General features: G+C 31.5%; 39 protein-coding genes and 2 tRNA genes. 28 read left to right on the top strand and 13 right to left on the bottom strand.

All coding sequences use genetic code 11. The annotated features are described in order from the left end of the window. Positions 1–104: 104 nt before the first annotated feature. Complete coding sequence (gene hemW / locus WC223_08955; GenBank protein MFA6924367.1) at positions 105–1244, bottom strand: radical SAM family heme chaperone HemW; 1140 nt, start codon at positions 1242–1244, stop codon at positions 105–107. 26 nt (positions 1245–1270) lie between these two features. Next, positions 1271–2143 carry a histidinol-phosphatase gene (locus WC223_08950; protein ID MFA6924366.1) on the bottom strand — a complete coding sequence of 291 codons (873 nt, stop codon included), beginning with the start codon at positions 2141–2143 and terminating at the stop codon, positions 1271–1273. 96 nt (positions 2144–2239) lie between these two features. Between WC223_08950 and WC223_08945 the strand changes: the two genes are divergently transcribed. After that, positions 2240–2312: transfer RNA gene (locus tag WC223_08945), tRNA-Gln, on the top strand. Between the two features lie 55 nt (positions 2313–2367). Here WC223_08945 and WC223_08940 read toward each other — a convergent pair. Beyond that, the gene (locus WC223_08940; GenBank protein MFA6924365.1) at positions 2368–2853 is read right to left on the bottom strand and encodes a cytidine/deoxycytidylate deaminase family protein; all 486 of its coding nucleotides are present in this window, start codon (positions 2851–2853) and stop codon (positions 2368–2370) included. A 172-nt stretch (positions 2854–3025) separates the two neighbouring features. Between WC223_08940 and WC223_08935 the strand changes: the two genes are divergently transcribed. From WC223_08935 to WC223_08875, 13 genes are all read left to right on the top strand, one after another. Beyond that, a complete protein-coding gene (locus WC223_08935; GenBank protein ID MFA6924364.1) occupies positions 3026–4060 on the top strand; it encodes a sugar transferase in 1035 nt (344 codons plus the stop codon). Continuing rightward, positions 4061–5095, top strand: coding sequence for a Gfo/Idh/MocA family oxidoreductase (locus WC223_08930; GenBank protein MFA6924363.1), 1035 nt, complete (start codon positions 4061–4063; stop codon positions 5093–5095). A 17-nt stretch (positions 5096–5112) separates the two neighbouring features. Continuing rightward, the gene (locus WC223_08925) at positions 5113–5592 is read left to right on the top strand and encodes an acyltransferase (protein MFA6924362.1); all 480 of its coding nucleotides are present in this window, start codon (positions 5113–5115) and stop codon (positions 5590–5592) included. A 43-nt stretch (positions 5593–5635) separates the two neighbouring features. Further along, positions 5636–6742, top strand: coding sequence for a DegT/DnrJ/EryC1/StrS family aminotransferase (locus tag WC223_08920; GenBank protein ID MFA6924361.1), 1107 nt, complete (start codon positions 5636–5638; stop codon positions 6740–6742). 271 nt (positions 6743–7013) lie between these two features. Then, positions 7014–7580, top strand: a complete 567-nt coding sequence (locus tag WC223_08915) for an RNA polymerase sigma factor (GenBank protein ID MFA6924360.1) — start codon at positions 7014–7016, stop codon at positions 7578–7580. 64 nt (positions 7581–7644) lie between these two features. Beyond that, positions 7645–8079, top strand: coding sequence for a hypothetical protein (locus WC223_08910; protein ID MFA6924359.1), 435 nt, complete (start codon positions 7645–7647; stop codon positions 8077–8079). A 29-nt stretch (positions 8080–8108) separates the two neighbouring features. Further along, the gene (locus WC223_08905; protein MFA6924358.1) at positions 8109–8600 is read left to right on the top strand and encodes a hypothetical protein; all 492 of its coding nucleotides are present in this window, start codon (positions 8109–8111) and stop codon (positions 8598–8600) included. A 237-nt stretch (positions 8601–8837) separates the two neighbouring features. After that, complete coding sequence (locus tag WC223_08900; protein ID MFA6924357.1) at positions 8838–11315, top strand: TonB-dependent receptor; 2478 nt, start codon at positions 8838–8840, stop codon at positions 11313–11315. Positions 11316–11547: 232 nt separating this feature from the next. Further along, entirely contained in the window at positions 11548–12828 is a 1281-nt protein-coding gene (glyA, locus tag WC223_08895) for a serine hydroxymethyltransferase (GenBank protein ID MFA6924356.1), read from the top strand. 232 nt (positions 12829–13060) lie between these two features. Continuing rightward, the gene (locus WC223_08890) at positions 13061–15565 is read left to right on the top strand and encodes a carboxypeptidase-like regulatory domain-containing protein (GenBank protein ID MFA6924355.1); all 2505 of its coding nucleotides are present in this window, start codon (positions 13061–13063) and stop codon (positions 15563–15565) included. 15 nt (positions 15566–15580) lie between these two features. Next, positions 15581–16045, top strand: coding sequence for a hypothetical protein (locus WC223_08885; GenBank protein ID MFA6924354.1), 465 nt, complete (start codon positions 15581–15583; stop codon positions 16043–16045). A gap of 70 nt (positions 16046–16115) precedes the next feature. Beyond that, the gene (locus WC223_08880) at positions 16116–16865 is read left to right on the top strand and encodes a DUF169 domain-containing protein (protein MFA6924353.1); all 750 of its coding nucleotides are present in this window, start codon (positions 16116–16118) and stop codon (positions 16863–16865) included. Between the two features lie 18 nt (positions 16866–16883). Further along, positions 16884–18281, top strand: coding sequence for a DUF6056 family protein (locus WC223_08875; protein MFA6924352.1), 1398 nt, complete (start codon positions 16884–16886; stop codon positions 18279–18281). On the opposite strand, the gene WC223_08870 is transcribed toward WC223_08875, so the two are convergent. Both WC223_08870 and WC223_08865 read right to left on the bottom strand, forming a co-directional pair. After that, positions 18268–20310, bottom strand: coding sequence for a M6 family metalloprotease domain-containing protein (locus WC223_08870; protein ID MFA6924351.1), 2043 nt, complete (start codon positions 20308–20310; stop codon positions 18268–18270). The two genes, WC223_08875 and WC223_08870, sit on opposite strands and share 14 nt — an antisense overlap. Positions 20311–20565: 255 nt before the next feature. Then, entirely contained in the window at positions 20566–21837 is a 1272-nt protein-coding gene (locus WC223_08865; protein ID MFA6924350.1) for a hypothetical protein, read from the bottom strand. A 68-nt stretch (positions 21838–21905) separates the two neighbouring features. Between WC223_08865 and WC223_08860 the strand changes: the two genes are divergently transcribed. From WC223_08860 to WC223_08805, 12 genes are all read left to right on the top strand, one after another. Beyond that, the gene (locus WC223_08860; GenBank protein MFA6924349.1) at positions 21906–22736 is read left to right on the top strand and encodes a toxin-antitoxin system YwqK family antitoxin; all 831 of its coding nucleotides are present in this window, start codon (positions 21906–21908) and stop codon (positions 22734–22736) included. Continuing rightward, entirely contained in the window at positions 22729–23820 is a 1092-nt protein-coding gene (gene mnmA / locus WC223_08855; GenBank protein MFA6924348.1) for a tRNA 2-thiouridine(34) synthase MnmA, read from the top strand. The genes WC223_08860 and mnmA overlap by 8 nt, the downstream gene beginning before the upstream one ends. 21 nt (positions 23821–23841) lie before the next feature. After that, positions 23842–24528, top strand: a complete 687-nt coding sequence (locus WC223_08850; protein ID MFA6924347.1) for a hypothetical protein — start codon at positions 23842–23844, stop codon at positions 24526–24528. Between the two features lie 59 nt (positions 24529–24587). Then, positions 24588–26225, top strand: coding sequence for a S8 family serine peptidase (locus WC223_08845; protein ID MFA6924346.1), 1638 nt, complete (start codon positions 24588–24590; stop codon positions 26223–26225). A 206-nt stretch (positions 26226–26431) separates the two neighbouring features. Further along, positions 26432–26502: transfer RNA gene (locus WC223_08840), tRNA-Cys, on the top strand. Between the two features lie 89 nt (positions 26503–26591). Further along, positions 26592–29063: a primosomal protein N' gene (gene priA, locus WC223_08835; GenBank protein ID MFA6924345.1), complete on the top strand. Its 2472-nt coding sequence runs from the start codon at positions 26592–26594 to the stop codon at positions 29061–29063. 126 nt (positions 29064–29189) lie between these two features. After that, positions 29190–29504, top strand: coding sequence for a nucleotidyltransferase domain-containing protein (locus WC223_08830; GenBank protein ID MFA6924344.1), 315 nt, complete (start codon positions 29190–29192; stop codon positions 29502–29504). Beyond that, on the top strand, positions 29494–29877 hold the full coding sequence (locus WC223_08825) for a HEPN domain-containing protein (GenBank protein MFA6924343.1): 384 nt from the start codon (positions 29494–29496) through the stop codon (positions 29875–29877). Before WC223_08830 ends, WC223_08825 begins: the two co-directional genes overlap by 11 nt. A 125-nt stretch (positions 29878–30002) precedes the next feature. Then, positions 30003–31097, top strand: coding sequence for a Nif3-like dinuclear metal center hexameric protein (locus WC223_08820; protein ID MFA6924342.1), 1095 nt, complete (start codon positions 30003–30005; stop codon positions 31095–31097). Between the two features lie 291 nt (positions 31098–31388). Further along, complete coding sequence (locus WC223_08815; GenBank protein ID MFA6924341.1) at positions 31389–32189, top strand: C4-type zinc ribbon domain-containing protein; 801 nt, start codon at positions 31389–31391, stop codon at positions 32187–32189. 39 nt (positions 32190–32228) lie between these two features. Continuing rightward, positions 32229–33734, top strand: coding sequence for a tetratricopeptide repeat protein (locus WC223_08810; protein MFA6924340.1), 1506 nt, complete (start codon positions 32229–32231; stop codon positions 33732–33734). An 83-nt stretch (positions 33735–33817) separates the two neighbouring features. Beyond that, a complete protein-coding gene (locus tag WC223_08805) occupies positions 33818–34270 on the top strand; it encodes a nucleoside deaminase (GenBank protein MFA6924339.1) in 453 nt (150 codons plus the stop codon). Positions 34271–34371: 101 nt separating this feature from the next. Here WC223_08805 and WC223_08800 read toward each other — a convergent pair whose 3' ends face one another. Then, on the bottom strand, positions 34372–35328 hold the full coding sequence (locus WC223_08800; GenBank protein ID MFA6924338.1) for a pyridoxal-phosphate dependent enzyme: 957 nt from the start codon (positions 35326–35328) through the stop codon (positions 34372–34374). A 100-nt stretch (positions 35329–35428) separates the two neighbouring features. Here WC223_08800 and trpS point away from each other — a divergent pair, with 100 nt between their 5' ends. Then, positions 35429–36424: a tryptophan--tRNA ligase gene (gene trpS / locus WC223_08795; protein MFA6924337.1), complete on the top strand. Its 996-nt coding sequence runs from the start codon at positions 35429–35431 to the stop codon at positions 36422–36424. Between the two features lie 2 nt (positions 36425–36426). Then, positions 36427–37392: a DUF4421 family protein gene (locus tag WC223_08790; protein MFA6924336.1), complete on the top strand. Its 966-nt coding sequence runs from the start codon at positions 36427–36429 to the stop codon at positions 37390–37392. A 119-nt stretch (positions 37393–37511) separates the two neighbouring features. On the opposite strand, the gene WC223_08785 is transcribed toward WC223_08790, so the two are convergent. The 7 genes from WC223_08785 to WC223_08755 form a co-directional block, all read right to left on the bottom strand. After that, a complete protein-coding gene (locus WC223_08785) occupies positions 37512–38276 on the bottom strand; it encodes a TIGR02757 family protein (GenBank protein MFA6924335.1) in 765 nt (254 codons plus the stop codon). Positions 38277–38375: 99 nt separating this feature from the next. Continuing rightward, positions 38376–38792 (bottom strand): DUF3795 domain-containing protein, encoded by a 417-nt coding sequence (locus WC223_08780; protein MFA6924334.1) that lies wholly within the window; start codon positions 38790–38792, stop codon positions 38376–38378. Positions 38793–38812: 20 nt separating this feature from the next. Then, complete coding sequence (locus tag WC223_08775) at positions 38813–40096, bottom strand: O-antigen ligase family protein (GenBank protein ID MFA6924333.1); 1284 nt, start codon at positions 40094–40096, stop codon at positions 38813–38815. Next, positions 40083–40688 (bottom strand): sugar transferase, encoded by a 606-nt coding sequence (locus tag WC223_08770; protein MFA6924332.1) that lies wholly within the window; start codon positions 40686–40688, stop codon positions 40083–40085. The genes WC223_08775 and WC223_08770 overlap by 14 nt, the downstream gene beginning before the upstream one ends. Then, positions 40688–41902, bottom strand: a complete 1215-nt coding sequence (locus WC223_08765; protein ID MFA6924331.1) for a DegT/DnrJ/EryC1/StrS family aminotransferase — start codon at positions 41900–41902, stop codon at positions 40688–40690. Before WC223_08765 ends, WC223_08770 begins: the two co-directional genes overlap by 1 nt. A 33-nt stretch (positions 41903–41935) precedes the next feature. Further along, positions 41936–43159, bottom strand: a complete 1224-nt coding sequence (locus WC223_08760) for a glycosyltransferase family 4 protein (GenBank protein ID MFA6924330.1) — start codon at positions 43157–43159, stop codon at positions 41936–41938. A 10-nt stretch (positions 43160–43169) separates the two neighbouring features. Further along, positions 43170–44741, bottom strand: a 1572-nt coding sequence (locus tag WC223_08755) for a fused MFS/spermidine synthase (GenBank protein MFA6924329.1), incomplete at its 5' end; no start/stop codon positions are given.

The raw sequence follows: 44741 nt of genomic DNA, 5'->3' as shown, positions 1-44741 counted from the left end.
ACAGAATACATACCACAAAAATACACATTAGTGCGGTAAAATTCATTTTTTTAGATTATAAACTCCTTATTTTCTGATGTTTGTTTTTTTGGAATTTTAAATTTTTAGCAAATGTCACAACTCAGGAATAAACTTCTAATTATTGTATCTGCAATAATTTTTCCATTATTGGAAAGCAAAAAAATATTATTTTTATTTATCATTTTTTCACTTCTCACAAATTTATCGCTTTGCTTAAAAAAATATTCCAGATAAAATTCTCCGAAATTGTTTTTAATATAATCTGAATCAATTCCCCAAATGGTTCTCAACGTTGTAAGAATATATTCGTTGTATTTCTGATTGCCCGCCAGTATTTCCTTTTCAAAAGGAATTATGCCATTTATTATTGAGTTTATATATTCTGTATTATTTGCAACATTCCATTGCCTTGAAATTCCGCTATACGAATGCGCCGAAGCACCAATACCAAGATATTTTTGCTGTTTCCAGTAATTGCTGTTATGCAATGAATAAAACCCTTCCTTGCAGAAATTTGAAATTTCGTAATGAATATAATTATTTTCATACATCAGTTTCATAAGTATTTCAAATTGTTCAGCAATTTTATCTTCATCAATTCCATTTAATTTACCTTCTTCAATAAGATTATAAAGAGGCGTGTTAGATTCGACAGTTAATGAATATGCTGAAATATGAGGCACTTCAAGAAGAAATATTTGTTCTAAATTTGAAATCCATTTTTCATTTGTTAAAGATGGAATTCCATATATCAAGTCAATGCTTAAATTTTTAAAGCCATATTTCTGCACATTTTTTATTGCCTCAAGCGATTGTTTTGCCGTATGAATTCTCCCCAAATATTTTAAATCTTCATCAAATAGCGACTGCACACCAATGCTTAGGCGATTTACAGAGGTTTCTGAAATTTCCTTTATTTTTTCTTTACTTAAACTTTCGGGATTGACTTCGAGAGTAATTTCGGAATTTATTTCAATTTCAAAATATTTTTTAATCTCATTTATTATTTTGTTTATTTCATTTGAACTCAACAATGATGGTGTTCCTCCACCAAAATAAATAGTTTCTACTTTCTCATTTTCTAAATAGTCTTTCTGCAATTCTATTTCTTTCAATAAAGCATTAACATAATCTGTTTTTAGTTCCAATGAAGCGACCGAATAAAAGTTACAGTAGTTGCACTTGCTTTTGCAGAAGGGAATGTGAATGTATATGCCAGCCATCAGGAGTATTAAAAAGTTCGCAGTTCTTAGTTCTCAGTTTTCAGTTTCACTCCGTTTTCATCAAATGCCCTTGAAATCCAGCTTTTGTCATTGAAGAAATATATTTCTTTGTAGCCGATTTGTTTTAAAATTACAGCGGTTTCTTTAAAATAATTTGTAAGTTCCTGAGGTTTGTGCGTATCGGAACTTATTGTTACAGGAATTTTTCTTTTCAGGCACTCCCCTATTATCCAATTTTCGGGAAACAGCGAATTTGTTTTACCTTTATAAATGCCACGTGTATTAATTTCCATTATTTTTCCCGATTCGGCAATAACATCGAGCGTTTGTAAAACTAAATTTTTATACCATTTTTCATCACCTGTAAAATACCTGCCTTTATTATTCATTTTTATTTTATCAATATGCCCTATTACATCGGGTTTCTGTGAAATAACCATTTCAATAATCTGTTGATAATAATGTTCTACTGCCAATATTATATCATTATCGAAAATATTTTTCATTCCATCAATATAATTTTTATCGGGACCATCAATAAACCAAAGTTCATTAAATCCTTTTCGCTTAACCAAATGCACAGAACCTACACAATAATCGAGTTCACATTTTTTTCTTATTACATTAAAATCCCTACTTAATCCAGGAATAAAATCAATTTCCAGTCCGAGATAAATATTTATTTTTTCTTTATATTTTTTTTTCAAAGATTTTACTATATTGCAGTATTCCTGAAGTTCGTCGTCTTTTATGCACCAACCGCTACCCCAGTCCAAAGGAGCATGACCAGAAAATCCCAATACAAACATTTTTTTATTTATTGCTTCTTCAACATATTTTTCGGGTTGTTCGCTGCCATCGCAAAACTTCGTGTGTGTATGAAAATTGCACCAACTCATTATTGTTATTTTTTAAAAGTTAAAAATTTGACAGATTATATTATTTAATAAAAATATTTTGTAACTCAAAAATATTTTGTAATTTTGTAAAAATATTGTCCGATGGTGTAACTGGCAACACGTCAGGTTTTGGATCTGAAGAGTCCTGGTTCGATCCCAGGTCGGACAACAAAAAAGCTATCTGAATACGGGATAGCTTTTCCCATTTAAAATAAATTTTATCTCTATTGATTTTTATAATTTAAAACCTCGTTACAAAAATATTCAAGTTTAACTTTAGCTTTTTTTAATATTTGTTCCGATTCGTCACCAGCATGGTATTTTTTTTCGCAAACCACGCGTTTTACACCGCAATTAATTATCATCATAGCACAAGTTCTGCAAGGAGTCATTCTGCAATAAAGTGTTGCTCCTTGTAAAGCTATTCCGAGTTTAGCTGCCTGACATATTGCATTTTGCTCAGCATGAACAGTTCTAACACAATGATTAGTTATCTTATCATCTTCATGTATAATTTTTTTCATTTGATGTCCTATGTCATCACAATGAGGTAGCCCAATCGGAGAACCCACATAGCCGGTAACCAGAATTTGCTTGTCCCGAGCAATAACACAACCGCTTCTACCCCTGTCACATGTGGCTCTTTTAGAAACCGTATTGGCTATTTCCATAAAATAGGCATCCCATGAAGGTCTTTTATCTTTTTGCATAACTTTAAAATTAAACTTACGTTAAAGTATCTCAAAAGTAATATTATTAATTTATTTTTTACTAATGATAAACTTTTTTTTTCTTTTTTATGCTTTTATAATGAAAACCATTTAGCATAAAATCAAATTAATTGATGTAATTTTACATCCCACAAAATGATATTTTGTACTTATGAAAAGATTAATAATAGAAAATTCAGGACAGGAAGTTTTTGATTTTATTTCGCAGTATTGCAATTTTGATGATAATTCCACATTCTCCATTAAAACAAGGAGTAAATTTAATATTGAGAACATTGAAGTCAACAAATATAAAAACATAGTAAATCTAAGAAAAATAAATGATATAAGAAGAATAAATAAATTTCTTGAAGCAGTTAACTACAAAATTTCCGAAAGTGGATTCTTTATCGGTAAAGTTGAAACAATGGAACTAAGGAAAAGACGACTTATTAATAAGTATTTGCCGGGTTTAAACTACATATACGTTTTTTTAGATTTTATATTTAAAAGAATTTTTCCGAAACTCCCTTTTACAAAGAAAATATATTTCTTCATCACACAAGGAAGAAACCGAGTAATTTCAAAAGCCGAAACATTCGGAAGATTATATGCATGTGGTTTTTCTTATGTAGATGAAAAGATATTCGGAAACCGCTTGTATTTTGTGTTTAAAAAAGTAAAAAAACCATGCTTCGATGAAAATCCCTCATACGGCCCGGTTTTTAAAATGAAACGAATAGGAAAAAACGGGAAGTTGGTTTATGTTTATAAATTCCGAACAATGTATCCTTATTCGGAATATTTGCAGGATTTTATTAAAGAAAAAAATGGATTTTCCAGCAATGGCAAACTGGCAAATGATATGCGGGTTACATCATGGGGGAAATTCATGAGAAAATACTGGCTCGATGAATTACCGCAACTTATAAATGTGTTACGGGGCGAAATGAATATCGTAGGCGTACGCCCATTAAGTGAAAGTTTCATGAAAGAATTTCCTGACGATATAAAAATAAAAAGAATGAAATATAAGCCCGGATGTTTGCCACCATACGTTGCATTACTGAAACAAAATGTTAAAGAATATATCGAATCGGAAAGAACTTATCTGCTGGAAAAAGAGAAACATCCCTACTATACTGATATAAAATATTTCACAAAGTGTATTTATAATATTACCACAAATAAAATAAGAAGCGCATAAATGAGGACTATAAATTTCGGACTGATAGGTTGTGGCAGAATAGGAACCAGACACGCCGAAGAAATAAGCAAAACAGGAATTCTAAAAGCAGTTTGTGATATAAATTCTGAAAGTGCAGAAAGCATTGCTAAGAAATATTTCTCAAATGTTTATTTTTCAATAGAAGATTTATTGTCGAAAGAAAAAGATATTGATGTAATATCTATTTGTACACCAAACGGGTTACATGCTGAACATACGACAAAATCTCTACGGGCAGGGTTTCATGTGCTTTGTGAAAAACCGATGGCAATTAATGTTATGGACTGCAAGGAAATGATTGATGAAGCCGAAGCAAGCCACAAGCATCTTTTTATTGTAAAACAAAACAGGTTTAATCCGCCGATTGTGGCATTGCGAAAAGCACTTACCGAAGGCAAACTTGGTAAAATATTCAGCGTTCAGCTAAGTTGTTTCTGGAACAGAAACGAAAATTATTATAAAAACTCCGACTGGAAAGGAACAAAAACACTTGACGGCGGTGTACTTTACACTCAATTCAGTCATTTTATTGATTTGCTTTACTGGCTTATTGGCGATATAAAAGAAGTTTCTGCTTTCACCGGTAACTTTGCTCATAAAGATATAATTGAATTTGAAGACACAGGAACTGTAATTATTGAATTTTTCAATGGCGCAATAGGTACAATCAACTTTTCAATCAACAGTTATTCAAAAAACATGGAAGGATCTATTACGGTATTCGGCGAAAAAGGAACTGTTAAAGTTGGAGGTCAATATTTGAATAAACTAGAATATCAATGTATTCAAGATTATGAAATAAAAGATTTATCCGAAGGAATGGGAGCAAATAACTATGGAGATTATCAGGGTTCGATGTCAAATCATGGTGAGGTATATAAAAATATTGTTGATGTTCTTACAAATAATGGAAAAATAGCAACCAGCGGAATTGAAGGAATGAAAACAGTTGAAATTATTGATAAGATATACTCAAAAGCACTTCTACGTAAAAGCATCAGGGGAATTTTATAATTAAAAAAACTTACTTAATGTCAAATACGCCCGCCATCACTTCAATAAGCATAATAAATGTTGAATTCGGAAAAGATGTAAAAGTTATTGAACCGGTTAATTTATATGGTTGTAAAATTGGCGATAATTCTTTTATAGGACCATTTGTCGAGATTCAAAACGGTGTTATTATCGGAACAAAAACCAAAATACAATCGCACACATTTATCTGCGAACTTGTTACAATTGGAAACAATTGCTTTATTGCACACGGAGTAATGTTTATTAATGACCTTTTAAAAATAGGCGGGCCATCGCGCGGCAATAAAGAATTATGGAAAGCAACAAAAATCGGAAATAATGTTTCAATAGGTACAAATTCAACAATTTTACCTGTAACAATATGCGATAATGCTGTTATCGGAGCAGGTTCTGTTGTTACAAAAAATATTTTAAAGCCCGGCATATATGCAGGAAATCCCGCAAAACTAATAAGAGTAATTAAAATCAGCACTTAAATATTGAACAAACGAACAACTGAACAAACAAACATTCGAATATATGTACATTCCATTTGTTGATTTACACACTCAATATAGGACAATAAAAAAAGAAATTAATGTTACGATAAATGATGTTATCAAAAATTCATCATTTATTAAAGGTAAACATGTTCTGGATTTCGAAAAAGAATTTGCAAAAAAACACAATGTTAAACATTGCATTGGTGTTGGCAATGGAACCGATGCGTTATACATTGTCTTAAAAATGCTCGGTATTGGCGAAGGTGACGAAGTAATAACAACAGCATTAAGCTGGATATCCACATCTGAAACAATAAGCCAAACCGGAGCAAAACCCGTTTTTGTTGATATTGAAAAAGATTATTTCACAATTTCCGCTTTAAAAATAAATGAAAAAATAAATTCAAAAACCAAAGCAATATTGCCTGTTCACTTGTACGGACAATGTGCGCGGATAGATGAAATAAAAAAAATCTGCGAAAAAAATAATTTATTTTTAGTTGAGGACTGTGCCCAGTCACACTTTGCAGAATACAACAAACAAAAAGTAGGAACATTCGGAATTGCTTCAACATTCAGTTTTTTTCCGGGGAAAAATTTAGGCGCTTATGGCGATGCAGGAGCAATAATCACTAACGATGATGAACTTGCAATCAAATGCAGAATGTTTGCCAATCACGGTGCATTGGAGAAACATAAACATCAGATTGAAGGAATAAACAGCCGGTTGGATGGAATACAAGCCGCTATTCTCAATGTAAAGCTCAAATATATTGATAAATGGAATAATAACCGTTTGAAAAATGCTTTGTATTACAATAAACTTCTATCGGATATTCCCGAAATAAAAACTCCGAAAATAAGAGAAAATGCAAAACATATATTTCATATTTATTGCATCAGAGCAGAAAAAAGAGACGAATTGAAAAATTTTCTTCTGCAAAACAAAGTTGAGGTAGCTATTCATTACCCTACTGCACTCCCATTACTACCTGCGTATAAACATTTTAATTTTATAAGTTCCGACTTTCCTGTTGCCTCGGGCTATACCAAAAAAATTCTGAGTTTACCCATGTTTCCCGAATTATCAAAAAAACAAATCGAACACGTGGTATCTTTAATAAAAAAGTTTTACGGCTTATAAAAACTCATAATACAATTTGCTGAGGCTGTCTAAAAAGTAAAAATTTAGTATTTTTTTCTCTGTGGTTCTCCGTGACTTCTCTGTGAACCTCTGTGTAACAAGAATAAAAAATTACACAGAGAGCCACAGAGAATGCACAGAGTACTTTTTGGACGGCCTCAGTAAATTCACTTCTAAAAACCCGCAAAATTATAAATCCGTATGCGATTTTTATTTTTTATTATTGTCTAAATTGTAACTTTGCAAAAACTTTATCTCCGACAGAAAAATCATGCAGGAAATAAACACAGCTACCGACAAGAAAACTATTTTCGAAAAAGCATTTTATGATTTTAAGGATAAGGTTTTCAGTACTTGCATGGGTTTTGTACACAACACCGAAGATGCCGAGGATTTAGTTCAGGAAATATTTATTGAAGTTTACAATTCACTTGAAAAATTCCGTTACGAATCAAAAATTTCAACATGGATATACAGAATAACAGTTAACAAATCACTGAACTATATCCGAAAGCAAAAAAGAAAAAATATAATTCAAACAATTGAACTTTTATTTGATTTCAGAAAGGTTGAGTTTAAGGAAAGTCAAATATCTTCATTAGAGCAAAGCCAGAGCAAAATCGAAAACAAGGAATTGTCACTTGTATTGAAAAATGCCCTGAATACATTAACAGGAAACCAGAAAACAGCATTTGTATTATGCAAATATGATGAGCTTTCGTATCAGGAAATTGCTGAAGTAATGAATATTTCCACTTCATCTGTGGAATCATTAATTCATAGGGCAAAAATAAATCTTCAGAAAAAATTATTGAATTATTATAAAGGTAAATATTGAAAAACAAAAATATTTTCAGCAAGAAAAACAAAAAACAAGTGTCAAAATATAAAGTCATAAAATTATGAATTGCAAAATAGTACAAAATAATTTAATATTCTTTGCAACAAAAGAACTTTCGCAGGAAAACGAAGTCCAAATAAAACTTCATTTAAACGAATGCAGCGAATGTTCTGCACTTTACAAACAAGTTGCCGAAACAATAAATATTATTGATGTTGAAAAAAACGAAAAGGTTAATCCTTTTTTGTTTACAAGAATAAACGAAAAAATTAAAAACAACAATCTTCAGGAAATTATACCCGTATATTATCGTCTGGCACATGTATTTGTTTTTGCTCTGATAATATCAGCGGGACTGGCAGCCGGCATTATTCTCGGAACAAAAAATGCAAATTATTTTACCAATACAAGTTACAAAAAAGACAGGGCAACAGAAATCAGAGAGTTTGCAAGCGATTTTGTAATTAACGATGAAAAAATTAAAAATAATTATTAAAATAGAAAAAATAATTAAACCTTATAACTATGAGATTTTTAAGCAAACAAAGGATATTGATACTGGTAATTGTTTTTCTGCTCATTACCAATTTAGCTACATTATTCACTATTGGTTATCACAAATGGTTATTTAAACACAGCAACTGCGGCAGCCCCAGGTCGCGGATTATCAAATTTATTCAGGAAGAACTGAGTTTTTCGCAAAAACAAATGGATGAATACAAACTGAGTAAAAAAGAATACAGAAAAAAAGAAAAAAATTTATACAATGATGTTACTATAATGCGGATGATGATTTATAAAGAATTATCCCAACAAAATCCCGATACCATTAAGTTGGATTCGCTTGCAAAAGAATTCGGTTCAATTTTTACTAAGCTCACAAAAGGCAATATTGAAAGTTATTTAAAAACAAGAGCAATGTGCGATGAACAGCAAAAAACAAAGCTATCTGGAATTTTTAGGGAGGTATATTCAAGTGAAGAAAAGAAACAAAAAGAATCGAATGATGATGATTGATACTTGACTTATTCAAAAACTATCAGCTATCACAGCTAAAAGTTATAAACTGCGAGCCACGAGAAAAAAATTAACAATAAATTTTATATAGAATAAAATATTAAGATATTAAATTAATAGTAATAATTCCATACGTGCAGGATTAAACTCCGTGAACTTTGTGTAAAACCTTTGTGTTCTTTGTGGTTAAAAAAAAGATAATCACAAAGAGCACAAAGAACTAAATTGTGAATAACAATGCGAAAAATAATTTATCTGATATTATTTCTGCTATTAACATGTTTTGTCAAAGCACAAAATTATCAGGGGGGTGGTGATAAAAACAAAACACAGGGACAAGGAAATAATTACGAAGCAATGGGAGTTATTAAAGGTAACATAAATGACAGCATTTCTTCTCAATCGGTAGAATATGCGAACATAGTTCTTTTCAGAAAGAAAGATTCGTCAATGGTTACAGGTACGATTACAAACGAAAAGGGAGCTTTCGTTATAAATAAAGTTCCGTTCGGAAACTATTACATTTTATGCAGTTTTATAGGTTACAGGAATTTAAAAATTCCCAACATCCTTGTAACGCCAAAAACTCCAGAAAAGAATTTAGGCAACATAAACCTCGTGATTACAAACAGCAACCTAAAAGAGGTGAATATAACAAGCGAAAAACCCCTGATGGAATACGCTCTCGATAAAAAAGTAATAAATGTTGAAAAAGCAGTTACTTCAACCGGTGGCACAGCAGTTGATGTTTTGCAGAATGTTCCTTCGGTTACTGTTGATGCAGATGGAAATGTTAGCTTAAGAGGAAATTCAAATGTAACTATTCTTATTGACGGACGACCTTCATCTATTGATGGCACCAAGCTTCAGCAAATTCCTGCAAGTTCAATTGAAAACATAGAACTAATTACTAACCCCTCAGCAAAATATAACCCCGAAGGAATGTCGGGAATTATAAACATTAAATTGAAAAAGAAAAAAGAAATCGGTTTAAATGGAATGGCAACTATTACGGCAGGAACAAACGATAAATATAACGGTTCATTTAACTTCAATTACAACCTAAAAAAAGTAAATATTTTCGGTTCTTATGACAACAGATATGATATTCGCAGTGGCTATGGAAATTCATTAAGAACATACACAGATAAAGACTCCATAATTGAACAGAGCGCCAAAAACAGAAGAAAAATGAATTCAAACGGAGGTAAGCTTGGAACCGATATTTTCTTTAATCCAAAAAATACACTTACTCTGACATACATGTACAGCGAAAACTACAGAAACGGTTATGAAAACACCGAAAACAAAGGATATGTAAGAGAAAACAGAATTGATACTTTTTACACAACAAACAGCCCCAATAATGAAAAAAATCATTCATCTGACTATACGCTGAATTACAAAAAAACTTATGATAAAAAAGGAAAAGAATTAACTGCTGACTTTTATTACGGAACTGAAATTGAAAAAGAAGGAGAAGGAATAGTTCAACAGAACTATGATTTGAATATGAACACTGTCGGAAATTCTACCATTCAGGATACAAAAACAAATTTTCATGGTGAAAAAACATCAATGCAGATAAACTTTCTTAATCCGTGGGCAGATACAGCAAAACTTGAATTAGGATTACAAAGCAATATTAATAATAACGATAACGATTATCATTTATCAAATTATGATTATTCCTTAAATGCGTTAGTTGATGACCCTTTATTAAGCAATAATTTTGTTTACGCTCAGCAAACTCATGCAGTTTATGGAATGTATGGCAATAAATATAAAAAATTCACTTATCAGTTCGGCTTACGACTTGAAGAAGCTTTGATTAAATCAAATCAAAAAACTACTTCCGAAAAATTCGAAAGTAGTTATTTTAGTTTTTTCCCCAGCATTCACATTACAAGAAAAATCGGCAAAACTCAGGATTTGCAGTTGAGTTACAGTAGAAGAATCAACCGTCCCAATGAATGGTCGTTAAATCCTTTTGTTGATTATTCACATCCCGGCAGCATAAATTATGGTAATCCAAGATTAAAGCCCGAATATATCAACTCCTGCGAACTCGGTTATTTTATTACATTGAAGAAAACCACATTCAGCGCCGATATCTTTTACCGACAGATAAATGATGTTATAAAGAGAATTATATTTTTGGATACAAATAATATTATTAACATGACTTTTTCTAATTTATCAACAGGCACATCTTATGGACTTGAAGCTGTGATTGACCAACCGATATTCAAATTCTGGAAAATAAATATTAATTATAGTTATTTCCGCACAAAAATTAATGGTGATATTGAAAATACAACTATGACAAATTCCAATTACAGTTGGACAGCTAAATTCAGTTCAAATTTTTATCTGCCAAAAAAATTCTTTGTGCAATTTACAGGATTCTACCGTGGACCAATGGTTACACCTCAAGGCGAAATGAAAGAAATGTATTCCATAGATTTTGGTTTGAAGAAAGATTTCCTGAAAGACAAGGCAACTCTTGGAATCAGAGTAAGCGATATTTTTAATACCATAAAATTTAGTAATATTACTACCACTGAAGGGTTAAATGTTATTATGGACAGAAAACGCGAAAGCCGCGTAGGTTACATAAGTTTTACATATAAAATCAACGGCGGATTAAAACAAAAAGCCAAAAAGAAACCCGATGAAAACAATAATGGCGGCGATGAAGGTGAAGGGTTCTAATCAGTTTAAAGCTTCGGGATTTATTGTTCGTACCAATGAATTAAAAACTATAAACATAATATTTCGCGCTTCATACATCGTATTTTAATCAAGCTCAGGAAGTAATAAATCACAAATTTAAAGTAACTTCTCTATTATTTTCCCTTTTCGTAATTGTCAAAAAACAATACGATTTTTTTAATTTAATTTATTTCATAAATTTGCCTTTCTTAACCCTAAAAAATTCATAAAAATGAAAAGAGACACTCAGGTTTTTGAAATAATAAAAGCTGAACAAGAACGTCAGCTTCACGGTATTGAATTAATAGCTTCCGAGAATTTCGTCAGCGAACAGGTGTTACAGGCAATGGGTTCCTGCATGACAAACAAATATGCCGAAGGTTACCCGGGCAAAAGATATTACGGAGGTTGTCAGTTTGTTGATAAAACAGAACAATTGGCAATTGACAGAGTAAAAACATTATTCGGTGCAGAATGGGCAAACGTGCAGCCACATTCAGGTGCACAGGCAAATGCTGCTGTTTTTCTTGCTTGTCTAAAACCCGGTGATGTTTTTATGGGATTGGATTTGTCGCATGGCGGGCATCTTTCTCACGGTTCGCCCGTTAATTTATCGGGAATATTATACAAACCCGTGGCTTACCATGTGAATAAAGAAACAGGAACGGTTGATTATGATGAGATGGAGCAAATCGCATTAAAAGAAAAACCGAAATTAATACTTGCAGGAGCATCGGCATATTCAAGAGATTGGGATTACGAAAGAATGCGTTCCATTGCCGATAAAGTCGGAGCAATTTTAATGGCTGATATTTCACATCCTGCCGGTCTTATTGCAAAAGGTCTTTTGAAAGACCCGCTGAAATATTGCCATATTGTTACTTCAACAACCCATAAAACATTACGCGGTCCAAGAGGCGGATTGATATTAATAGGAAAAGATTTTGAAAATCCTTATGGAATAAAAACACCAAAAGGAGAAACCAAGATGATGTCGGCAGTGCTTGATTCGGCTGTATTTCCCGGAACTCAAGGCGGACCGCTCGAACACGTCATAGCTGCTAAAGCCGTTGCTTTCGGCGAAGCTCTTACCGATGAATATAAACAATATTGCATTCAGGTAATGAAAAACGCACAAGTTATGGCAAAGGAATTTATGAGTAAAGGATATCAGGTAATTTCAGGCAGTACTGATAATCATTGCATGCTTATTGACCTGCGTTCAAAATTTCCTGAAATGACAGGAAAAGTTGCAGAAAATACTTTGGTGAAAGCCGAAATCACAATAAACAAAAATATGGTTCCTTTCGACAGCCGCTCCCCTTTCCTCACTTCGGGAATAAGAGTAGGAACTCCTGCTATCACAACAAGAGGACTGAAAGAAAATGATGTTCTGAAAGTTGTTAATCTTGTTGACAGAGTCCTTTCTGATATTGATAATGAAAAATTAATCGGAGATGTGAAGTTTGAAGTGAAAGTGATGATGGAAAAATTTCCGATGTTCGCTTATTGATATGTTTTATTTCTTTTCAAGAACAGACAAAAAGGGTGTCTAAGTGCTCCGTGTAACTCTATGCATTCTCTGTGGCTCTCTGTGTAATTTTTTGTTTTATTGTTACACAGAGGTTCACAGAGTAGTCACTCATTAAAAACAATATTTTATCAATAATTAAGTTTATTAATTGCTTTTTCTTCTCTATTTTTGCGAGCAAATGAGATTTTTAAAATTAACATTTTTATTTGTTTTGACTCTTGTTTTTTTCTGTTCTTACAGTCAGGAAAAAGCAACTGTTTATGGACAGATAATTTCTACAAAAAATAAACCTCTTATTTCTGTTAATATTTCTGTTCTTGGAATACCGGGCGGAACAGTTACCGATGCACAGGGAAAATTCCGACTTGATGTTCCTGCCAATATTCCAATCACAATATTTTTAACCCACATAAGTTTCAAAACCGACACAATTAAATTAAAATTACAAGCAGGAGAAAATCATCTTCTTAACAGAACTTTGAGTGAATCATCGCAAACACTAAACCCAATAGTAGTTACCGACAAGAAAGATTATTCGGTTGAAAATCTGCAAAAAATAAATCCTAAAGAAATCAATAAAATTCCAAGTGCAACCGGCGGAATAGAGGCAGTTTTAAAAACACTGCCCGGCGTACATTCGAGCAACGATTTAAGTTCGCAGTATTCTGTTCGTGGCGGAAATTTTGATGAAAATCTGGTTTATGTTAATGACATTGAAATTTACCGACCTTTTCTTATCCGCTCAGGACAACAGGAAGGACTGAGCTTTGTGAATTCCGACCTCGTGTCATCGGTTTTATTTTCTGCCGGAGGATTTGAAGCAAAGTATGGCGACAAGATGTCATCGGTGTTGGATATAAAATATAAAAAACCGATAAATTTCGCCGGCTCTGCTTCTGCAAGCTTGCTCGGCGGCTCATTCCACATCGAAGATGCACCAACCAAAAGATTCACTTATTTGCTCGGTGTTCGTCAGAAATCAAATCAATATCTTCTGAACAGTATGGAAACAAAAGGAGATTACCGCCCTTCATTTACCGATGTTCAGACTTTCATGACCTATAATTTATCAAAAAAATGGGATTTGAGCTTTCTTGGAAATGCTTCGCTTAACAAATACAGATTTATTCCACAAACAAGACAAACTAATTTCGGAACTGTAAATCAGGCACTGCGGCTGACAATATTTTTCGACGGTCAGGAAGTTGACAAGTTCGAAACTTACCTCGGTGCAATTTCTGCAAATTACAACGTAAACAATAATCTGAAACTAAAATTTATTACCTCTGCTTTTAAAACTTATGAAAACGAAACCTTCGACATTCAGGGACAATACTGGCTCGACGAACTCGAAACAGATATGGGTAAAAAAGGATTCGGCGATGTCGCTTTTAATCTTGGCTCAGGAACATACCTTAATCACGCAAGAAATTACCTGCAGGCATTGGTTTATAACGTCGAACACATAGGAATTTTAACAATAAATCAAAATACATTACAATGGGGAATAAAATATCAGAGAGAAATTATTCAGGACGAACTTTGCGAATGGAATATGCTCGACTCTGCTGATTATACTCTTCCACACTCTTCCGATTCAGTTGGCTATATAAATCCTGATATGCAACCGAAATACGCCTTAGAATTACAGGATGTAGTTAAAACAAAAACAAATATTTCATCAAACCGTATTTCTTCATACATTCAGAAAAACTGGGAAATAAACAGCGACAGCAATATAATTGATTTTAATATCGGAATACGTTCATCATACTGGGATTTTAACAAACAGGCAATTCTAACTCCTAGAGGAATAATAGCATATAAACCGAACTGGAAACAAGACATACGATTCAGGGCTTCTGCCGGTTATTATTATCAACCTCCATTTTACAGGGAAATGCGCGACTTTTATGGAAATGTAAATAAAAATCTCAAAGCCCAGAAGTCCGTGCAATTCCTTCTTGGCAGCGACTGGTACTTTACGGCATGGAACCGACCTTTTAAATATGTTACCGAAATATATTATAAAACACTTTCAAACCTTGTTCCCTATCAGATTGACAATGTCCGGCTGCGTTATTATGCAAACAATAATTCCAAAGGATATGCAACAGGAATTGATATGAGAGTGAACGGCGAATTTGTAAAAACGCTTGAATCGTGGTTTAGCGTATCGCTTATGAAAACTGAAGAAATAATAAAAAATGATTTTTATTACACTTATTTTAATAAAGACGGACAACTTATAATACCCGGTTATACTTATGACACCAAGCATGTTGACAGCATTTACCACAAACCACAATATATTCCGCGACCCACTGACCAGCGTGTTACCGTAAGTTTATTTTTTCAGGATTATTTTCCAAAATATCCTTCTTTTAAAATGCACATGACACTGACCTACGGAACTGCTTTACCTTTTGGTCCACCGGGAACTGTAAAATACAAGGATACACTTCGCATGCCCGACTACCGCAGGGTTGACATTGGCTTTTCGTATGAACTAAAAAGTGAATTAAGAACTTTTTCCAAAAAAAATCCTCTTAAATATTTTAAATCAATTTGGCTGAGCGTTGAAGTTTTTAATCTTTTGCAAATAAACAACACCGTTTCATATATCTGGATAAAAGATGTTACAAACCGGCAGTATGCTGTTCCGAGCTATCTCACTCCGCGGCAACTTAATGTTAAACTTATTGTAGATTTTTAAAATAAATTTATTTCAATGCATTCCCAAAAAATAAAACATAAAAAAACTCTCGCCGAAAAATATCCTCCTTCCGAACCATGCTCATGCGAAATTTGCATGCAATACTGCAAACGTCCGGGCTGGTGGACTGTTGCCGAAGCATCCAAAGCAATTGATGCCGGCTATGGAAACCGCATGATGCTCGAAATGTCGCCCGATAAAACTTTCGGTGTGCTTTCTCCTGCTTTTAAAGGTTGTGAAGCCGATTTCGCTTTAAACATCAATGCAGACAAAGGATGTAATTTCCTAAAAAATAATCTCTGCGAACTTCATGGTACGGGCTTCCAACCGCTCGAATGTCGCTTTTGCCATCACGAACGAAAAGGATTGGGATTACAATGCCATCTCCATATTGAAAACGAATGGAAAACAAAAGAAGGACAATCTATTGTTCAGAAATGGGGCGATATTACAGGTTTCTGGGAACGACTGAAAATTTGATAATTTTTTGAAGTCAGGGACTCGCTAAACGAATTATTTTTATTTTTTTTAACATTTAAACAATAAAATCATGGACTTGAAACTCAAACAAAAATTCCTTGAGCTATGGAAGGAATACTTTGGTAATTCTGAATTGCCTTTTACTTTTTATTACAGCAAGGAACCCGGTACAGCAGAACTTTTTAATCATCCAAAAGGAAGAAGCTGCCTTATATGCGAACTCTCAAAAGTAAGAAACGGCGAATCGCTTGCGTACAATATTGAAAACATATCATGCTTCGGAGCAAAGCGTTATCTTGGATATGTTGAAGGATTGCGACCTAAATTCGAATACTTTCTTTCATGCGGAATTCCCGGTGAAATGGAAGGTGAACGATACATAAGAACTCCTGAAATGGTTCTCGAATTGCAGAAAAATCAAAAAAGAATTACGGATGCAATTGGAAATTATATAATTTTTAAAAGATGGGATAAGCTTGAAGAAAGCGATAATCCGGCTGTTGTTATTTTCTTTGCAAAACCCGATGTTTTGTCGGGACTTTTTACTCTTGCAAATTTCGACCAGACAGAACCTAACAGCACATTTACACCATTTGGTGCGGGTTGCGGCACTATCGTTCATTATCCTTATTTCGAAAAAGACAACGAACGACCAAGAGCAATAATAGGAATGTTCGACCCATCAGCTCGTCCGTGTGTTCCGAAAGACACTCTTTCGTTTGCAGTGCCAATGCTTAAGTTTGAAAAAATGATTGGCTATATGGAAGAAAGTTTTTTAATTACTGATACATGGAAAACCGTAAAAAAAAGAATTGAATAAAAACAGAACAATTTGAAAATGAAATTTAAAATCATTTACTTTTTATTTTTTTTATCACTCATTTTGTTTGCATTACTATTCGTTTTTTTGTCATATAACAATCGTTTAACAAGCGATGATTTTTTATTTTCATCATTTGTAAAAGAAAATGGAATTATCGGAACAACATCTTTTCTGTATGAAAACTGGAGCGGAAGATGGACCGCTTATTCACTGGCAAATATTGTTTATTTTCTATATTCAAAATCAACAATAGCATTATTTTTATTTTCTATAATTAATCTTGTTTTTACAATACTTTCTGTTTTTACTGTTTTTAAAATACTTTCAAAAAAAACTAAAATTGAAATTAAAAATTCGTTTTTGTTTCTTTTAAGTTTATTTTTTTCATCAACATTTTTTTATTTAACCACAAACAAAGGAGAATGCTGGTTCTGGACAATTTCAATTCCAATTTATTTATTAAGTTTAAATTTTATTCTTCTTGGTTTCGGTTTAATGTTTAATGATTCAAAAAAGTTTTTAAATTATTTTTTTATCGCAATTTGTTTTATTTATATCGGCGGAGCATCGGAAATATATTCACTTCTGACAATTTTAATTTTTATTGTTTCATTAATTTTACTCAAAAAATCAAATGCACCCACTTATAAAAAAATAATTTTTGGTTTTGTATTTTGTCTGTTGTCTTTTTTGATAACATATTTATCAGCCGGAAATAAAATCAGAGCCACTGCCCTACCCTCTCCGATTTTTATAAATGGATTAAAATTTTCACTTTTAACTTTATTATATTTATTGAAAAACATAGTTATTAAAAATTTTCATCTTTTAATCTTATTTTCAATAATCTGGTTTATTGCCGGAACTTTGATTAATAAGAATTTTACAGCTAATAATAAAAATTTCAGAAACCCATTTCTTATATTTTTATCTTCATCATTAGTAATTATTTTTATTATAATTTTCCTTTCTACTTATATCTTGTCGGATATTGCTCCTGACAGAATATTGATAATTGCATATTTCATTATCTCGTTTTCAGTTTTCATTTACACATTTTCACTCGGATTTACAATTACTTCCCTAAATAAAAAATTATCAGTATTTATTTTATTATCATCATTTATTGTTTTAGTTTTTATTCAATTGGGTATTCTGAAAAATCAATATACAATCACAAAACAATATTCTTCGGATTATGACAAGAGGATTGAAAAATTAAAATCTATTAAAAACGAGAATAAAGTTATGAGTGTTGAACCATTACCAACCTCAGGTTATTTGTATTCAAAAGATATTTCCGTTGATACGGCAAATCAGGAAAATAAAAATATTAAAAAATATCTTGATTTAAAATTTAATGTATGGTTGAAACAGAAAAATTTTCATCAACAAGTTTCTAAATCTTTGTGAATTTTCTTATTATTTCGTTGCTTTGAGTTTTTAATTTTATAAAATACATTCCTTTTGAATAATCGGAAATGTTTACTGTTGTTGTAAAATTATTTGATGTATTATAAATACATTTTTCAACAATTTTTCTGCCAGTAATATCTATTATTGAATATATTATTTTTTGATTACAAGAATTAGTAATTTTAAAATTAAGATAATCTTTAGCAGGATTAGGATTTATCTCAAATACCTGTATTCTGTTTTTCTCATTTATTTTTGAACACACCTGCACCGAAACATCTACTTCAGTTGATACAGTTGCGCAATTATACCTTGTTGCTTCTATTTCGTATATGCCTGATGTTTTAGCGTATAAAACAGTATCAGTTTCACCGGAAATATAAAAGCCGTTTTTTTTCCATTTGTAAGTTGTATTTTGCAAGTTTGGAGTTTTTAATAAAATTGAATCTCCGCTGCAAATAATAGTGTCTGCATTTGGTATAATATCCGGTTTTATGAATACGTTAAATGAAATTATTGTATCAGCTGCTGAGATATTGTATATATCAAAACATGCATCAGTTCCGTCAGACAAGAATGAAAAAGGGTTAGTAAGGTTGTTAAAGTTTGTTCTGCCTGAGCCGGATCTGAAATAACCTGTGCTAATAGAACCATCGTTAGCAGTATCTCCATTGGGTCTGTAAACATAAACCTCGTCCGGTGGACCATCTGCATTACCATCCCCATCTGCCAAAGAATTTATTCTATAAATTATTAACCCGCTTGAATAAATTGAATTTTCAAATGTTCCTGTTTTCCTCCTATATTCAAGCATTGCATATTCTGTAGTTGAATTTGGTGAATTAATTCTATAACAGTTGTTTGTTGTAGAAACAACCGGCTTTAAAGTGTATCTGCCATTTGTCGTGATTTTAGGAATATTTGAAATCCACTCGCCATAACGATATTTCATAAATGTTGTCATGTGTTGAGGAGGATTTGTATTGTTTGCCATGATGTCCCATCTCCCGCAGGGATTAAAACCATCCTGCGAATAGTGATATAAATCAGGTGCCCCAAGCGTATGAAACATTTCGTGACAAAGCACACCCACACCACTTGATAACAAACTATTTCTTACCTGAAAATTGTAATCATAAACTCTCTTTCCATTAATATTTGCAGTTAATGAATACAACGACCATCTGTGAGGCCAAAGCAACGTTGCCCATGCAGTAACTCCTCCCGATACTACAAAGCAGACATTGTCAACATAACCATCATTATTATAATCAAGATTCAAACTTGTTGGCACTTGCGAAGCCACATAGTTTACAGCATTTCTCAGCAAAGCATGTTCTCTGTTTGTTCTTTCGGTTCCATTGTCTCCACCCTGATAGCCCTCGGTGTTGGTTGATGCATCATAAGGTTTGTAATAATTCCTGTCATGCGAATCCTGATAAGAAATTACTGTTGACGTGGTTTTAGGATAAAAATATGTTGATATACCAAGTGCGTTATACGAAACTTCCTTATAATAATTATACATTGAACTATATCCTGTAGTTTTGTTGTTAAACATGTTCCAGTAAGTAATTGTATCATCAGTAAATTCTGCCTCATCGCTGAAATGAATATAAACAACCAAATTGTTAATTGCTCCAGAACTCAATGTTTGTCTTTTTAAATTAGCTGGTATAGGCGTGTTCTTCCAAAATTCATTTCTTTTTGCTAATATTTTTTTTGTAGAAATATTTGTTCTTGGCATTAGTTCTGTATTTTCAGGGTCAACCTTGCCAACAGTATATTCAGAAGGTACTAACTCATCGTTTTTTATTACGGCATATTTGTAATAGCCGGTTTTGCTGTCTTTAACAATAGTATAATAGTTCTCGTCATGCAGCCAGTTGTAAAATTCATCGCCTGTTACAAAGCAATGAATAACTGAACCATCGGGCTGAACTATTGTTTGAGGTTCATTTTCTAAATATGCTGCTTTTAAAGATAAAACACAAAACATTAACAATATGTAAATTACTTTTCTCATAGATTTAGTTTTAATTGCTTTGCTTACCAAACATAATATTTTTTTTTGCAAAAAGCAAATAAAAACAAAAAAAAACAAATTGCTACTGTAAGGAAATAACAATAAAAGGATATGAATTTCAATTTCCGGCTTCCAATTTTACAGCTTTGAGCACTTTCCGTTGATGGAAATGTTTGAATCTAAAATCGAAATTTTCAACAAACGAAGTTTAAACATATTTTGTTATAAATCTAAAATTGCTTTACATTAAATAAATTATTTTCCTGCAGCTTTTTTTCTTTTCAATATTCCGCTCATAGTATAAATTCCGTATATACCTATGAACATTGAAATAAGATATATAGAAGCAACTAAACGCGGCAATAATATTTCATGCGAAAACAGCCATCCGATAAATATTTTCGGAGTATGACATAACAGAAAATCCATATTTAAAAAGTATGCCAACGAAACCAAAACGTATATAAAATACGAATTTGACAAAATAGCATATAGCCCAAGAAAAATAATTGCAGGATGAATGTATCGCTCATGCATCTCGGTATTAAAAAAGAAAAAAAACATTACCATTAATCCAACTGTAAGAAACAGTATTTTCTGGTCATTAATATTATTGAAGTTGAGAGACCATTTGTGAAATATTATTCTATGGAACCATGGATAAAAAATAATCGCTGAAAATAAAAGAAACAAAATAATTCCCGATTGCTTATAAGTCATAAAACCAATGTTCAATGTATCGGATATTTTCATAGGATTACCTATAAAAAATAAATACCAGATATTATGTGCATTCATTGAAAGCACAGGACTACGGCTGAATGCAGAAAAAACATTTCTTGTTAAATTTAATAAATTATTGCTTACAATAAAAGGCAATATTAAAATTATCTGAAATGCAATTCCAATAATAAATATTTTCAAAAAATTCAAATTGTTTTCTTTCCACACTTTGTATAAAAAATAAATAACAAACGGCAAAAACACAAATGCCTGTGTTTTCATGTTCATAGCCATTATAAAAAGCGCCACTCCGCCAATGTTTTTCCCTTTCATAAAAAGATATATGGCGGCAAATGCAAGGAAAGTATGAATGCTGTCAACCTGTCCCCAAACCAAAGTATCATAAAAATATGCAATATTGAATAAAACGAATACTGACTTCAACGGGTTTATTTTAAAGTGCTTCAATATCTTTATAAGCAAGTATAGAGAAGCAAAATCAAACGTAACTACCAATATTTTTAAAAGATGAATATTATTAAAAATTGCAGCATCGCTTTGGAAAATTTTTCCATAAAACCACAAAACATATAAAAAAAGAGGATTGTAATTAATGTTAAGTGTCAGATACGCATTGGATATTCCGTGTTTATAAATAAAAGCACTCCATCTCCGCCAACAGTTAACATCCCAGTATAAGCCGAATGGCTTGTAGGTTATAATAAAAATTAAAATTGCAAGATAAGAAATGACAAACAAGATATTTACGGCTCTCTTACTATCAATATTTTTTAATGCTCTCAATTTTTTAATCTTTAATTTTCTAATCTTTTAATCTTTTTATATATTTGCAATATACCAATCATTAAAAAATGAAAAAAACATCGTGCTTAATATTTGCATTTCTTTTTTCTGTTTTTGTTTTCTCACAAAACAACACCAAAGATACTACAATAAATAAAACTGATAAAAAGGGACTGAAACAAGGATTGTGGAAAAAATATTATAATTCAACAACCCTTCGTTATGAAGGAAATTTTAAAAATGATAAACCTTGCGGTGAGTTTAGATATTATTATGAAGATGGCAAACTCAAGTCCATAGTTAATTATAGCAATAATGGTTCAAAAGCTTATGCAAAAACATATCAGAATGATGGCAAAAATCTAATGGCTGAAGGTATTTATAATAACATGAAAAAAGATTCCATTTGGAAGTTTTATGATTTAAATGGGAAACTAATAAATGAAGGGGCATACAAAAACAACAAACTAAATGGTTTATGCAAAACATATTTTATTTCCAATTCAAAAGTTGCTGATGAAATAACATACATTGACAGCATCAAAAACGGACCATGGAAACAATATTTTGAAAACGGAAATGTAAAATATGAAGCCACATTTTTAAACGGATTGCTTGAAGGAAGTTTTAAAATATATTATCCATCGGGCGAACTTTACGTTCAACAAAATTACATTCACTCTCTGCGTGAAGGAAAAGTTATCACTTACAAAAAAACAGGCGAAATACTAACAACAGAAAATTATAAAAACGGAGTGCTTCAGGAAACGGTAAAAGAAAAAGAAAAAAAGATGAAACAGCTTGATAGCTTACTTAATAAAAGACTTCCCGACTTTGAAAAGGACACTAACTACCAGTTCAATCCCAAAAATCCGAGCAACGTAAACGGTAATGAGTAAACACGGCAGAATCCTTGTGGCTATGAGCGGCGGCGTTGACAGTTCCGTTGCTTCAATCCTACTTAAAGAAGAAGGTTATGAAGTAATCGGAATTACGCTTAAAACATGGGATTATTCCTTATCAGGATGCGAAAAAAAAGAAAATGCATGTTGTAATACCGATGCAATAAATGATGCTCGCTCAATTGCCGTAAAAAGCGGATTTCCTCATTATGTTATTGACCTTACACAAAAATTCAATGATTGTGTTATTGAAAATTTTGTTGATGAATATTTATCAGGGCGAACCCCAAACCCCTGCATTTTGTGTAATACAAATATTAAATGGGCAACATTGCTCGAAAAAGCAAACCAACTCGGCTGCGAATATGTTGCTACAGGTCATTATGCAAAAGTAAATTCGGCAGATAATCGTTATTTTATTTCAAAGGCAACCGATGACAATAAAGACCAATCTTATGTTTTATGGGCACTTACTCAGGAGCAATTAAAAAAAACAATGTTTCCACTCGGCAAATACAAAAAACCGGAAATTAAATCAATTGCCACAAAATTCGGATTTACTGACATAGCAGGCAAACGCGAGAGTTATGAAATTTGTTTTATTCCCGATGATGATTATAGAACATATTTAAAAAATATAAAACCGGAAATAGCAGAAAAATTAAACGGAGGCAACTTTGTTAATACTGATAGAAAAATAATAGGTAAACATAAAGGTTTTCCCTTCTATACAATCGGTCAGCGAAAAGGACTTGAAGTAGCAGTAGGAACTCCATTATACGTTGTTGAAATTATTCCCGAAACAAATACCGTTGTTCTCGGCTTCAGAGAAGAACTATCAAAGAAAAAAATGAGTGTTGAAAATTATAACTTAATGAAATATTCCGAAATTAATTCGGTTAGAGAAGTTATAACAAAAGTGAGATATAAAGATAAAGGCACTTTGAGCAGAATTGTTGAATCGGAAAATAAAATAAATGTTGAATTTCTCGAAAGCGTTGCTGCCATTGCTCCCGGACAATCTGCTGTTTTTTATGAGAACGACGATATTGTCGGCGGTGGATTTATTGCAAAAGATTGATTATTTTTGTATATTTACTAAATGAAAAAACAACTAATAATAATATTATTAATTTTCATCACAATTTTATCTTGCAAAAAAGATAAACCTGATACTCCTGTTGATGTGGGATATTCCTATTATCCCAATAATATCGGGCATTGGGTAATTTACCAGGTTGATTCCATAGTTTGGGATGGCAATTACAATCCTCCACATATCGATACATTTAATTATAAAATAAAAGAATATGTCGAATCCACATTCTCTGATAACTCGGGCAGACTAACGCAACGATTAGAAAGATATATCATGCGCTGCGATACGTGCGACTGGGAAATTAAAGATGTATGGTATTTAAATTTAACTCCTTCTACTGCCGAAAAAGTTGAGGAGAACCAACGTTTTATAAAGTTGATTTTTCCGGTAAAATTAAACGCAACATGGAAAGGCAATGTATATAATACTTGGGATGCTTGGGATTACGAATACACAAGTGTTAACAAACCGGCTCAGATTAACTCTTTGAGTTTCGATTCCACTTTAACTGTTATACAAAATCACGACAGCACATTAATAAATGCCGACTATTCGGTTGAAAGTTATGCAAAACATGTAGGCATGATTTATAAAATATTTTATCACTTCGACTTGGATCCTGTTAGTACTACCGACCCTATTAAAAATGGAGTTAAATATTCATATAAAATAATATCCTGGGACAATTAAATTTATTGACATTTCCTGAAAAAAACATATATTTGTTTTACTTTTTATTTTTCTGTTTTATGAAAAAAATATTTTTCTTTCTTATAATATTTTTTTTCCATCATGCGATAGCTCAAATACCGAGCGAATATCGCGTTACTTTCAAAAATAAAAACAATACTCCTTATTCATTAACAAGCCCTACTGATTATCTTTCGCAAAAAGCCATTGACAGAAGAACAAGACAAGAAATCCCTATTGATTCTACAGATATTCCCATAACTCCCGCATATTTCGACAGCATTTGTCAGGCAGGTGCCGAATTAATGACTCGCTCAAAATGGCTTAATTCAGTTGTTGTTTATACAAAAGACAGCAATGTAGTTAACAAAATAAAAACTTTTCCATTTGTTAAAAACATTGAACTGGTAGGTTATTCCTTTACTGTTAGCTCAAATAAAAAGCCAATACCAAAAACTAATGATGTCTATAATAACACAAGAAGCATTACAACAAGCAGTAATTACGGACCTTCATACAACCAAATAAATATGCTTGGCGGCGACATTCTTCATGACGAAAATTTAAGAGGGCAGAATATGACCATTGCTATACTTGATGCCGGCTTTACCGGTGAAAACATTTTGTCAGCATTTGACAGTATAAATTTCAATCATCAAATCCTCGGAGAGTGGAATTTTGTTGAAAATACAACTAATGTTTATCAAAGAAGCACACATGGAACATCTGTATTATCAATTATGGGAGCAAATAAACCCGGAAGCATAATAGGCACAGCACCATTAGCAAATTATTATTTGATAGTTACAGAAGATGTATTATCGGAATATGTTATTGAAGAGGATTTTTGGGTGGCAGGTGCCGAATATGCCGACAGCGTTGGCTCCGACATCATAAATTCTTCACTCGGATATTTTCACTTCGATAACTCTTTACAAAATCATACCTATAACGACCTCGATGGAAAAACAACAGTTGCCGCAAAAGGAGCAAATTATGCATTCGACAAAGGAATGATTGTTGTTGTAGCTGCAGGCAACAGCGGACCCGGTTACATCGGCACGCCAGCCGACGCAAACAAAGCTCTCACCATTGGTGCTGTTAATGCAAACAGAAATTATGCGTTACTTAGTTCCAGAGGACCTAATTCCGCAGGAGTTCTAAAGCCGAACGTTGCTTCACAAGGAATTGATACATACATAGCTAACCAAAGCGATACAGTAAGCAAAGGCAACGGAACTTCATTTTCTTCACCACTTATTTCGGGAATGACAGCATGCCTGTGGCAAGCATTTTACAATCTTAAAAATTCACAAATCGTAGATGCAATTCAGAAAAGCGCAAGTCAATATGATAATCCCGATACGTTGCTTGGATATGGTATTCCTAATTTTCCGAAAGCCAAAATAATATTGATGGGAATAAAAGCTGAAAGCAATAACAATATAAATATTCCATATCCAAATCCTTTTAAAACCGAACTTAATTTCATTTTTTATTCAGACAATACACAAACAGCAAAAGTGGATATAATTAATCTTACTGGAAGAATAATTTATTCAAAAAATTATAATTTCAAATCAAACGGTTATTATAAAATAGATATTCCAAATACTGAAATTCTTCCTGTAGGAATTTACTATTTGCGTATCACCACTTCGCAGAATGTTTATGTAAATAAAGTTTTGAAGTACTGAAATTGGTGTTTGAAATTAATAAATTCAGAAAGTTTGTGATTATATTGTTAACTTCGACATTCATTATTCAGTGTTCGATATTCGATATTAAAAAAATAATGAATAATGAATGTCGAACATCGAATATCGAAGTTTTTTTTATTTTTTTGGTATTTCACAAAACCTTTGAATAATTCAATTTATTTTGTACTTTTGCAAAATAATTTGGTTTCGTGGCCGAGTGGCTAGGCAGAGGTCTGCAAAACCTCGTACAGCGGTTCGAATCCGCTCGAAACCTCAAAATTCTTAAAGCCGGTTTTTTAATCGGCTTTTATTTTTTTAAAATTTCATTAGCTTTGCTGCTATATTATTTTAACAAACAAAAACTTGTCAAACGAAGGAACATATTTTGTAGATGTAATACTTCCCATTGCAATTCCGCAATCATACACATATTACGTACCCGAAGAATTTATTTCTTCTCTTGAAATTGGCAAAAGAGTTATTGTTCAGTTCGGCAAGCAGAAAATATATGCTGCTTTGATTTCCGCAATTCATCAAAACAAGCCCAAAGACATTGAAGCAAAAAATATTTTATCGGTTCTTGACGAAAAACCGATTGTACATACCATTCAATTAAATTTGTGGAAATGGATTTCTCATTATTATATGTGCACTACCGGCGAGGTTATGAATGCTGCGTTACCGGCGGGTTTAAAACTTTCGAGCCAGACAAATATTTTATTAAACCCCGAATTTGAGCATGACTACTCAAATCTTGATGAAAAGGAATATTTGCTCACTGAAGCTTTAGCTATAAGAAAATCTCTAACACTGAATGAAGCCGAAAAAATTATTGAACAAAAAAATGTAATTCCAATTGTAAAAAACTTAATTGCAAAAAAAGTTGTAATTGTTGAAGAAGAGTTAATTGAAACATATAAACCCAAAACAGAAACATACATCCGGCTTTCCGAAAACTACAATGACGAAAAGTTACTTAAAGAGATTTTTGATAAACTTGGAAAAGCACCGAAACAACTTGAATTGCTGATGTCGTTTATTCATATCACAAAAAAAAATGAAAGATATAATGGTGAAATTAAAAAAACAACTTTACTTAAAAGCATTGATACTTCAGATGCAACACTGAATTCTTTAATCAAAAAAAATATTTTTGTATCAACAGATAAAATAACCGATAGGGTTGGTTTTGCTGATTCCGTCCCCCACAAACTTTTTAAATTAAGCGAATACCAGAAAAAAGCACTTGATGATATAAATGATAGTTTTGAAATTCATGATGTTGTTTTGCTGAAAGGAGTGACATCAAGCGGAAAAACTGAAATTTATTTTCACCTAATCGAAGAAGTTCTAAAACAGGGAAAGCAGGTTCTTTATCTTCTACCCGAAATTGCGTTGACTTCGCAAATTATAAACCGCCTGTTAAAATTTTTCGGAAACAATGTTTTGATTTACCACTCACGTTTCAACAATAACGAAAGAGTTGAAATATGGAATAAAGTTCTGGAAGATAATTCTGCAAAAATAGTTCTCGGCGCACGCTCCGCAGTATTCCTTCCGTTTAAAAATCTCGGATTAATAATTGTTGATGAAGAGCACGAAAATTCATACAAGCAATTTGAACCAGCTCCACGTTATCATGCGAGGGATACAGCAATTTATCTTGCAAAACTTCATAATTCAAAAATTCTTCTCGGCAGTGCCACACCATCAATAGAAAGTTTTTTTAATGCACGTAATAATAAATACGGATTAGTTGAAATTCATCAACGATTTGGAAATATAAAGCTTCCCGCAATTACAATAGTTGACATAAAGGAAGAAAAGAAAAGAAAAAGAATGCAATCCGACTTCTCAATGACATTGCTTGAAAACATAAAAGAAGTGCTTGCAAATTCCGAACAGGTTATTCTTTTTCAGAACCGTCGCGGCTTTGCTCCTCACCTCGAATGCGACTCATGCAACTGGGTTCCTATGTGCAAAAACTGCGATGTAGTGCTTACTTATCACAAACAAGTAAACCAAATGGTTTGTCATTACTGCGGATATTCGATAAATCCTTTTAACGAGTGCCCGGCATGCCACGATACAAATATTAAAATGCGCGGAACAGGAACCGAAAAAATTGAAGAAGAACTTTCGATATTTTTTCCGCAAGCAAACATTGCCCGCTTCGATTACGACAGCACAAGAAAAAAACAATCATATCAGAAAATAATAAGCGATTTTGAAGACGGCAGAATTAACATTCTTGTAGGAACACAAATGATTACCAAAGGTCTTGATTTCGAAAATGTGCATATAGTTGGAATAATAAATGCTGACAACATGCTGAATTTTCCTGATTTCAGGGCGTTTGAAAGAAGCTTTCAATTGATGTCGCAGGTGAGCGGAAGAGCCGGAAGAAGAAAAAAACAAGGGAAAGTAATTATTCAGACTCGAAATCCCATGCATCCTGTAATTAATGAAATATTGCATTACAATTATGAAAGAATGTATGAACGTGAACTTTTCGAACGACATCGTTTTTGTTATCCGCCATATTTTCGTCTTATTAAAATTACCTTAAAACACAGAGACAAATCTATTGTTTCAAGCGCTGCCGACCTTCTTGCAGCAAACCTGAAAAAAGAATTAAAAAGCCGTGTTCTTGGTCCGGAATTTCCTTTAATTCCGAGAATACAGAATTTATTTATAAAAGATATTTTAATAAAACTTGAGAAAACAAAAACAAGCAATACATTAAAAGATATTATCAGAAAAAATATTAATGATTTTAAAATGGTAAAAAAATTCCAATCGGTGAGAGTTTATGTGGATGTGGATGTGATGTAATTGAATTTTAATGCGAAGTTAAAAACTCACACAACATTCCAAATATACCAAATCGTATCGTTCAATATCTTGCATTAGAGGAATTAATTTTGTATCTTTGTAAATCATTTAAAATTATTAAATTTAATGACTATTCAGGAACAAATAAATTTTACAATCCAAACTATAATTTCCGGATATGCCCCCGAAAAAATAATCCTATTCGGTTCTTTTGCAACAAACAATGCAAATGAAAACAGCGATTTGGACTTACTTATTATAAAAAAAACCAGCGAACCTTTTTACCATCGTTTAAGACAAGTAAGAAAACTTTTCAATAAACAATTGCTTCCTTTGGACTTGTTCGTATATTCTCCTGATGAATTTGAAGAGAATAAAAATAAAATAAATCATATAGCTAATATAGCTCTAAAAAAAGGGGTGATAGCTTATGAAAAATGATTATTCAGAATGGATTTCCAAAGCCGAAGAAGACCTTACTACATGCAGAGCATTGATGGATATTGAATATCCACCATTTTCCGTAATTTGTTATCATGCTCAACAAATGGCAGAAAAATATATTAAAGCATATCTTACGTTCAAGGAAATTGAATTCAAAAAAACACATGACATTATATTACTTCTGGATGAATATTGCATTTCTGATGATGATGAATTCAACAATATAAGAGATGATGCTTTTATTTTAAGTGATTATTCTATAAATACCAGATACCCGGGAGATTATTTTCCTCTAAACCGCAATGATGCTGACGAAGCAATTGATGCCTCCTGTAAAATAAAAAATTTTATTATCTCCAAAATCATTTAACAATATAATATTACCATTTTTTCCACACTGCAATAAATTCGTATTATTAATAACATAATTTGTCCTTTCTGAAATTTTTACTACTTTTGAAAATGTTTTACATTTTTCACTAAATGTCCTACAAAATAAAAATTTCCGAAATCACAAAATGCCTTGAAGAATTTGCTCCGTTGAGTTATCAGGAAAGTTATGATAATTCGGGATTAATTATAGGAAATTCTGATATAGATGTTTCAAAAGTACTGCTCTCACTTGATTGTACGGAAGAAATAGTTGATGAAGCTATAAAAGCAAATGCAAATCTTATAATTTCACATCACCCGTTAATTTTTACGGGAATAAAAAAATTAACAGGAAAAAGCAATTCTGAAAGAGCTATTATTAAAGCCATTCGTAATAACATTGCAATTTATGCATTTCATACAAACCTTGATAATGTTGAAAAAGGAGTTAATCATAAAATATGTGAAAAACTCGGATTAAAAAATCCGAAAATTCTTTCTTCACAAAAAAAATTATTAAGAAAGCTTGTAACCTTTTGTCCTTCCGAAAAAATCGAAGACGTTAGAAAAGCAATATTTGAAGCCGGTGCAGGAGTTATTGGTAATTATGATGAATGCAGTTACAATATCGAAGGAACGGGAACATTCAGAGCAGGTGAAGGAACAAATCCATTCGTTGGTAAAAAAGGTAAAAGACATTACGAAAAAGAAATACGAATTGAAGTGATTTATCCGATTTATAAGGAAGGTAAAATTTTAAATGCACTTATCAAATCACACCCTTATGAGGAAGTTGCTTATGATATCTATCCGCTGGAAAATGAGTTCAAATCTGTTGGCAGTGGAATGCTTGCAGAACTTGAAGTTTCGCAAAATGAAACTGTTTTCCTAAAAAAAATAAAATCGGTAATGAAATGTGAAGTCATAAAACACACAAAGCTTCTTAACAGAAAAATAAAAAAAGTTGCGGTATGCGGTGGCTCAGGAAGTTTTCTTTTAAATGAAGCAATCAGAGCAAACGCTCATATATTCATTACTTCCGATTTCAAATACCATCAGTTCTTTGGCGCTGAAAGCAAAATTGTTATCGCTGATATCGGACACCATGAAAGTGAAGAGTTTACAAAAGAATTAATTTTTGAAATTATTAATAAAAAATTTCCTAAATTTGCCATTCTATTTTCAAAAGTTAATACAAACCCGGTTATATATTTTTAATTCATAAAAATAAATTATATGGCTAAAACCAAGAAAAAGGAAAAACCTAAGAAAAAAAATAAGATAATAAAAAAAGTTGCCGCAAAAAAAGCCGCAAAACCTATTGTTAAGAAAGCAAAAAAAATTGTAAAAAATAAATTACCGGTAAAAAGCAAGAAAATTGAGAAGAAAAAACTTGTTCAGAAGAAAGTTAAAGTAAAAGAAATAAAAAAAATAAAAGAAAAAAGTAAAACTATAAAAATCGAAAAGAAAGCAATTAAATCTAAAAAAGAAGAGAAAGCATTACAAAACATGAAGAAAAAAACTACAGAAGTAAAAGTAATTAAAAGTTCTTCAAAAGCTGAAGAAAAAGTTGATACATCAATAGAAGGCAAGCTCAAAGCATTATACAAATTGCAGCAAATTGATTCAAAAGTTGACAAAATAAGGATGGTAAGAGGTGAATTACCTTTGGAAGTTCAGGACTTGGAAGACGAGCTCGAGGGACTTGAAACAAGAGTAAAAAATTATACCGATGAAGCAGATGCCTTGCTTGCATCCATCACAGAAAAGAAGAATTTTATTTCTGACTGTAAGACATTGATAAAAAAATACGAAACTCAATTGAAAAATGTCAGAAATAATCGAGAGTACGATTCTCTAACTAAAGAAATAGAATATCAGAATCTGGAAATTCAACTTGCCGAAAAGCGTATAAAAGAAAATAAAGCCAATATTGAAGCTAAGAATGAAATAATTGAGAAATCAAATAAAATCATTCATGAACGCAAATCGGACTTAAAAGTAAAAAAAGCCGAACTTGATGACATTGTTACTGAAACCGAAAAAGAAGAGCAAGTACTTTTGTCGGAATCAAAAGCAAATGAAAAAATAATTGAAGAAATGCTGCTCAATGCATATAAAAGGATAAGGAAAAACGCCAGAAACGGCTTAGCTGTTGTAACGGTTGAAAGAGACGCTTGCGGCGGATGCTTCAATAAAATTCCACCTCAGCGACAACTTGAAATAAGACAAAGAAAAAAAATTATTGTTTGTGAATATTGCGGTAGAGTTCTTGTTGACCCAATTATTGCAAGTACTGTGAAAGCTTAAGCATTATACTTTACACATTAATTTTTTAAATAAACTTTTTTGAATCTTTCCAGAATTATAATTTCAATATCGTTTATTGCAGTTACTTGCATTTATAACAATGCAGAAGCAAAATTCGATTTCAATAAAAACTGTATAAATGCATACACAAATGTAATAAACTTGAATTTTCAGGAAGGCAAACGACTTCTTAATATTGAAAAAACAATAAATCCGCAAAATGACATTCCTCTCTTAATTGAAAATTATATTGATTTCCTTACATTACTTATTGGAGAAAACAACAATGAGTTTAAAGTTCTGAAAAAGAATAAAGAATTGCGGCTTGATAAACTTGACAAAGGCGATAAGTCATCACCATATTATTTATATTCAAAAGCACAGATAAACCTTCAATGGTCATTTGCAAGAATGAAATATGATGAATTTGTAACAAGTGCAATGGAAATCAGAAAAGCATACATTTTAACGGAAGATAATGCGAAAAAATTTCCTAATTTTATTCCTAACAAGATGATGCATGGATTATTGCATGTTCTTATTGGTTCAATACCCGATAAATTCAAATGGATGATAAATCTTGCAGGGTTCAGCGGTTCAATAAAACAAGGCACAAATGAAATGGAATATATTCTGAAAGCAACTGAAGGAAATTCACAATTTTCATACATACATAGCGAAGTTGTGTTTCTGCTTTCATTTATGAGCATGAACATTATTAATGAAAATGAAGAAAATACAAAAACGATTTATGACATCGTGAAAACAGATAAAAACACAGGACCATTAATTAGCTTTGGAAAAGCCAGTTTAGCGATGCGAAAAGGACTAAATGATGATGCAATTAGAATACTTACCAACCGTATTGATAATCCTAATGCCTACCCTTTTAATTTCCTTGAATTTATGCTTGGCAGTGCCTATCTGAATAAACTGAATATAGAAGCTATTCAGCATTTCGAAAATTTCGTAACAAAATTCAAGGGAAAAAATTTCATCAAAGCAGCATACCAAAGAATTGCATGGTGTTATCTATTAAATAATAATACCGCTAAATACAACGAGTATATTAAAAAAGTTAAATTATACGGATATACTGAAATTGATGAAGATAAGAATGCACAGAAAGAAGCCGAAAGCGGAAATATTCCCAACGTTTATCTTTTAAAAGGAAGATTATTGTTTGACGGTGGCTATTACAAAAAATCGCTCGATGCACTTACCGAAAAAAAACCTAATGAAGTTTACAAAGCAAAAAAAGATATGATAGAGTTTACATATCGGCTTGGAAGAATTTATCATAAACTTGATAATAATGAAAAAGCAATAAACTATTATAAATTAACTTTAACTATCGGTTCATACTCGCCTTATTATTTTGCTGCCAACTCCGCTCTACAACTAGGCTTGATTTATGAAAAACAAAAAGACAATAAAACTGCAAAAATATATTTCGAAAAATGTTTGTCATTAAACAATTATGAATACAAATACAGCATAGAGCAAAAAGCAAAAGCAGGGCTTGATAGAATAAAGAATAATTAATAATGAAAAAGCCATGAGCTATGAGCAAAAAAAATCGAACATCGAAGTTTTTACTAATGACCAATGACTATTGACTAAAGACAATGAATAATTCAATATTAAATTTTTCTGATGATTACTTTATGAAAGAAGCTTTGAAAGAAGCACAAAAAGCTTTTGACAAAGATGAAATCCCCATTGGCGCAGTTGTTGTTTGTGAAAATAAAATCATAGCAAGAGCACACAATCAAACCGAAACCCTTAATGATACTACTGCTCATGCTGAAATGCTCGCTTTTACATCTGCAACAAATTTTCTTGGTGGAAAATATTTAAATAAATGTACTTTATACGTTACGCTTGAACCATGCGTTATGTGTGCGGGAGCGTGTTACTGGACACAAATTAAACAAATTGTTTATGGTGCTTCCGATGAAAAAAGAGGATATTCTCTATTAAATAAAAAAATATTACACCCAAAAACAAAAGTAATTTCAGAGGTTTTAGAAAAAGAGTGCAGCGAAATATTAAAAGAATTTTTTAAAAAGAAAAGATGATTTTCACAAAATGGCAGTAACTTGTAACTTTTAAATTATAATCCCAAATCCCAAATCCCAAATCCCAAATCCCAAATCCCAATTTCTAATTCCTAAATCTTTCAATGCCAAGGCAATTTTTCCAAATCAACATTTCCACCCGAAAAAATTATTCCTATTCTTTTTCCTCTATAATCATATTTATTTTCGAGCAATGCAGCAATTGTAACCGCTGCTGATGGTTCAATAATAATTTTCATTCTCTCCCAAACAATTTTCATTGCATCTATAATTGCTTTCTCGCTAACAGTGGCGATTTCTTTCACATACTCTTTAATTATCGGAAAAGTTTTTTCACCAAGAGAAGTTCTTAAGCCATCTGCAATGGTATTTAGATTTATAGAAGGAATTATTTTTCCTGCTATTAAAGATTGACGAGCATCATAGTTAATTTCGGGTTCACAAGCTATGACTTTTGTTTTCGTAGAAAAATAATGAGCCGACAATAATGTACCACTCAATAAACCACCGCCGCCAACAGGAACCGAAATTATATCAATATTTTCAACTTCATTAATAAGTTCATAACAGGCAGTCCCCTGCCCTGCTATAATATTGTAATCATCATAAGGATGAATAAATACAGCATTTGTTTTCTTCACAACTTCATTTAAAGTTGTTTCTCTTGCTTCAAGAGTTGGCTTGCAAAAAATAATTTCTCCACCATATTCTTTTACGGCATCAACTTTTACTTTCACCGAATTGCTCGGCATTATTATATATGCCCTCACTCCTTTTATTCGTGCAGCTAATGAAAGTGCCTGTGCAAAATTGCCCGATGAATGGGTTGCCACTCCATTTTTAATTTTATCTTCATCCATCGAAAAAACAGCATTAACAGCTCCTCTGAATTTGAACGAACCTGTTTTCTGAAAATTATCGCATTTAAAATACAATTCGCTGTCAAAAATTCCGTTTAATGAACTGCAAGTTAAAACAGGTGTTTGATTGATATATGGTTTTATACGATTATATGCTTCAATAATCGCCGAAGCTTCGGGTGTTTTTGTGTTAATCATTTATCTGTATTTATGACAAACAAATATAAAATTTTCTAATTACTTTTTACTATTTTTGCAATTCCTAAATCCTAAATCTTAATTCCTAAATAAATAAACATTGGAAACAGTAGTTAGCGGAATACGACCAACAGGCAACCTGCATCTCGGAAATTATTTCGGTGCAATGAAAAATTTTATTAAAATGCAGTACAAACATAAATGCTATTTTTTTATTGCCGATTTTCATTCACTCACAACACATCCCACACCCGAAAATCTAATGGAAAACATAAAGCAGGTGCTTGCCGAATACCTTGCTTGCGGCTTAGACCCTGAAGCTGCAACAATTTACCTGCAAAGTGATATTCATGAAATTCCCGAATTGTATTTGCTTTTGAATATGATTTCTTATTTAGGCGAACTCGAGAGATGCACATCGTTTAAAGAAAAAGTTCGCACTCAACCCGACAATATAAATGCAGGGTTGCTCACATATCCCGTTTTAATGGCAACTGATATTTTAATTCATAAGGCGAGCAAAGTTCCGGTAGGTAAAGACCAAGAACAACATCTTGAGATGACAAGAAATTTTGCTGCACGTTTCAACAGGATGTATAATGTAAATTATTTTCCCGAACCTGTTGCTTATAACTTCGGTGAAGAATTAATCAAAATTCCTGGACTTGACGGAAGCGGAAAAATGGGAAAATCGGAAGGACCAAACAATGCAATATTTTTAGTTGATGAACCCGATATTATCAGAAAAAAAGTAATGAAAGCAGTTACCGATGCAGGTCCAACCGAAATAAACCAAAAGAAACCCGAAGTAATAGAAAATCTTTTTCTACTGATGAATGCAGTTTCTTCTCCCGAAACAATAAAACATTTTGATGATTCATACAACAACTGCCTGATAAAATATGGCGACTTAAAAAAACAACTTGCTGAAGATATTATTAATTTCACAAATCCTTTTCGCGATAAAATAAAAGAATTAAGAGCAAACAATGCTTATCTGAAAAAGGTTGCCGAAGAAGGAGCAGAAAAAGCCAGAAAAAGTTCAGAAAAAACTTTAAAGGAAGTCAGAGAAATTGTTGGTTTTAAAGATTTTTAAATATGCCTTTAGTAAATAGATTTTTTTTATTATTAGTATTAATATTATTTTCCCTTCAATCAAAATCACAAAGTACTCATATCAGATATCCTAATATAGAGGTAAATGATAATATTATAGTAAAAGCACTAATTCAATCGCCTTTGCTTTCGCTCGATATATCCGATAAAAACAAAATCGGCAAAAAAATAAGTTATTCACCAAATATTGTTGAAAGTATTGGTGCTGGCTTTGCATGTAATTTATTAGGGCTTTCCGTTTCTATTAAGTTACTCAGAAACGAAAAAAAAGATTTAAAATATGGAAAAACCGATTATAATAATTTTCAGGTTTACTTGTATGGAAGGCGAATTGGATTAGAAGCAAGTTACCAGTATTATAAAGGTTTTTACTTATTTAATGCTCCTTCATTTGATGTAAATTGGAATTATAATTCCAAATATCCAACTATTTCCACCATGGAAATTAATAACCTTACAATAAATTGTTTTTATATTTTCTCCAGAAAATTTTCAATAAAAGCATCATTCAATCAAACAGAGAGGCAATTAAAAAGCGCTGGTTCATTTCTATTTATGGCTTCTTTAAATCGCATATTTGTAAACAGCGATTCATCTCTGATTCCAAAAACAGAAAAACAAAACTATTCGGAATTCGACGCTTTCCGAAGGGGTGAATTTTATAATTATGAAGTTTCACCTGGTTATGCTTATTCAATTATTTTAAAGAGATTTTATTTCACGCCAATGTTATTTATAGGCGGAGGTTACCAAAAACAAGAATGTAATATTAAATCAAAATCGGATTTTGGTTATAAGCTTGGACTAAAATATTTCCTCGGATATAACGGAAAAAAAATTATCATTGGAGCATTCGGCATGAACGAAATATGGTTTGCAAAAGTTAGTAATGCTATATTACAGTTATATGCATCCAAGTATAGATTTTTTATCGGATATAGATGGTGAGCATTTTTGTTATTCGGGTTACTTCGATATTCGATGCTCAGTGTTCGATGTTCGATATTTGTTTTATTTTAAATATCGAACATCGAACACTGAATGTAGAATGGCGAAGTTTATTATATTTAAACTTCATTAACTCCCAACCCGAACAAAGCAAAATCATATTTCACAGGGTCGTCAGCATCAAAATCCCTTAAACAATTCGTAAGTTCCACAACAGCATACCAATCGTTTTGCTTTCTTTTTAACAATCCCAATCTTCGGGCTGTATTGCCAACATGAACATCCAAAGGAATATACAATTGATTCGGTTTTATTTTTTTCCATATTCCAAAGTCCACTCCCCTATTGTCATTACGCACCATCCAACGTAAAAACATATTTATTTTTTTTGCTGTTGATTTTTTATCAGGATTGGAAAAATGCTTCTGTGTTCTTTTAGCATGAGGTAACTCAAAAAACATATCCCTGAAATATGAAATAGCAAATCTTAAATCATTCTCTTTTTTCAAAGCATTATTAAAACAATTTTCAATTCCGCCATGTTTCAAATAAACATTTTGTAACGACTTTAAAAAGTAAATGCAATCATCGCCGTTAAACGTTCTGTGAATACAACAATTAAATTTTTCAAAATCTTTTTGTTTTGCATTCATCAAAAAATCATGAGGTGAGTTATGCATTAATTCAATAATTCTGTTTGCATTTCTAATAATACTTTTTCGTTGTCCCCATGCAATAGTAGCAGCTAAGAATCCCGAAATTTCAATATCTTCTTTTTTTGTGAATTTATGTGGAATAGAAATAGGGTCCGATTCGATGAAAGATTGATTGTTGTATTGATTATATTTTTCTTCGAGTAAATTGCGAAGTTGTTTTTTTGTCATTTTGAATTTAAAATTGTTAAAAAGTCACCACAGATTACTCAGATTAACACAGATTTAATTTTAGGGCACCTCTATAAAAACGCCTCTCTTCGTTGAACGTCAGAATTTGAATTTCTTTTTATTAATTCCCGAAATTTTATCAAGTGTTTGCATTTTGCAGAAAAATGCTTTATTTAAAATATCATATTCTTTTTTTGTACATGCTCTTTTTACGATTTTCTTGTATGATTTTGCTTTATCAAATACTTCGGAAATATTTTCACAAGGATAATCTTCGCACTGTCCGCAATTATCAACACCTTTTTCTTTTGCACATTCAAAAATTCCATATCTGCAATTTTGTTCAACTCTGCATCCTTTGCAAGCAATTATATCAGGCGATTCGACAGAATTTCTGAATCCTGTTTTTTCCCACAATTCAGCAACTTTTTTCAGATTTTTTACATCTCCCTTTTTGGTTGCTATATAACGAGGACAATAATTGCAGTTATTTCCACAAACAGCTAACTCTATCATAATGTTGATTTAAAAATATTTCAAGTATTTAAGGTACTCGAAGTACTGATTGGTTTCACATAATTCAAAAACGAATAAAAAAATGCAAAAAACACAACTCCTGCCTGAGTATTTAGCATTGATTCAAACATAAAGTTAATACTAATAATAACAATAAATGCTAATAAAAGTACGTCTCTTTTTTTGATTGCATTGATTAAAGGAATAATTAAAATTACAATAAGCATCGAAAATCCGACAAATCCGAGAGCAATAAAAGTTTCGAGAAATTGATTATGGGCATTATAATTATTCAGTATAGCTTTCTGCATATTATTTCTTCTGTATACTTCCAATAATTCGTCTTTTACATTTCCGGTACCAACACCTATAATTGGATGTTCTTTTATAATTTCTATTGAATTATACCATATCAACAATCTATCTTCTGTTGTTTTTATATTTTTCTCATTAATAGATGTTGTTTTCAACTGACTTATAATATAAATTATTCGCTGATTGAATTTCAGAGTGGCAAAAAGTAATATAGTTAATAAAAAAATAAGTAAAGAGCTTACAAAAAAAACTTTTTTCTTCTTAAAAAACAAAAATGTATTTACAAAAATAAGAATTGTAATTGTTATAATACCTGCTTTTGATGAAAGTAAAAATATAAAAAAAATAAAAAAAAGAATAGAAGCATATTGAAGTTTTTTATGACTCTTATAAATATTGTAATAAAGAAAGTATATTAATATCTGCAGGCATAATGCACAATACATTGAAAAATATGAAGGATGAAATGACTTTGAAAGAAAATGATATGTGAAGTTATCGTTTATAAATGATATAGGGTCATTTTTAAAACATCCGATAACATATGGAGAGTACTTGTAAAAAAGGTTAATAAAAGAGCCACCCAGACAAAATAGTGCTTCAATAATATTACCGACAATAAAAAACAAAAGTATCTTATTAATTTTATTTTTATAATATTCATTATTGCTCACAAAAACTATTGGAATAAAAAAAAGAGATAATTTAACTTCTAAATCGAAAAAACCACTTTTTAAATTTCCGGCATAGCAAAGACCTAATATATGCAAAACAAAAAATGCAGGCAAAATAAGTGCCAATTTTGTTTTTTTAAAATTTTCCCATTTCACAAAAAAATTTCCTTCAAGCAACCATGTAACAAATAAGAGAACCAGCAAAGTAGGAATTATTTTTCTTGCAACAGGTAAAAGGAGCACAATTAATATCACTAAATAATAATTTGCTTTGGATGCAAAAGGGTTCAACTTATAAATACTAATTTTTGCCAATGCTCTTTATGATTTTAAAAAATGTTTTTAAAAGAATATTAAAATATGTTTTAAAATTATAATTATCTATAAAAGTCATATTTAGTTTTATCTTTTTTGGCATTATTTCATTAATGTATTTTTTTTCGGGGTCAACGGGATTCGAAAGCATTTCACTTTCTTTATAATACACAATTGAAGCACAATCAGTAATGCCCGGCTTCACATTTAAAATTTTTCTTTGCTCCTCAGAATAAAAATCCACATATTTCTTCACCTCCGGTCGGGGACCCACAAAACTCATATTTCCTATTAATACATTTAATAATTGCGGAATCTCATCAAGTTTATATTTTCTCAAAACAATTCCCACTTTTGTTATTCTCATGTCTTTTGCACCAATTGTTAATAATCCTTCTTTATCAGAATCAACATACATGGTGCGAAACTTATACAATTTAAACTCCTTCCCCTTAAATCCAACCCTGTTTTGCAAATAAAATACCCCTCCTTTGCTGTCAACCACTATTGCCAATGATATAATTATAAAAAAAGGAAATAATATTATCAATAACAAAAATGAAAATAGCAAGTCAAAGATTTTAATAAGCATTATATTATTTTTTTTACAGCATTAACAACCGATTTCGCTACTATTTCAATTTGTTCATCAGTTAAATCATAAAAAACAGGCAATGAAATTTCCCTAGAAAAGTTATCATAAGCTATTGGATAATTGTCAATATTATATCCAAGTTTTTTATAAAATGAAAATAAAGGAACAGGAATAAAATGGACATTCACAGAAACGTCTTGCTCAAAAATATTTTGTATAATTTTATCTCTTTTAAATTCATCAATACTTTTTATGCGAAGCAAAAAAAGATGGCATGATGATTTTTTTATATTTGTCGAATACTCCTGTAATTCAGCCCACGAATAATTTGAAAACATTTTTGAATATGTATCAAAAATATGTTTTCTCTTAACTAAAATATCACTATCGTAACGTTCCAACTCAACTAATCCCATAGATGCAGCAATGTCAGTCATATTTGCTTTATAGCCGGCTGTTTCAATATCATATTTCCATTTCCCTTTTTGCGTTTTAGCTAAAGCATCTTTATTTTGTCCATGGAGTGAAAACAAATTAAAAAAATTATATATTTCTTCATTATCAAAAGGTGGTTCAAGATTAAAAGCAATTGCTCCACCCTCGGCTGTAGTTAAATTTTTAACTGCATGAAAAGAAAACACAGTTATGTCGGCAAGTACACCTGTTCTTTTTCCTTTATATGTAGCTCCAAGTGAATGTGCAGCATCTGATAATATTAATATCCTGTCTAATTTTTTCTGATTTTCATTTATAGGTGAAAATAATTTTTTAATTTCAGGATTGTTTGCCAAATCATTTATCTCATCATAATCACAAGGCAAACCGCCAATATCAACCGGCATAATAACTTTTGTTTTTGATGTAATTACTTTTTTAATATTTTCCACCGAAATATTAAAATCATTTTTATTTATATCAACAAAAACAGGTTTTGCACCACAATGAATTATGACATTTGCAGTTGCTGAGTATGTATAAGCAGGCAAAATAACCTCATCTCCTTCTTTAACACCAAACCATCTTAAAACAAGCTCTAATCCTGCAGTTGCTGAACTCAGGCAAATTGTACATTTATTCCCATTATATGCAGTAAGTTTTTTTTCAAATAATTTTGTTTTTGGTCCTGTAGTAATCCAACCCGATTTCAAAGTATCAACTACCTCATTAATTATTTTCTGGTCAATATGTGGTGGTGAAAATGGAATCATAATGCTTTAATTTAAACTATCAAAGATATGAAAATGTTATTTTATAATTTCTAAAAATTTATTGGCTATTATTTTGTAATCATGATTTTGTATTACATAATCTTTCCCATTTTTACCCATTTCAATAATTTCATTTTGCGGTAAGGCAATTATTTTTCTTATAGCTCCAGCAATTGCTTGTGGATTTTCCGGTTCGATAGTAAAGCCACATTTTGCTTCTGAAACAATATCATTACCTGCATCAATTGCTTGAATTATTGGCTTCCCACTTAACATGTAATCAAATAATTTATTCGGACTAACTCCAAAGCGAAATAAATTTTGTTTTTTTAAGCCAATAAATAAGAAATCTAAAATATTAAGAACTTTTAAAATCGATTTTTTAGGAACAGGTTCAATAAAATATACATTGCGAAGATTGTTTTCATTCTTTAATTTCTCTAAATTTTCTTTTTCTGCTCCTTTTCCAATAACTACAAAAGCAACATTCTCATTTTTCAATAAATATGCAGCAAGAATAAAATCTTTTACTGCATTAGCAGAGCCGATACTACCTGTATATCCAATTATATATTTGTGTGCGATTCTGATTTGTTCCAAAATATTTTTTTGTTGAATTGGTATTTCCTGCTGATTTTCCGATCTTTCTAAACTTATTCCATTTGGAATGTGGTGCCATTTTGTCGGCTCTAAACCATGCGAAACACAATGTTCGAGAGTTTTTGGTAAAATTGAAATCACCAAATCTGATTTTTTATAACAAAATTTTTCGGCAGCTTGCATTAATATTATTAAAGGATGTCGTTTCGAATATCCTCCGATTTCCATCGGTGAGAGAGGCCACAAATCGTGAATTTCATAAACTAATTTTGCTTTGGCTTTTTTTGCTATTCTGTATGCAGGATAAATATCAAGTGGATAAGTGGATGATGCAATTACAACATCCGGCTTAAATGTTTTAGCAATATAAGAACTTTTAAAAAATAATTTAAAAACAAATTCGAGTATGTTAAAAAAACGTTTTATGGAATTTCCCTGATATGCTTTAGTTTTAAGCCAAATGTATTTTATCCCGTCAATATTTTGAGTTTCAAAATTCGATTTTACTTCCGGCTGAACTGAACGGACATGCGAAAATGAAGAAGCTATAATAGTTACATCATGCCCGTTTTTCACCCATTCCTTTGCAAGATAATACGGGCGATATTCCATTCCGAGTTTTGAACTTCCTGCGTAATGATTTATTAAAAGAATTCTCATTTTTTAAAAATTAATATCCAATCCTTAACTCACCTTTCAAAATCTTTTTCAGCATATCAGCATCAAACCAAACATTAAAATTTTTATTGTAAGTTTTTCTCCACAATGGAAATTCTGTATATGGATAATTATCTGTAATTATTTTTTCATTTTCTAAGAATTCTCTTAATTCATAAGCATCGGCAACTTTAAGATTTAGCATTTCTTCGGGAGAGTTGAAAATATTTTCCCATTCATTTATATCATTCATTATATTTTTATCGTTTTTTGCTTCTTTAAATTTATCAACATTTATTTTTATCGGTTCCTTTGCTCCAAGCATGTAAAAACCCTTGTATTTGATACCGCTGAAAATAATTGTGTTTGGAAAAACATCAATATAAGTTTTAATTATCATCTTAACTTCAGTATACTGGCATGGAGGAATCCATAAGCAGAATATGCCTTTATCGCTTAAATGTTTTTTACAAAGTTCAAAGAAATTTCTTGTGTAAAGATTTACTGTGCCGGCACTCCACAATGGCGGAGCAGGGTCAATTGTTATTACATCATATTTTTTATCCCTTAGCAATAAATAATTTCTGCCGTCATCAGCAAAATGTTTAACGCGTGGATTTTTTAAAATTTCACTTCCGTTTTTATGAAAATAATTATATGTTTCATATTCTTCGCCAACCAATTCAACAATTTCAATATTTACCTTTTCATGAGTAACACATGATTTAAGGCATGTTCCCATACCGAAACAAATTATCAAAACATCTTTTGCATCGCCATTTAAAAGAACAGGAAGATGTGCCATTAATTTTGTTTCACTCACCAATGATGTCATGCCCATTCCATTAATCAAAATATGTTTATCAAAGAAATCTGTTTTGGAACCGTAAGCTGTAGTTGTGGCAGAAATACCTTCCTTGTGATAATATACTTCCATCTTGCTTTTTGAACTATATACAACTTTTTTAATTACTGTATAAAAAGGGTCGGGAGAGTATATACTTATCAATAAACCGGCAATTAACAATATCGAAGCAATAATTAAATTTTTATTCCTTATTAATTTTTCCAAACCAACTGTTAAAACTATAAATCCCATTAAACAATTAATCAATGAAACCAATATAACGGTGTTTCTTGTGCCAAAATATTTTATAAGAATATAACCCGCAAACAAAGAGCCAACAATGCAACCTAGCGTATTCATGGAATACAGAAAACCAATTCCGTTTCCGATTTTATTTCTGCTTTTAACGAAACAACTTGATACAATAGGAAAAATAATTCCCAATGTGAATGTTACTGGAAATATAACTATCAGCGGTATTAAAATTTTTGAAATACCCAGCGACTCGGAAATCGCCACAGGTGTAAATAACGTAAATAAATATAATCCGGCAATCGTGTATAATCCGATAAAAATAATTAAGTATCCTAAAGTTTTTATCGGATTTTTAATGTTTTTATATAACTTTCCGGATAATAAACTTCCAATAGCAGAACCTAAGAGATATATCCCTAATACCATGCTGAAAGAATAAATGGATGTGCCTAATTGCAGTTGAAAAATTCTTGTCCATACAAT

It is taken from the genome of Bacteroidales bacterium (assembly GCA_041671145.1).
GTDB lineage: Bacteria > Bacteroidota > Bacteroidia > Bacteroidales > JAHJDW01 > JAQUPB01.
Note: the sequence above shows the minus strand (reverse complement) of the source record. Positions and strands in the feature narration are given on the sequence as shown.

Bases quoted from the DNA above. Each gene is read 5' to 3' on its own strand.
- hemW (MFA6924367.1), bottom strand. From the start codon at position 1,244: ATGGCTGGCATATACATTCACATTCCCTTCTGCAAAAGCAAGTGCAAC.
- WC223_08950 (MFA6924366.1), bottom strand. From the start codon at position 2,143: ATGAGTTGGTGCAATTTTCATACACACACGAAGTTTTGCGATGGCAGC.
- WC223_08940 (MFA6924365.1), bottom strand. From the start codon at position 2,853: ATGCAAAAAGATAAAAGACCTTCATGGGATGCCTATTTTATGGAAATA.
- WC223_08935 (MFA6924364.1), top strand. From the start codon at position 3,026: ATGAAAAGATTAATAATAGAAAATTCAGGACAGGAAGTTTTTGATTTT.
- WC223_08930 (MFA6924363.1), top strand. From the start codon at position 4,061: ATGAGGACTATAAATTTCGGACTGATAGGTTGTGGCAGAATAGGAACC.
- WC223_08925 (MFA6924362.1), top strand. From the start codon at position 5,113: ATGTCAAATACGCCCGCCATCACTTCAATAAGCATAATAAATGTTGAA.
- WC223_08920 (MFA6924361.1), top strand. From the start codon at position 5,636: ATGTACATTCCATTTGTTGATTTACACACTCAATATAGGACAATAAAA.
- WC223_08915 (MFA6924360.1), top strand. From the start codon at position 7,014: ATGCAGGAAATAAACACAGCTACCGACAAGAAAACTATTTTCGAAAAA.
- WC223_08910 (MFA6924359.1), top strand. From the start codon at position 7,645: ATGAATTGCAAAATAGTACAAAATAATTTAATATTCTTTGCAACAAAA.
- WC223_08905 (MFA6924358.1), top strand. From the start codon at position 8,109: ATGAGATTTTTAAGCAAACAAAGGATATTGATACTGGTAATTGTTTTT.
- WC223_08900 (MFA6924357.1), top strand. From the start codon at position 8,838: ATGCGAAAAATAATTTATCTGATATTATTTCTGCTATTAACATGTTTT.
- glyA (MFA6924356.1), top strand. From the start codon at position 11,548: ATGAAAAGAGACACTCAGGTTTTTGAAATAATAAAAGCTGAACAAGAA.
- WC223_08885 (MFA6924354.1), top strand. From the start codon at position 15,581: ATGCATTCCCAAAAAATAAAACATAAAAAAACTCTCGCCGAAAAATAT.
- WC223_08880 (MFA6924353.1), top strand. From the start codon at position 16,116: ATGGACTTGAAACTCAAACAAAAATTCCTTGAGCTATGGAAGGAATAC.
- WC223_08875 (MFA6924352.1), top strand. From the start codon at position 16,884: ATGAAATTTAAAATCATTTACTTTTTATTTTTTTTATCACTCATTTTG.
- WC223_08870 (MFA6924351.1), bottom strand. From the start codon at position 20,310: ATGAGAAAAGTAATTTACATATTGTTAATGTTTTGTGTTTTATCTTTA.
- WC223_08860 (MFA6924349.1), top strand. From the start codon at position 21,906: ATGAAAAAAACATCGTGCTTAATATTTGCATTTCTTTTTTCTGTTTTT.
- mnmA (MFA6924348.1), top strand. From the start codon at position 22,729: ATGAGTAAACACGGCAGAATCCTTGTGGCTATGAGCGGCGGCGTTGAC.
- WC223_08850 (MFA6924347.1), top strand. From the start codon at position 23,842: ATGAAAAAACAACTAATAATAATATTATTAATTTTCATCACAATTTTA.
- WC223_08845 (MFA6924346.1), top strand. From the start codon at position 24,588: ATGAAAAAAATATTTTTCTTTCTTATAATATTTTTTTTCCATCATGCG.
- WC223_08830 (MFA6924344.1), top strand. From the start codon at position 29,190: ATGACTATTCAGGAACAAATAAATTTTACAATCCAAACTATAATTTCC.
- WC223_08825 (MFA6924343.1), top strand. From the start codon at position 29,494: ATGAAAAATGATTATTCAGAATGGATTTCCAAAGCCGAAGAAGACCTT.
- WC223_08815 (MFA6924341.1), top strand. From the start codon at position 31,389: ATGAAGAAAAAAACTACAGAAGTAAAAGTAATTAAAAGTTCTTCAAAA.
- WC223_08805 (MFA6924339.1), top strand. From the start codon at position 33,818: ATGAATAATTCAATATTAAATTTTTCTGATGATTACTTTATGAAAGAA.
- WC223_08800 (MFA6924338.1), bottom strand. From the start codon at position 35,328: ATGATTAACACAAAAACACCCGAAGCTTCGGCGATTATTGAAGCATAT.
- WC223_08790 (MFA6924336.1), top strand. From the start codon at position 36,427: ATGCCTTTAGTAAATAGATTTTTTTTATTATTAGTATTAATATTATTT.
- WC223_08785 (MFA6924335.1), bottom strand. From the start codon at position 38,276: ATGACAAAAAAACAACTTCGCAATTTACTCGAAGAAAAATATAATCAA.
- WC223_08780 (MFA6924334.1), bottom strand. From the start codon at position 38,792: ATGATAGAGTTAGCTGTTTGTGGAAATAACTGCAATTATTGTCCTCGT.
- WC223_08770 (MFA6924332.1), bottom strand. From the start codon at position 40,688: ATGCTTATTAAAATCTTTGACTTGCTATTTTCATTTTTGTTATTGATA.
- WC223_08760 (MFA6924330.1), bottom strand. From the start codon at position 43,159: ATGAGAATTCTTTTAATAAATCATTACGCAGGAAGTTCAAAACTCGGA.